Origin of the sequence: Gordonia sp. IITR100 (genome assembly GCF_002009645.1) — a bacterium.
Taxonomy (GTDB): Bacteria; Actinomycetota; Actinomycetes; order Mycobacteriales; family Mycobacteriaceae; genus Gordonia; species Gordonia hongkongensis.
The window spans coordinates 57,672-115,342 of record NZ_MVKV01000003.1 but is presented as its reverse complement, the minus strand read 5'-3'; the positions used below and the strand labels follow the sequence as shown (position 1 = coordinate 115,342).

Genomic DNA, 57,671 nt, shown 5'->3' with positions numbered 1-57,671 from the left:
CCTCGGCGCCGAGGATGTCGGTCAGTGCGACATAACGGGTTTCGCCGTCGACGGTGTCGGAGACGAGGCCCATGGCGATACCGGCGACCGGGGCGCGCAGCGGCACACCGGCATTCAGCAGCGACATGGTCGACGCACAGACCGAGCCCATCGAGGTCGAACCGTTGGAGCTCAGTGCCTCGGACACCTGGCGGATCGCGTACGGGAAGTCCTCGACGCTCGGCAGCACCGGCACCAGGGCACGCTCGGCGAGCGCACCGTGGCCGATCTCGCGACGCTTGGGCGATCCGACGCGACCGGTCTCACCGGTGGAGTACGGCGGGAAGTTGTAGTGGTGCATGTACCGCTTGGACGTCTCGGGTCCGAGCGAGTCGATCTGCTGCGCCATCTTGACCATGTCGAGTGTGGTGACGCCCATGATCTGGGTCTCGCCGCGCTCGAACAACGCACTGCCGTGGGCGCGCGGGATGATCGCGACCTCGGCCGAGAGGGCACGGATGTCGGTGATGCCGCGGCCGTCGATGCGGAAGTGGTCGGTCAGGATGCGCTGCCGGACGAGCTTCTTGGTCAGCGACCGGTAGGCCCCGCCGATCTCCTTCTCGCGGCCCGCGAACTGCTCGCCGAGCTGCTCGAGGACGTCGGCCTTGAGCTCGTCGGTCTTGTCGTCGCGCTCCTGCTTGCCGGCGATCGTCAGGATCTCCGACAGGCGATCGGTGGCGGCGGCCGCCACCGCGTCGTAGGCATCCGACTGGTATGCCGGATACAGCGGGAACTCGGCGGTCTCCTTGGCCGCGGCGGCGGCCAGGGACTTCTGCGCCTCGCAGAGGCGGGCGATGAACGGCTTGGCGGCTTCGAGGCCCTCGGCGACGATCGCCTCGGTCGGTGCCTGCGCGCCGCCGGCGATGAGGTCGATGACGTTGTCGGTGGCCTCGGCCTCGACCATCATGATCGCGACATCGGCGCTGTCACCGGAGCCGGCGACGATGCGGCCCGCGACGACCATGTCGAACACGGCGCCCTCGAGCTGCTCGACGGTCGGGAACGCGACCCACTGCCCGGCCTTGTTCTCCTCGGTCGGGATGAGCGCGACACGCACGCCGCCGACCGGACCGGAGAACGGGAGACCCGCGAGCTGGGTGGAGGCGGACGCGGCGTTGATCGCGACGACGTCGTAGAGGTCGTTCGGGTTCAGCGAGAGGACGGTCACGACGACCTGGATCTCGTTGCGGAGACCGTCGACGAACGACGGACGCAGCGGACGGTCGATGAGACGGCAGGTCAGGATCGCGTCGGTCGACGGACGACCCTCGCGACGGAAGAACGACCCGGGGATTCGGCCCGCGGCGTACATCCGCTCCTCGACGTCCACGGTCAGCGGGAAGAAGTCGAAGTGCTCCTTCGGGTGCTTCGACGCCGCGGTGGTCGAGAGCAGCATGTTCTCGTCGTCGAGGTACGCGGTGACCGAACCGGCGGCCTGCAGCGCGAGGCGCCCGGTCTCGAACCGGATCGTGCGGGTGCCGAAGCTGCCGTTGTCGATGACGGCGGTCGCCTCGGTGATGGCGTCGTCGTAGTCGTCGGCGAAGTCTTCGGTGGTGTTCACATCTGTCATGTGGGGTGGAATCCCTTCGTAGCGGCTGCCGATGGCGGCCGTCTGACGCGGCCACGAGAAGGTGGCCGCTTGTGCGGTTGGGGGTGGCCTTCGCGGAGGTGCGCAGCACGAACTCACGTGTGACGTCGAGCGAGCTCGCACAGCAGCGCACGCGCGGATCGGACCTACCCAGAACGCGCCGAGAATGTGCGGCAGCACGGTGAATGGCGCAGCATGTCTGCGCCGGCTGAGTGCTCAGACGGCCTTCGATCGAAGCGGCCGGAATCCTGCGCGCCCGAGGGTTGCCCGGGCGAGGGTTCCGGCGGCCACTACCGAGGACCGATCTGGCTGGTCGTTCCGCACTGCCTCGAGTTCCGGCACGATCCGTCTGTCAGCGTATCACCGCCGACTGTCGATACCTCAATACGACAACCCCCGATACGACAAACCGGCCGCCCCCGTCTCGGGGGCGGCCGGTGGAAGTCGGGAGATCAGCGACGGTGGAGTCAGCGACGGAGGCCGAGACGCTCGATGAGCGAACGGTAGCGGTTGATGTCGACCTTGGCGACATACTTCAACAGACGACGGCGACGGCCGACCAGCAGCAGCAGACCGCGGCGGCTGTGGTGATCGTGCTTGTGCTGCTTCAGGTGCTCGGTGAGGTCGGTGATGCGCTTGGTCAGCATCGCGACCTGGGCCTCGGGCGAGCCGGTGTCGGTCTCGTGCAGACCGTACTCGGCGAGGATTTCCTTCTTCTGCTCGACAGTCAAAGCCATGGAGATACTCCTGTTTCTCAGTACCGCGTCCGAAACAACCACGGTGCGCCACCGCGGACTGCAGCAACACCGACTGATCAGGCTACCGCCCGGGTGGCACCCGGCCCAAATCCACCGGGCTCAGCCCTCGGCCGCCGCCAGGATCTCGCGCGTCTTCGTCACGTCGTCGCCCATGGCGGTGATCAGGTCGTCGACCCCGTCGAACTGTTCCATCCCGCGGATGCGGTGCACGAAGTCGACGGCGACGTGCTGCCCGTAGAGGTCGGCGCTCTTGTCCAGGACGAACGCCTCGACCGTTCGGGTGCGGCCGGAGAAGGTGGGGTTGGTGCCGACCGACACCGCGGCCTGGTAGCGCTCCCCCGGTTCGACCTCGCCGACGACCGGACCCGCGCCCAGGATCGTGAACCAGGCGGCGTAGACGCCGTCGGCGGGGATGGCGGCGTACATCGGCGGGGCCACGTTGGCCGTCGGGTATCCGAGGTCGCGGCCACGGCCGTCGCCGCGCACCACCACTCCCTCGACCCGATGCGGACGGCCGAGCGCCTCGGTCGCGCGGTCGACGTCACCGGCCGCGACACACGAGCGGATGTAGGTCGACGAGAAGGTCACCGCATGTTCACCGAACAGCGAGACCGATTCCACCGAGAAGCCGAACTTCCCACCGAGTTCGGCGAGCTTGGCCACGTCGCCGGCCGCCTTGCGTCCGAACGTGAAGTTGTCGCCGACGACCACGACGGCCGCGTGCAACGTCTCCACGAGGATGTCGTGGGCGAAGTCCTTGGGCGACCGGGCGGCGAGTTCGGGTGTGAACGGCATGACGCAGAAGACGTCGATCCCGAGCTCCTCGGCCAGCTCGGCGCGCCGTGTCAGCGTCGTCAGTTGCGGCGGATGGGATCCCGGGCGGACCACCTCGGACGGGTGCGGGTCGAACGTCATCAGCACCGCCGGGACGCCGTGCTCCTTCGCCGCCTTCGTGGCGGCGTTGATGAGCTCGGCATGTCCCCGGTGAACACCGTCGAAGACACCTATGGTGACCACGCACCGTCCCCAGCCCGCGGGGATGTCGTCCAGACCTCGCCAACGCAACACGCGACCAGACTACGGGCACCCGGTGTTCCAAACCACCACCGCCACTCGCGTTTGCGGTGGGGTTAAGCTCTTGGTCATGCCTCGGGGAACGGATCGTCCGGTGACAGAACTGTCACAGGTGACCCAGGACTATCTGAAAGTGATCTGGACCAGCCAGGAGTGGGAAGACGTCAAGGTCACCACCAAGCTGCTGGCTCAATCCCTCGGCGTGTCCGCATCGACCGCGTCGGAGGCGATCCGCAAACTCGCCGACCAGGGCTTCGTCTCGCACGAACCGTACGGCGCGGTCACCCTCACCGCCGCGGGCCGGTCCGCCGCAGTCCTGATGGTGCGCCGCCACCGGCTGATCGAGACCTTCCTGGTGCGCGAGCTGGGCTACCGCTGGGATGAGGTCCACGACGAGGCGGAGATCCTCGAACACGCGGTGTCCGACCGGCTGATGGCCCGGCTCGATGCGAAACTCGGCTTCCCCGACCGGGATCCGCACGGCGACCCGATTCCCGCACTCGACGGCTCGATCCCCGCACCGGACGCGGCGCTCCTGGCTGACCTGGAGGTCGGGGCGTCGGGCGCCATCGCCCGGATCTCCGACACCGATCCCGAGATGCTGCGCTACTTCGACCAGGTGGGCGTCGCCCTCGACTGTGTGGTGACCGTCGCCGAGAAGCGCCCGTTCGCGGGCACGATCTCGGTGTCGCTCGACGACGGCGATCCCATCGACCTCGGCGACATCGCCGCGCGCGCCATCTTCGTCGTCCCGCGCGGCTGACCCGTTTCGGCGGCAGGGCGCGTCAGCGCAGGGTCGCCGGCCGCACCACCATCACCGAACTCGCGCGGCGTCCCTTTTCCTGGATCAGCGCGATCGCCTGTTCCCGCGGATCGACGACGACATAGATCTCCTTGCGGCCGATCGGCTCCAGCCATCGACCCTGACTGATCGACTCGGCCTCGTCGTCGTCGATGTCGCGGCGCGGGAACGAGATCTTGACCGCCTCGTCGATGTCGAGGCTGACGCGGGGCTCGTCGCGGACGTCGTCGAGTGTTCGCGCGTGGTCGAGGGTGAACGGGCCGACCGCCGTCCGCCGGAGTTCGGTCAGGTGCCCGCCGACCCCGAGCGCGGCGCCGAGATCGCGCGCCAGTGACCGGATGTACGTGCCCGACGAACAGTCAACGGCCACATCGAGATCGACGCACGCCGCGTCGCGCCGGGCGTCGAGCAGCTCGAAGCAAGACACGGTGACCGGGCGCGGCGCGAGGTCGAAGTCGGCTCCCGTCCGCACCAGTGCGTGCGCTCGCCGGCCGTCGACCTTGATGGCGCTGACCTTCGCCGGGACCTGCTGGATGTCACCGGTGAGATCGGCCATGGCCGTGGCGATGTCGGCGTCGAGGACCCCGGATGCGTCTGCCGTGTCGAGGATCTCGCCTTCGCGGTCGTCGGTCGTGGTGGACGCGCCGAGTCGGATCGTCGCCGTGTACGACTTCGTCGTCAGCGACAGCAGTCCGAGAAGCTTTGTGGCCCGCTCGATCCCGACGACCAGGACCCCGGTGGCCATCGGGTCGAGGGTGCCGGCGTGCCCGACGCGGCGGGTGTTGAAGATCTTCCGGCATCGGGAGACGACATCATGGCTGGTCATCCCGGCCGGCTTGTCGACGACGAGTAGGCCGGCGTTCTCGATGGTTGCGTCGGCCACGTCAGGTCAGCGCGATCGTGGTGGTGATGATGCCGCGCTCGACCAGCCAGCGTCCGGAGAACTCCAGCAGCGGCGGCCCACCGTCGGCGGCGGCCGGGTCGATGAGGATGCGGGAGGTGAACGTCCCCGACGTCGGGGTGGACTGTTCGAAGGTGATGTGGGCGTCCTCGAAACCCAACCAGCGCTTCGCGACCGGGAACCAGGCCTTGTAGGTGGCCTCCTTGGCGCAGAACAGCAGCCGGTCCCAGTGCAGGTCACCCGACCGGGTCGCGAGCACCTCGCGCTCGGCGGGCAGGCTGGTGTGCTCGAGCACACCGTTGGGCAGGCGGTCGTGCGGCTCGGCGTCGATGCCGAGGGACCGCACCGACATCGCGTACGCGACCGTCGCGGCGCGGTAACCGTCGCAGTGCGTGAGGCTCCCGACGATCCCGGCCGGCCACACGGGTGCCCCCTTGTCCCCCTTGAGGATCGGGACGGGCTCGTAACCCAGCTCGCCCAGCGCCTGCCGGGCGCAGTGGCGGACGGTGGTGAACTCGCGACGACGCTTCTCCACCGCGCGCGAGATCAGGCTCTGCTCGGCCGGCAGCAGGACGAGATCCGGTGGATCGGCGAACGCCTCCGCCGAGGCGACGCCGGCCGGCAGGAGTTGTTCGATCATCGGTTGTCCTCTCGCGCTTGCCGTTCCGCTTGCCGCTCGGCCTGTCGTGTTCGTCGTTCCGCCTGCCGCTGCTCGACCCGCTGCCGGAACTCGGCGGCGCGTTCGGCGTAGTCGGGCGGCAGATCGAACCGGACGCCGTGCTCGGGCAGATCGGACGCGCCGAGCCCGTCTCCGGGAACGATGTTGCGCATCAGGGGGTTCGGGAGTCCCCGGCGCTTCCATTCCCGCGGGTAGCCGACCGACACCTCCTCGAACCGGATGCCGTCGTACCAGGTGGTCCGGGGGATGTGCAGGTGTCCGTACACGCAGCAGGCCGCGTTGAACTCGGTGTGCCAGTCGGCGGTCAGCTCACTGCCGCACCACAGCGCGAACTCCGGGTAGATGAGCGCGTCACACGGTTCGCGGCGCAGCGGCCAGTGGTTGATGAGGACCGTCTTCTCGGCGGGGTCGATGGCCTGCAGCCGACGCCGGGTGATCTCGATCCGCGCCCGTCCCCACGCGTCGCGAGTCGGGAACGGTTCGGGTGACAGGAGGAACTCATCGGTCGCCACCACATTGCGTTCCCGGGCGAGCGCGAGCGCGGTCAGTTTGTTGGCCGTGCCCTCCGGGCGGAAGGTGTAGTCGTACAGCAGGAACATCGGGACCACGCGGACGGGATCGGAGCCATCGCCCGGATCGAACAGCGGGTAGATGTCCTCCGGGGTCACCACGCCGATGTCGCGGCAGGCCTGGACGAGGTAGTCGTACCGCGCGACCCCGAACACCTGCAGCGGGTCCTTCGCCGTCGTGTACAGCTCGTGGTTGCCCGGCACCCACACGACGGTGGCGAACCTTGCCCGCAGACGACGCAGGGTGTCGACGATGTCGTCGGTGCGTTCGGCGACGTCACCGGCGACGATGAGCCAGTCGTCCGGCGAGGTCGGCCGGATGCTGTCGATGATGTGCTCGTTGCCCCGATGCGCGATGTGCAGATCGCTGATCGCCCACAGAGTAGCCACGAGGATCCATCGTGCCAGAGGACCGCGATCAGGCGCGGACCGCACCTGCCCGGCGCCACCGGCCGGACCGGATCCGCCACACCACGGTGGCCAGACGCACGAGCATGAACACCACCAGGCCCGACCACACACCCGCGAGTCCCCAGTCGAACACGAGCGACAGCCAGATCAGCGGCAGGAACCCGATCAGGGCGCCGGCGAGGGTCGCGGTGCGCAGGAAGGCGGCGTCGCCGCTGCCGAGGAGCACGCCGTCGAGCGCGAAGACCACGCCGGCGATCGGCAACATGCCGACGAAGAACCACCAGGGCACCCCGACGGCGTCGAGGACGGCGGCGTCGGAGGTGAAGATGCGCGGGATGAGCGCCGCACCGGCCGCGAAGAGGGTCGCCATCGCGGTGGCGGCGACCACGGACACCGCGGTGACGCGCCGGGCGACGGAATCGGCTGCGCCGAGTCGTCCCGCCCCCAGCGCCGCGCCCACCAGCGCCTGCGCGGCGATGGCCACCGAGTCGAGGAACAGGGCCATGAACTCCCACAGCTGCAGCACGAGCTGATGCGCCGCCACCTGGGCGACACCGAAACGCGCCGCGACCGCGGCCGCCGAGACGAAGCAGATCTGGAACGACAGACTCCGCACGACCAGATCCCGCGCCATGACCAGCTGCGCGCGGATGATCGACCAGTCGGGTGCGAAGGCGCGCGAACCGGACCTGTCGGCTCCCGCCGCGACCCGCCGTGCCTCGCGGACCACCCGCACGGCGAACAACACTCCCGTCACGCCCTGTCCGATCACGTTGGCCACCGCGCTGCCGTCCAGACCGAGACGCGGGAACGGGCCGACGCCGTGGACCAGTCCGACGACGAGGACCGCGGCGAGGGACAACCCGACCACGACGTAGACGACGGGACGACGAGTGTCCTGGACGCCGCGCATCCACCCGTTCCCGGCCATCGACAGCAGGATCAGCGGGACACCGAACATCGCGATCCGCAGCCAGCCCGCCGCATCCTCGGCCACCGCGGCGGACTCCGGCGACGACGTCCCGACCAGCAGACGCATCACGACCGGGGCGCACGGGTAGGCGACGGCGACGATCAGGACGCCGACCGCCACCGCTATCCAGCTCGCCTGCACGCCTTCGACGACGGCGCCGGCCCGGTCACCGGAGCCGAAGCGACGCGCGGAGCGGGCGGTGGTGCCGTAGGACAGGAAGGTCAGCTGCGTACTGACGATCGAGAGCACCAGGGTGCCGACGCCGAGAGCGGCCAGTTGTTCGCCGCCGAGGCGTCCGACGACCGCCAGGTCCAGCAGGAGGTACAGCGGCGGCGCGATGAGGACGGCGAGAGCCGAGACGGTGAGGGTGGCGATGCGTGCCACGCCCGGGGCGTCCCCGGCATCCGGCTCCGACGCGAGGCTCAGAGCGACTCCAGCAACCTGGCGACCACCTCGTCGGCGGTACCGGTGTCGCTGTACCCGGAGGCCTGACGATGCCCGCCGCCGCCGTGCGCCCGGGCGATCGGTACGAGATCGACGATGTCCTTGGACCGCAGCGAGACCGTCCAGACACCCGGCTCGCCCTCCTTGAACACCGCTGCCACCTCGGCCTCGCGAGCGGTCCGGATGGTGTCCACGACGCTCTCGGACTCCTCCCAGCTCATCCCGGCCAGCGCCTGCTGGTCGACCACGGCGTACACCAGACCCTCACCGTCGCAGGCGGTGGGTACGAGCTGCGCCGACGCCAGGACACCCGACATCATCGAGAACCAGGCGAACGGATGGGAGTCGAACAGGATCCGGCTCCACTTCCGCGTGTCGACGCCGGTCTCCAGAAGCCGGGCCGCGACCCGGAACGACGCCGGACGGGCCCACCGGAACGAGCCGGTGTCGGTGCTGAGGCCGGCGTAGACGCAGGTGGCGATGTCGGCGTCGAGTTCGACGCCCAGGTCGTCGAGGACGTCGAGCACCAGCACGGCGGTGCAGTCGGCGGCCGGGTCCACCAGGTCGAGATCGCCAAAACCGGGGTTCGACGCGTGGTGGTCGATGACGATCGAGGTCTGCGCCGCGGTGAACGTCTCACCGAGCGAGTCCAGCCGCTCGAGGTTGGCGGCGTCGACCGCGACCACCAGTGGGTGTCCGACGACCTGCGCCGGAGCGCACAGCAACTTGCCGCCGGGCAGCCCGGCGAGCGAGGCCGGGAGCTGTTCGGTCCCCGGGTAGGAGACCTCGACGTCGACGCCCCGGCGGTCGAGTGCCAGCCCCAGCGCCAGACCGCTGCCGATCGTGTCCGCATCGGGCCGGACGTGACAGCAGATGGTCACCGCGGTTGCGGAGGCCAGCGTCGCGGCGATCGCCGCGCTCGACGAACTGCTCACTCGCGGGTACCGGTGGTGTCGTCGTCCGCCGACCGATAGGGGTCGGAGTCCCCCGCCGGCTTCGCCTCGGCGGCGCGTCGGGCGACGAGTTCGTCGTTAGCGCGGGCGCGGGCGACGAGCTCCTCCATCTGACGCGCGGCATCGGGAACCGTGTCGAGTACGAAGCGCAGGGTCGGGGTGAAGCGCACCCCGGTACCCGCACCGACCTTCGACCGCAGCACGCCGGTCGCCTTCGCCAGACCCGCGGCCGCAGCCTCGAAGTCGGGTTCGGCGTCGATGGATTCACCCATCACGGTGTAGTAGATCGTCGCATCGTGGAGATCGTTGGTCACCCGGGCATCGGTGACAGTCACATACGCCAGTCGCGGATCCTTGATCTCGTGCGCGATCGCCGACGCGACGATCGACGAGATCCGCTTGGCCAGGCGCTGAGCCCGTGCCGGATCTGCCATTCCAGGACTCCTTCCATAGCGCTGCGTGCGCGCCGACCGGAGACCGGTCGGCGCGCACCACAACTGTCGAGATGTCGTACGAGGGTGGTCGTCGCCGCGATCAGTCGCGCGGCTTCTCCCGCAGCTCGTAGGTCTCGATCACGTCGTCCACCTTGATGTCCGAGTAGGTCAGCGTGAGACCACATTCGTAGCCTTCGCGAACCTCGGTGGCATCGTCCTTCTCACGCTTGAGCGACGACACGGTGAGGTTCTCGGCGACCACCACGTTGTCGCGCAGCAGGCGGGCCTTGGCGTTGCGCCGCATGATGCCCGACTGCACGAGGCAACCGGCGATGTTGCCGACCTTCGAAGACTTGAAGATCGCGCGGATCTCGGCGCGGCCGAGCTCCACCTCTTCGTAGATCGGCTTGAGCATGCCCTTGAGCGCGCTCTCGATCTCGTCGATGGCCTGGTAGATCACCGAGTAGTACCGGATGTCGACGCCCTCGCGGTTGGCCAGCTCGGTGGCCTTGCCCTCCGCCCGGACGTTGAAGCCGATGATGATCGCATCCGAGGCCGCCGCCAGGTTGACGTTGGTCTCGGTGACGCCACCGACACCGCGGTCGATGATCCGCAGCGAGACCTCGTCGCCCATCTCGATGTTCAGCAGGGCCTCTTCGAGGGCCTCGACCGTACCCGAGTTGTCACCCTTGAGGATGAGGTTGAGCTGGCTGGTCTCCTTGAGAGCCGAATCCAGGTCTTCCAGGCTGATCCGCTTGCGGCTGCGTGCGGCCAGCGCGTTGCGCTTGCGTGCGTTGCGCCGGTCGGCGATCTGCCGGGCGATGCGGTCCTCCTCGACCACGAGCAGGTTGTCGCCTGCGCCGGGGACCGAGGTGAAGCCGATGACCTGGACCGGACGCGACGGCAGCGCCTCGGGGACGTCGTCGCCGTGCTCGTCGACCATGCGTCGGACACGTCCGTAGGCGTCGCCGGCGACGATCGAGTCGCCGACCTTCAGCGTGCCGCGCTGGACCAGCACGGTCGCCACCGGGCCGCGGCCGCGGTCGAGGTGCGCCTCGATGGCGACACCCTGGGCGTCCATGTCCGGGTTGGCACGCAGGTCCAGCGACGCGTCCGCGGTGAGCAGGACGGCCTCGAGCAGTGCGTCGATGTTCTCGCCCTGCTTGGCCGAGATGTCGACGAACATGGCGTCGCCGCCGTACTCCTCGGGGACCAGACCGTATTCGGTCAGCTGCCCGCGGATCTTCTGCGGGTCGGCGCCTTCCTTGTCGATCTTGTTCACCGCGACCACGATCGGCACGTCGGCCGCCTGGGCGTGGTTGACCGCCTCCACCGTCTGCGGCATGACGCCGTCGTCGGCCGCGACCACGAGGATCGCGATGTCGGTCGCCTTGGCGCCGCGGGCACGCATGGCGGTGAACGCCTCGTGACCCGGGGTGTCGATGAAGGTGATCAGGCGATCCTCACCGTTGAGGTGGGTGTTCACCTGGTAGGCACCGATGTGCTGCGTGATGCCGCCGGCCTCGCCCTCCCGGACGTTGGCCTTACGGATCGTGTCGAGCAGTCGGGTCTTACCGTGATCGACGTGGCCCATGACGGTGACCACCGGCGGACGCTGTTCGAGGTCTTCCTCGCCGCCCTCGTCCTCGCCGTAGGTGAGGTCGAAGCTGTCGAGCAGCTCGCGGTCCTCGTCCTCGGGGCTGACCACCTGGACGCGGTAGTTCATCTCCGAGCCGAGCAGCTCGAGCGTCTCGTCGTTGACCGACTCGGTCGCCGTCACCATCTCGCCGAGGTTGAACAGCGCCTGGACCAGCGAAGCCGGGTTGGCGTCGATCTTGTCGGCGAAGTCGGACAGCGACGCACCGCGGGCGAGACGGATGATCTCGCCGTTGCCGCGCGGCAGCCGGACGCCACCGACGGCCGGTGCCTGCATGTTCTCGTACTCGGCGCGTTTCGCCCGCTTCGACTTGCGACCACGGCGCGGTGCACCACCGGGACGACCGAAGGCGCCTGCTGCGCCGCCGCGTCCACGGCCGCCACCGCCACCGCCGCCGGGACGACCGCGGAAACCGCCACCGGGAGGTCCTCCCGGTGCACCGGCTCCGCCGCCGCCGCCGCGGTAGCCACCGCCGCCGCCGGGGCCACCACGGCCTCCGCCGGCACCGCCGCGACCACCCGGACGGGCGTCGGGACGGGCCGCGCGCGACGGCATGGCGCCGGGACTCGGACGCGGGGGCATGTTGCCGGGATTGGGACGGGGACCGCCCTGGCCGGGAGCGGGACGACCGCCACCGGGACGCGGACCACCCTGGCCGGCGGCGCCGGGACGGCCACCGCCGGGACGCGGACCGCCCTGACCCGGTCCGGGACGGGCAGCCGGACGCGGCGCGGGCGCCGGTGCCGACGAATACGGGTTGTTGCCCACCCGCGGCGTACGCGGACCCGGCTTCGGGCCGGGACGCGGACCCGGGCTCGACGTGGGGGCAGACGGTGCTGCCGACGCGGCCGGGGCCTGCGGCGCCGGTGCCGCGGGACGCGGGCTGGGACGCTCCGCCGCGGGGGCGGGCGCCGGGGCCGGGGTCTCCGCCGGTGCGGGTGCGGGCTTGGGTGCGCCCGGCTTCGGCGCGTTGGTGCGCGGGCCGGGGCTCGGACGATCGGCGACCGGCGCCGACGGGGTTGCGGGTGCACCGGGCTTCGGTGCGTTCGAGTTGCCGGACGGCTTGGGTCCGGGCTTGGCGCTCTGGCGCGGGCCGGGGGCCGGGGACGACTTGGAGTCCTTGGCTCCCCCGTCCTTGCCGGGGAACGATTCACGCAGTCGACGGGCCACGGGGGCCTCCACCGTCGACGACGCCGATTTGACGAACTCGCCCTGCTCCTTCAGACGCTCGAGCACCTGCTTGCTCGTGACGCCGAGCTCTTTGGCCAATTCGTGCACGCGGGCTTTGCCTGCCACTGCTCTCCTCACTTGGAGGCCAAGCGGCTCACCCGCTACGGCCTCGATTTAAGTCCGGTACATGCTCATCGTGACTTCACGGTGTGCTCATGTCTTCTGCTACCTGTTCCGGCTCCGGGGAGCCATCCTCTGGTGGGTGATCGCGCCGAGCTGTTCGGTGAGATCGTCCGGGTCCACGGTCAGACCGGGGGTCCGGAGTGCCGCGGCGAAGGCCCGGCGTCGCGTCGCGGTGGAGATGCACTCCGACCGCGCGTGCAGCCACGCGCCTCGTCCCGGCATGGTCTTCGCGGAATCGACCACGACTGTCGGGGTGTCACCGCACAGCTGTGCGACGACACGGACCAACTCGCCGGCCTCTGCCCGCTGCCGGCAACCGATGCACATCCGGATGGGTGTGCCGCCGGCTGGCGAACGGGGGGCGGATCGCTGAACCATCGATCAGTCTAGCGCGAGCGGGCCCGGCGGGGACAATCGGCTGCTGTGCGTCACTCCGGCCCGCCCTCGGCCGCCGGCGCGGCGTCGGACCGGATGTCGATCCGCCACCCCGTGAGCCGGGCCGCGAGCCGGGCATTCTGGCCCTCTTTGCCGATGGCCAGCGACAGCTGGTAGTCCGGCACGATGACCCGCGCGGCCTTGGCGGCGGCGTCGACGACCGTCACCGAGACAACCTTCGCGGGCGACAACGCATTCCCGACGAAGACCGCCGGGTCGGTGTCGAAGTCGATGATGTCGATCTTCTCGCCGGCGAGTTCGCTCATCACGTTCCGTACGCGCTGGCCCATCGGACCGATGCACGCGCCCTTCGCGTTGAGGCCGGCCACGCCGGTGTGCACCGCGATCTTCGACCGGTGGCCGGCCTCGCGCGCCACGGCGACGATCTCGACGCTGCCGTCCTCGATCTCGGGCACCTCGAGGGAGAACAGTTTGCGCACCAGGTTCGGGTGGGTCCGGGACAGGGTGATCTGCGGACCGCGTGGTCCGCGGCTCACGCCGACGACGTAGCACTTGATCCGGTCGCCGTGGGTGTAGACCTCGCCCGGCACCTGCTCGGCCGGCGGGATGATGCCCTCGGTCGAGTTGGCGTCGCTGCCGATCTGGACGACGACCATCCCGCGCGCGTTGGCGCGCGAGTCCTGCTGCACGACGCCGCCGACGATCTCGCCCTCGTGGGCGACCAGGTCCCCGAAGTTCTTCTCGTTCTCGGCGTCGCGCAGGCGCTGGAGGATGACCTGCCGTGCGGTCGTCGCCGCGATGCGGCCGAAACCCTCGGGGGTGTCGTCCCATTCGTGGACGACGTTCCCGTCCTGGTCGACCTCCTGCGCCATCACACGGACGGCGCCGGACTTACGGTTGACGTCGACACGGGCATGCGGGGCGAAACCGTCGGTGTGTCGGTAGGCCGTCAGCAGAGCGGTCTCGATGGCGGTGATGACGGTCTCGATCGAGATGCCCTTGTCGGCCTCGATCATGCGCAGGGCGGCGATGTCGATGTTCATGTCGTCGATCTCCTATTCACTTGTCGTGTTCATTTGTCGTGTTCAGTTGTCGGGCGGCGGCGGGGGCGCGGCGCGCTTCGATCTCGTCGGGTTCGAGGCCGCACAGTTCGAGCTCGCGGACGCTCGGCTGAGAGAAATCCACCTGCACCACGGCTTCGGTCACCGAGGCGAGGTCGACGGTCTCCACCGCGATCCGCCCCTTGTGGTTCGCGACCACCTCGACCGCCGGAGCCGGGTCGTCGAGCAGCCTGCCGATGCGTCCGGTGACGGTGCGCGGCTGCGATCCGGGTCCGCCGTCGACCTCCACGACGACGCGCCGACCGGTGTTGCGACGCCAGTGCCGGGGCAGGGTCAGCGGGCTGTCGACGCCGCGCGAGGTGACCTCGAGTACGTAGGCGAGGTCGGCGAAGTCGGGCGTGGCGTCGAGGAGGTCGGAGATCTCGGTGCTGAGTACGGCGAGGACGTCGAGGTCGCTGCCACCGTCGCGGTCGACCACGATCGACAGTTCCTCCTGGCCGTCCCGGCTGCGCACCGTGATGTCCTCGAGGTCGAATCCCCGCTCGGCGACAAGCTTTTCGACGAGTTCGCGCACCTGCGTCGGGCTGATCGGCATGCCACTCCCCTCGTCTTCAGTTGTCGGGCCGTGCCGGGTGTCGCACGACGTTGCTCCGAACATCCTAGTGGATCGATCGCGCGGAGAACTGCTGGCATGATGTCCCGGGTGAGCATGCCCCCGATCGAGCGACGGACCCTGCGGCACCCGATCGACCGGCGCACCGCCTTGCGCGGCGGACTCCTCGCGGGCGCCGTCGTCGTCGGTGCCGGGGCGGCCGGCGTCGGACTGACCGGTTGCGATTCGTCGCCCTCCGCGGAGACCCTGCTGGCCGAGAGCCTGGTGCCCCTGGTGCGCTCGGCGTCCGCGGACGAGAGCACCGCGCGCGCCCTGGTCGCCGTCGAGCCCGCCTACGCCACCGCACTCGGTGTCGTGGCCGATCAGCGCGCCCAGCACGCTCGCGCACTGCGCGAGGAGATCATCCGGCTCGACCAGGAGGTGGCGGCGACACTCGACCGTCCCGCCACCTCGGCGACCGCCTCGACATCCCCGGCGGGTGCGCCACCGGCGGCACCGTCCCTCGCTCGACTGCGCGTCGATCTCGACGCCGCGGCCGGGCAGGCCCGCCGGGTCGCGCTCGGCGCCGCCGGGTACGCAGCCGGGCTGACCGGGTCGGTCGCCGCGGCGGTCACTTCGATGCGAGAGGTGCAACTGGCATGACGTCCCCCGTGAACACACCGGCGTCGGATTCGCCGGCCGCGCAAGCAGATCCCGACGACCCGTTGGTCGTCGCCGCCGAGACCGAGAACGCCGCGATCTTCACCTACGGCGTCATCACCGCCTTCGTCGCCGCCTCCCGTCGACGCACCGTCGCCGAGTACGCCGACGCCCATCGCGCCCGACGCGACGAGATCGACCGGACGATCGAGGCGGCGGGGAACACACCGCCGCTGGCGGCAGCCGGCTACACGCTGCCGATCGAGGTCACCGACCCGACCACGGCGGCCCGCGCCGCGCTCGGCGCCGAGATCGACTGTGCGAGCGCCTATCGTGCGTTGCTGGAGCAGGCCGACGACGAGACCGGACGCCGGATCGGCGCCGACGGGCTGTCGGACAGCGCGGTGCGCGCCGCGCGCTGGCGGGTGGCTCTGCAGGAGAGCCCGGTCACGGTGGCGTTCCCCGGCTCCCCCGCTGGCGGCTGAGCCGCCTCAGCCGCGGGCGGCCGCCACCACCGCGTCGACCGCGGTGTCGACCGCGACCTCGGTGGCCTCACCGGTGAAGCGGTCGCGGATCTCGATGGTGCCGTTGGCATATCCGCGGCCGACGACCACCACGGTCGGCATGCCGAGGAGTTCGGCGTCCTTGAACTTCACTCCGGGCGACGCCTTCCGGTCGTCGAGGAGCACCTCGAGACCGGCCGCGTCGAGGTCGGCGGCGAGCTGCTCGGCGCCGGCGACGGCGGCCTCGTCCTTGTTGGCGATGACGAGGTGAACCGCGAACGGCGCCACCGACTTCGGCCAGCGCAGACCCTTGTCGTCGTGGGACTGCTCGGCGATGACCGCGACGAGACGCGACACCCCGACACCGTAGGAACCCTGGGTCAGGCGGACCGGCTTGCCGTTCTCGCCGAGGACGTCCACCTCGAAGGCGTCGGTGTACTTCTGGCCGAGCTGGAAGATGTGCCCGATCTCGATGCCCTTGGCACTCACCAGGGGTCCGGCGCCGTCCGGCGACGGATCGCCGTCGCGGATCTCGGCGGCCTCGACCGTCCCGTCGGGCGTGAAATCGCGGCCGGCGACCAGACCGACGTAGTGCCGGCCCGGCTCATCGGCGCCGGTGATCCAGGACGTCCCCTCGACCACCCGCGGGTCGACGAGGTAGCGGATGCCGTTCTCGGCCAGCGCCTTCGGTCCGATGTATCCCTTGACGAGGAATGGGTTCGCGGCGAAGTCGGCGTCGGTGAGCAATTCGACCTCGGCGGGCTCGACGGAGGCCTCGAGACGCTTGAAGTCGACCTCGCGGTCGCCCGGGACACCGATGCCGGTGACCTCCCAGTCGCCGCCCGGCGCACGGAGTTTGACCAGCACGTTCTTGAGCGTGTCCGCGCCGGTGTACTGCCCGTCGAGCGTCGCGTTCGCCCAGTCGACCAGGCTGTCGATCGTCGGGGTGCCGGGCGTGTCGTGGACGACCGCCGCGGGCAGGTCGTCGTAGGGCAGCGGGTCGGGCGCGCGGGTGATGACCGCTTCGACGTTGGCGGCGTAGCCGGATTCGACGCAGCGCACGAACGTGTCCTCGCCGACCGCGGACTCGGCCAGGAACTCCTCGGAGGCGCTGCCACCCATCGCGCCCGAGGTCGCGGCGACGATGACGTACTCGATCCGCAACCGCTCGAAGATCTTCTGATACGCCTCGCGGTGCGCGTTGTAGGCGGTCTTGAGTCCGTCGTCGTCGAGGTCGAAGGAGTAGGCGTCCTTCATCACGAACTCACGGCCGCGGAGGATGCCCGCGCGCGGCCGTTCCTCGTCGCGGTATTTGGTCTGGATCTGGTAGAGGATGACCGGCATGTCCTTGTACGACGAGTACTCACCCTTGACCAGCGTCGCGAACAGCTCCTCATGGGTCGGACCGAGGAGCATGTCGGCACCCTTGCGGTCCTTGAGGCGGAAGAGCGAGTCGCCGTATTCGGTCCAGCGGTTGGTGGTGTCGTAGGGCTCGCGGGGCAGCAGGGCGGGCAGCAGGATCTCCTGGCCGCCGATGGCGTTCATCTCCTCGCGGACGACGTTCTCGATCGCCTTCAGCACGCGTAGACCGAGCGGTAGCCACGAGTACACACCGGGCGCGACCCGGCGGATGTAGCCGGCTCTGACCAGCAGCTTGTGGCTGGGGACCTCCGCGTCGGCGGGGTCGTCGCGCAGGGTCCGCAGGAACAGGGTCGACATGCGTGTGATCACGACCAACCAGCTTAGTTATGGTGTTGCGGTGCTCGTCATCCTGCCTCCCTCCGAAACGAAATCCGACGGCGGGCGCGGCGCTCCCCTGGATCTCGACACGCTGTCCTTCCCCGAGCTGAACCCGGTCCGCAAGCAGGTCGCCGAGGCGCTCGTCGCCCTGGCCGCCGATCTCGAGGCCAGTCGTACCGCGCTCGGGCTCGGCGCCACCCAGCTCGACGAGGTCGACCGCAACGCCGACCTGTGGCTGTCCCCCACCCGGCCGGCTCTCGAGCGCTACACCGGCGTCCTCTACGACGCCCTCGATCACCGGTCGCTGACCCGGGCGGGCAAGACCAAGGCCGCCGACCGGCTGGCGATCGGGTCGGCGTTGTTCGGTGTCGTGCGGGCACCCGATCCGATTCCCGCGTACCGGCTCTCGGGCGGGTCCAAGCTGCCCGGCATGCCCACGCTGGCGGCGCTGTGGAAGCCGGAGCTGTCCCCCGCACTGGACGCGGTCGACGATTTCGTCGTGGACCTGCGCTCGGGCGTCTACCACCAACTCGGACCGGTACGGGGTGCGGTGACGGCGACCGTCATGACCGAACAACCGGACGGCTCACGCAAGGTGGTGAGCCACTTCAACAAGCACTACAAAGGTCTGATGGCCCGCGAGCTGGTCCGCACGCGCCGCACCGTCCGCGACATCGACGGACTGGCCGCGGTCCTCGCCGACGCCGGGCAGCGGGTCGAGATCGAAGCGCCGGACCGCATCGTCGTACTGACCGACTGACCCGGCACCGAGGTCCGCGACGCTACTGCGCGTCGAAGTCGAAGAGGGTTGCGCCACCGGGCTCCACGGTCTGCAGGACGGTCGCCCGCCGCGGCGTCACCCGGTAGACGTACCAGGGCGGCGGGCCGGCCGACGGCGCACTGAAGTCGGCGGTCAGCGCGGCACCCGACTCATCGACGCGGCACGGCCACCCGTCGCTCGCCCACAGCTCCGCCATCTCGGCGACGACGGCGGGCTCGGTGACCAGGTTCGCGTCGCCCTCGACCACCAGGTCGGCCTCGTCGAGTGCCACCGACAGGGTGCAGCGCGGGTCGCGGGCGAGGTTGCGCGCCTTCCGGGTCGACGGACCGGTCTCCAGCCATATCGCGTCCCGGTGCCACAGCGCCCCGATGCCGGTGACGTGCGGGCTGCCGTCGGCGTTGATCGTGGCGATCCACCACGTGTGCCGGTCGGGGCCACCGGTCCCGGGTGCCTGGGACACCCCGGCGGTCAGTCGGGCCGCGACGGGCTGCCAGTCGAGCGTGCCGATGTCGTAGAGCCCAGCGAGATTCTTGGCATCCATAGCGGGACCGACCGTGCGTCCGCCCGGAATTCATCGCCGGGTGTCGGACCCCGGGGTGCTCGTATCGGCGTCGAGCCCGGCGTCGGCGGCTTCCTGGGCGGCCTGTCCCTCGGCGACCTGCTCCGGCGTGAACCGCATGAACAACACCACGACCGCGGCGAGGACGGCGATGCCCGCGCAGGCGGCGAAGGCCAGCCCGTAACCCTCGGCCTGCGCGGCGAGCTGGGTGGGGTTCATCGTCTCGACCGGCGCGGTGGTGCCGCCCTTCGACAGCGCGCGAGAGGTGACCATCGCACCGACGACGACCAGGCCGACGGCCCCGCCGAGGTTCTGCGCGACCTGCGCGAGCGCGGTCAGGGGGCCGATCTCGGTGGTGCCCACCCCGGCCACCACGGACAGGGTCAGCGGGATGACCGCCAGCCCGACGCCGAAGCCGATCACGACGACCGGGACGAAGATGCTCGGGAAGTAGTCCGGTGAGTCGGTCGCGATCGACGATGCGTAGAGGCAGCCGACGAGGATCACCGCGCCGCCGACCAGGACGAGCCAGCGCGGCTGGATCATCAGCGCCAGCTTCGACGCGATCGCCGCGGCGATGCCCAGCCCGAACGCGAACGGCACGACCGCGAGCCCGCTCTGGATCGGCGAGTACTGCAGGATGCCCTGCAGGTACAGCGAGATGAACACCGCCATGCACATCATGATCATGCTGGCGAGCAGGATGGCGAGGAGGGCTGCGACGCGTGAGCTGTTGTCGAAGAGGGAGAACGGCAGCAGTGGGTTCCGGGCGCGCCGTTCGACCACGATGAACGCGGCCAGGGCGAGTGCGCCGAGGATGAACGAGCCGACCACGACCGGCGCCGTCCAACCGTTGGGCCCCTCGTTCACCGCGAGCACCAGCAGGGTGCAACCGAGGGTGCCGAGGACCGCGCCGGGCACGTCGAGGGGCAGCCGCTCACCCTGGGATTCCCGCAGCGCGACGATCGCCCCGACGACGACGATCAGACCGATCGGCACGTTGATGAGGAAGACCAGGCGCCACGACAGCTCGGTCAGCACCCCGCCGAGGATGAGCCCGGCCACCGATCCCACGCCGGTCATGGCCGCGTAGACCGCGAAGGCCTGACTGCGCGGTTTGCCGGGCGCGAAGGTGGTGGCGACCAGCGCCATGGCGGTGGGCGCCGCGATCGCCGCCGACGCGCCCTGCAGGGCCCGGCCGGCGAGGAGGCTCGCCTCGTTCCAGGCCAGTCCGCACAGCAGCGAGGTGAGGGTGAAGGCGACCACGCCGACGATGAACATCCGCTTGCGGCCGAACGTGTCACCGAGACGGCCGCCGAGGAGCATGAGACCGCCGAACGCCAGCACGTAGCTGCTGATGACCCAATTGGCGCTGGACTCCGAGAGCGTGAGCGCGTCGCGGATGCTCGGGAGCGCCAGCGCGGCCACGGTGCCGTCGAGCACGACGAGCAACTGCATCCCGGACAGCACCAGGATCGGCAGGCCGAAGACCGGACGGAACTGCTCGCTGTTCGGAGTTCCTGTGTTCACCGTTCCAGTGTTCACGGTTCCGGTGTTCGCAGCTCCGGGAGTCGACATAGAGAACGACCGTACCGGCCGATCGCCGGGACATGCCAATCTGCGTTGATTCGGTCTGGGTTGATCTGTTCAGGCGCCCTCGGTGAACGCGGCCACGTCGCCGATGACGACGATCGCAGGCGGACGCAGCCCCTGCGCCTCCGCGACCTCGCCGGCGTGGGCGAGATCGGTACGCAGCAGACGCTGGGTCGGCAGGGATCCGTTCTCGATCATCGCGACCGGGGTGTCGGGCCGCCGGCCGCCGTCGAGCAGTGCGTCGGCGAAGACCTCGACCCGTTCGACCGCCATCATCAGGACCAGGGTGCCGCGCAGCTTGCCCATCGCCGACCAGTCGATCAGCGAGTCGGGGTGGCCGGGCGGCACGTGGCCCGAGGCGATCACGACCTCGTGGGTGACGCCGCGGTGCGTCACCGGGATGCCCGCCGATGCCGGTGCGGCGATCGAGCTGCTGATCCCCGGCACCACGGTGACCGGGACCCCGGCGGCCACACAGGCCTGCAGTTCCTCGAAACCCCGCCCGTAGACATAGGGGTCGCCGCCCTTGAGGCGGACCACGAACTTGCCCTCCTTGGCCTTCTCCACGAGGACGTCGTTGATGGCTTCCTGCTTCATCGCGCGGCCGTAGGGCACCTTGGCGGCGTCGATCACCTCGACCTGCGGGCCGAGTTCGGCGAGCAGTTCGGGGGGCGCGAGCCGATCGGCCACCACCACGTCGGCCTCGGCGAGGAGCCGCTGGCCGCGGACGGTGATCAGGTCGGGGTCGCCGGGACCGCCACCGACGAGGGCCACGCCCGCGGCGTGCGGGGCGGCGTCGTCGACACTCAGCGACCCCTCGGCGAGGGCTCGGCTCATCGCGGCGCGGAGTGCGGCCGACAGTTTGTGGTCGCCGCCGGCGAGGACGCCGAACTGGACGTCGCGGTGACGGCCGGACGCCGGGGTGACGGCGGTGCCGTGGCGGGCGTCGTCGGCCCGGACGCAGAACGTGTGCCTGCGCTCGGCCTCGGCCACCACCGCCTCGTTGACGGCGGGATCGTCGGTGCAGGCCATCGCGTACCAGGCGCCCTCCAGATCGCCGTCGGCGTAGCGGCGCTGGGTGACGGTGATGCCGGTGAAGGATTCGACGGCCGGGGTGGGATCGAGCGCGATGACGTGCACGTGGGCACCCGCGGCGACCAGATTGGGCAGCCGCCGCTGCGCGACGGACCCGCCGCCCACCACGACGACCTTGCGTCCGCGGAGGTCGAGGCCGACCAGGTAATGCCCCTCTCCGGAGGGGAAGGCGTCGGGCCCGGGGACGTGCGGGGGTCCTGGGACATTCGACCCGGGGACGTTCGACCCCGGGACATTCGACAGGGCGGAGTCAGGCTCGGACATGGGAGCTGACCTTACCGGGACAGCCGATCTAGAGCGGCAACTCACCCGTCCGCCGGACGTGGGCCCACACATCGGCAGCCGGGACACCGAGCCGGTGGGCCGCGGACTGCAGCAGCGCCCCGAGCAGGCTCGAGGTGCAGAACGCGGCGTCCAGCGAGTCGTCGGCGTTGATCCGGATCTGGTTCCACCACAGCGGGTTCCGGTCCGCGGCGGCCTCGGCCATGGCGATCGCGGTGGCGAAACCGGCAGGGGCGGAGGCGGACGGCCGCGCGCCGGCCCCCCTCACGTCGGTCACGGTCACGTCGGTCACGGTCACGTCGGTCACCGGGCCCGCAGTTCCCGTGCGTGCTGGCGCTGCAACGCCCGCTCCCGCGACTCCTCGAACTTGCGCACCTTGACGTCCATCTCCTCCAGGAACTCCGCGAGGCGTTCGCGGTAGTGCTCGCCGACCGGCCCGAAGTCGTCGCGCTCGAAGATGCGCCACTTCCGCAGCACGGGCATGACGACATCCGACATGTGTTGCGGCAGATCGTAGATGCCGCCCTTGGCGATCAACACGGCGTTGCGCCGGAAGTTCGGCATGGTCGCGCCGGGCATCTGGAAGTTGGTCACGATCGCGTGGATGGCGGCCATGGTCTGGTCGGGAACGAGGTCGAGCGCGCCGGCGACGATGTTGCGGTAGAAGAGCATGTGCAGGTTCTCGTCGGCCGCGACACGTTGCAGCATGCGGTCGGCGATCGGGTCCCCGCATGCCTTCCCGGTGTTGCGGTGCGAGACCCGGGTGGCCAGTTCCTGGAAACTGACGTACGCGACCGCGAACAGCATGTCGAAGCTGTGGTCGCGCTGCCCGTCGTCGTCGGGCAGCGGGTTGAACCCCGACGTCATATGCGCCATGCGTATCTCTTCGAGCTCGACCGGGTCGACACCGCGGGTCACCACCAGGTAGTCGCGCATCACGATCGAGTGGCGGTTCTCCTCGGCCGTCCAGCGCCCCACCCACCAGCCCCAGGCATCGTCGAGGGTGAAGTTCTCGGCGATCACCCGGTGGTACGACGGCAGGTTGTCCTCAGTGAGCAGATTGGTGATCATCGCGGCCTTGGCGACATCGGAGAGGCGCGACTGCGACGGATCCCAGTCGAGTCCGCCGAGAGCCGCGAAGTTGCGTCCGTCGTCCCAGGGCACGTAGTCGTGCGGGTGCCAGTCGCGCGTCATCTTCATGTGCCGCTCGACCTCGGTCTCGCACACGGGCAGCAGTTCACGCAGTAGATCCGAACCGGTCATGCCGCGGTCGGCGGGTTCGGCGTCGGGGGGTCCGATGAGGGTGGTCACGTGCTCTCCTGATCACAGCGGGGTCGTACCATCCACTCTGCGCGGCGGGACGGGTGGTGCTCGTGAGGCGAAGGTCCCGCCTGTATGGGGTCCGACGTCGCGACTTCCCGGCGCCGCACATCCGGTACTTTCAGACCCATGTCCCCTGCCACGACCGATTCGGCCACCGCCGATCCGACCCCGTCCCCGAATCCGGTCCGCGCCTACCTCGTCGACGACCACGAACTCGTCCGGCGCGGTCTGCGCGACCTGCTCGGAACCGCCGGCGACATCGAGGTGGTGGGCGAGGCGGCCTCGGTCGGCGAGGCCCTTGTCGGCATCCTGGCGACCAAGCCCGATGTGGCCGTGCTCGACGTCCGGTTGCCCGACGGCAACGGGGTCGAGCTGTGCCGGGACGTCCGCGCCGCCGAACCGGGGATCAAGTGCCTGATGCTCACGAGCTACGCCGACGACGACGCGCTGCTCGCCGCGGTCCTCGCCGGCGCCTCGGGTTTCGTGCTCAAACAGATCCTGGGGCACAACCTGGTCGCCGCGGTCCGGACCGTCGGCCGGGGCGGTTCACTGCTCGACGATCGGTCCACGGCGGCCCTGCTCGCCAAGCTGCGCAACGAGAAGCAGACCGAGAAGGATCCGCTCGCCGAGCTCACCCATCAGGAGCGCGAGGTGTTCGCCCTGATCGGCGAGGGCCTGACCAATCGCCAGATCGCCGGCCGGATGTTTCTGGCGGAGAAGACGATCAAGAACTACGTGTCCCGCATCCTGGGCAAGCTGGACATGCAGCGACGCACCCAGGTCGCCGTGATGGCGACCAGACTCCGCGACGGCAAGGAGTGAGCTAACCCACCAGCGGCACCGACCAGGTGAGCGTCGTCCCGCCGCCGCTGGTCCGGCCCTCGCTCGTCCCGCCCCCACTCGTCCCCCGCGGGCGGGTGACGATGCTGAACGTCCCGTCGCAGTCCTCGGCCCGGCGCGTCAGGTTCTCGAGACCGCGATAGGTGACATCGGCGCCGATGCCGACCCCGTCGTCGCTGATCTCGACGGTCAGGACGTCGTCGGCGGTCACCGACACCGCGATGTGGTCGGCCCGCGCGTGCCGGAGCGCGTTGCTCAAGCCCTCTCGCAGGACGGCGTCGATGTGTGGTCCGAGGGAGTCCGGGACCACCGTGTCGACGGGGCCGTCGAACTCCACGCTCGGCGAGATCGACGCGTGCCCGGACAGTTCGGAGACGATGTCGAGCACCCGCCGCCGCAGCGTCGGGCCGACCTCGGTTCCGTAGGGCGTCTGCAGGTCGAAGATCGAGGTGCGGATCTGGGCGATCGTGCGGTCGAGGTCGGTCATGATCTGCTCCAGGCGCGCGGCCGCCGCGGCCGGATCGGTGGTCCCGGCCAGCAACGTCTGTACCGACATCCCGACCGCGAAGAGTCGCTGGATCACATGATCGTGCAGGTCGCGGGCGATGCGGTGCCGGTCTTCGAGGACCTCGAGATCGCGGGCGATCTGTTGCTGCTCGGCGTAGACGACCGCCAGCGAGGCGACCTCGGCGACACCGGCGAGCCCCGCGATCTCCTCGTCGTCCCAGTAGGGGCGGTTGCGGTGGGTGATGAGCATCCAGCCGAACGCGCCCGACGCGCGCTGGAGGGGTTGCACCGAGGTCCAGCGGGCGCCGCGCCGGATCAGCGACTCGGCGATCTGGCCGGAGCGCTGGACCCGCAGCGCCGTGGCGTCCGGCGGGATGAAGTTCTCGATCTCCACCGGGTCGCCGGTGTGCCCGCGCAGTTCCACCTCCCCCGCCATCTCGGTGAGCAGGTAGACGTCGACCGCGCCGACGAGGTCGGCGACATCGGCGCACATCCGGGACATTGTGTCCGACAGCGCGATTCCGGCCAACGGCTCCGACCCACGCCGGGCCAGGACCTGCATCCAGCGGTGGCGGGTGCGGGCCCGTTCGAAGAGACCCGCGTTGTCGACGGCGATCCCGGCGGCCACCGCGAGCACCGCGACGACGGTCTCGTCGACCTCGGAGAAGTCCTCCGCGGACCGCTTCTCGGTCAGGTACAGACTGCCGAACACCTCGCCGCGCACCATGATCGGAGCACCGAGGAAGGTGTGCATCGGGGGGTGGTTGGGCGGGAACCCCACCGACGTCGGATGGGCGCCGAGGTCGTGGATCCGGTGCAGGCGGGGGTCGTCGATGAGCAGGCCGAGAACCCCGCGCCCGACCGGCAGATGTCCCATGGTGGCGCGTTGCGCGTCGGTGATCCCGATGTGCACGAACTCACTCAGGCCGCCGTCCGGTCCGCGTACGCCGAGCGCGCCGTACTGGGCGTCCACCAGTCCCGCCGCGACCTCGACGATGCGCTGCAGCGCGCGGTCGAGTTCGACCCCCTGCCCCACCACCAGTACCGCCTCCAGCAGTTCCCGGAGCAGGGCGGGATCGTCGGCACCGTGATCGGCGAGCGCGTCGAGCGTCTCGCGGAGCCGGTGCGCCAGCATCAGGACGCCCCGGGGACGTCGCCGACGGACTGGGGCGTCGGCACCCGCCCACTCTCGGCGGATCGGGACACGAAGCGGCACAACGCTTCCGGGATCGCGGCCGGATGCAGGTGCAGATACGAGGCATGCACCGCGGCCGTCGCGACCCCGTGCATCGACGCGCGGCCGGCCGGATCGCGCCAGGCCCAGGCCGGGTCGAACGCGCCGTCGCCGACCCCGCTGCGGTGGAACTCGTGACCGGTGACGCGTTCGCCGGTCCGGAACAGGGCCGAGTCACCCACGGCCACGGCATCGCGGTATCCGAGCGTCAGGGTCGGGCCGAAGTGACCGGGGATGTCGAGGACGCCGCTCATCGGGTGCCCGTCGAGTTCCGTGCACAGGTACAGCAGACCCGCACACTCGGCGTGGATCGGCCGGCCCGCCGCGGCATGCGCCCGGAGGTCGGCGCGCAGGAGATCGTTGGCGGCCAGCGCCTCGGCGTGTTCTTCCGGGAAACCGCCGCCGATCACCACGCCGGCCGCGTCCGCGGGCAGCCGGTCCACGAGCGGGTCGAAGACGACGACGCGCGCACCGGCGGCGGTCAGCATCTCGGCGTGCTCGGCATAACCGAAGGTGAACGCCGCGCCCCCGGCGACCGCGATCACCGGCGAACCGGCCGACGCGGCGGGACGATACGGCGCGACGGCTTCCGCAGCCGACCAGGCCGCGGCGTCGGGGACCGCACGCCCGCGGGCGGCGGCCACGATCGCCGGGAGGTCCAGGGCGCCGCGCAGGTGTTCGGTCATCGCGTCCACGGCGGCGACCGCGTCGGCGTTGCGTTCGGCGGCCGGGATCAGGCCCAGATGCCGGGAGGGCACCGTCAGCGACGGGTGGCGCCGCAGCACACCGAGAACCGGCAGTCCCACCCGCGCGGCGGCCTGTCGCAGCACCATCTCGTGGCGTGGCGAGCCGACGCGGTTGAGGATGACGCCCGCGATCGACACCGAGGGGTCGTAGGAGAGGAACCCGTGCAGCACGGCGGCCAGCGACTGGCTGTGGCCCGCGGCGTCGACGACGAGGATCACCGGCGCACCGATGATCGACGCGACGTGAGCGGTGGAGCCGACGCCGAGCGAACCGGCATCGCCACCTGAACTGCCGCTGCCGCTGTCGGAATCCACGATCCGGCCGTCGAAGAGGCCCATCACGCCCTCGACGACCGCGATGTCGGCGCCCGCGGCCCCGTGGGCGAAGAGCGGCGCGATACGTTCGGCGCCCACGAGATTCGGGTCGAGATTGCGTCCGGGCCGTCCGGCCGCGACGGCGTGGTACCCGGGGTCGATGTAATCGGGGCCGACCTTGAACGGCGCCACGCGGTGTCCGGCCGCCCGCAATGCGCCGATCAGGCCGGTCGTCACGGTGGTCTTGCCGCTGCCCGACGACGGCGCGGCGATCACGACGGCGGGCGTCGACGCCCGGGCGGAGGTCACCATTCGATCCCCTTCTGCCCCTTGCGGCCGGCGTCCATCGGGTGGGCGACCTTGTGCATCTCGGTGACCAGATCGGCAGCGTCGACGAGGGCCTGCGGGGCGCGGCGGCCGGTGATGACCACGTGCTGGCGTCCGGGTCGGCGGGCGAGGGTGTCCAGCACCTCGGCGGTGTCCACCCAGCCCCAGTGCAGCGGATAGGTGAACTCGTCGAGGACGTAGAAATCGTGTTCGCCGGCATCGAGACGGCGTGCGATCTCCGCCCACCCGGCCCGGGCGGCGGCGGCGTGGTCGTCGTCGTGGTCGTCGTTGGCCCGCAACCACGACCAGCCCTGACCCATCTTGTGCCATTCCACCGGCCCACCGGCGCCGGTCTCCGCGTGCACCCGGCCGAGGGTGAGCATCGTCGACTCCTCCCCCACCTTCCATTTCGCACTCTTGACGAACTGGAACACCGCGACCCGCATGCCCGCGTTCCACGCGCGCATCGCCATCCCGAAGGCGGCGGTCGACTTGCCCTTGCCGTCGCCGGTGTGCACCGCGAGGACGGGCTGGTTACGGCGCTGTCGCGTCGTCAGTCCGTCGTCGGGGATGCTGACCGGAACTCCCTGGGGCACTCGACTTCTCCTCTGGTCTCAGATCGGGGTGGCGGGGGCGGTCAGGCCGCTCCCCGCGCGGGTGCGTGTCCGGTCAGCGCGGTGGCGGACAGTTCGTCCATGGGGATCAGGCTCGCGCCGAGATGGGCCGCGAGATCGCCGGCGAGTCCGAGCCGGACCATCCCCTGCTCGCAGTCGACGACCACGGACCCGATGCCGCGACGGCGGATACCGTCCGCGGCTTCCCGCGCCCGTGCCATCGCGCCTCGTCCTGAGGTGGCACGTCCGTCGGTGAGCACCACCAGCAGCGGCCGCCGGTCGGGCTCGGTGCGGCGACACCGCTGCACGACATCGGCGGCCAGTTGCAGACCCTCGCCGAGCGGTGTCCGGCCACCGGTACGGATCTCCTCGAGGCGGCGCACCGCGATCTCGACCGATTTGGTGGGCGGCACCGCCAGCGTCGCGGAGGAACCCCGCGCCACGACCACCGCGACGCGGTCGCGCCGGGTGTACGAGTCGCGCAACATCTCCACGCACAGTTCGGACACCGCGGCCAGACGACGCCGGGCGGTCATCGACCCGCTGAGGTCGACCACGAAGACGACGAGGTTGGACTCCTGGCCGACCCGTTGCGCCGACCGCAGGTCGGGGGCGGCGATCCGCAGACCGCGCGCGAACCCGTCCTCGCCGCGACCGGCCCGGCCCGCGGCGGCGAGCACCGTGCCGAACAGATGCACCGGTCGGCCGGCATCGAAGTCCACGGCATGGGTGGTGTGTCCGCGACGGCTCCGCGCCTTCGAGCGGCGACCCGGGTCACCGTCGCCGAGTCCGTCGACACGCAGGGTCGGTATGCGACGAGCCGCCGAGGTCGGCACGGACCCGAACGCCGGGCCGGGAGCATGCTGCGGGGCGTCGGTGTCGCCGGTCTCGGGCGCGGCATCGGAACCGGTCTCGGGCGCGGCACCGGAGTCGGTGTCGGGCGCCGGGCCGGTGTCGGATGCGGAGTCCGGGGCCTCGCCGCCACCGGGCGGTGGTGGTGTCTCGGGCGGTTCCGGGTCGTCATCGGGTGTGTCGGGTCCGGCCGCGTCCTCGCCCGCCGACATCGCCTCGTCGAGCTGATCGCGGGTGAGCCCCGACTCGTCGAAGGGGTTGCGGCGGCGCCGATGCGGCAGCGCGAGCTCGACGGCCGCCCGGACGTCGGTGTCCTCGACGGCGGTCGCCCCGCGCCAGGCGGCATGAGCGAGCGCGGTCCGGGCCACCACGATGTCGCCGCGGAGTCCGTCGACGTCGAGGTGGGCGCAGATCCCGGCGATCCGACGCAACTCCCGGTCCGGGAGGGCCACAGCACCGACGGCGGCTCGTGCGCTCGCGATCCGTTGTGTCAGTTCGTGTTCGGCGTCGGCGTGGGCGGCGACGAACGACGCCGGGTCGGCGTCGTACGCCATGCGGCGGCGCACCACCTCCACGCGTTCGTCGACCTCGCGGCCGGCGGCCACGTCGACGGCGAGCCCGAACCGGTCGAGCAGCTGCGGGCGCAGCTCGCCCTCCTCCGGGTTCATGGTGCCGACGAGTACGAAATCGGCCGCCTGGGTGTGCGACACACCATCGCGTTCGATCGTGACCTGTCCACTGGCCGCCGCGTCCAGCAGCACGTCGACGAGGTGGTCGGCGAGCAGGTTGACCTCGTCGATGTACAGCACCCCGCGATGCGCCCGCGCGAGCAGACCGGGAGTGAACTCGGCACGGCCGTCCCGCAGCACCGAGGTGAGGTCGAGCGAACCGATCACACGGTCCTCGGTTGCACCGATGGGCAGTTCGACCACGCGGCCGGCGGTGTCGTCGTCCGTGGAACCGGGGACGCTGAGCAGCGGGCCGAGCCCGCGCACGATGGTCGACTTCGCGGTGCCCTTCTCCCCGCGGATCAGGACACCCCCGATACCCGGCGAGATGGCCGACAGGATCAGTGCGAGCTTGAGCTGCTCCTGACCGACGACGGCGCTGAACGGATAACGCACGTCAGCGAGCGGGTCCACGGAAGCGGACAGTTCACCGAGGGTCGTCATCGTGACCCGGCGCGGAGCATCGACACGTGGGGGATCCCGTCCTCGAGGTAGTCGTCGCCGTCGCGGACGAAGCCGAACTTGGCGTACATCTCGGTGAGGTAGGTCTGCGCCTCGATCCGGCACGGGCGCTCCCCGACCTCGTCGAGCGCGGCGGTCATGAGGGTCGCCACGAGGCCGTGACCCCGATGGTTGCGTTCGGTGCAGACGCGGCCGATCCGGAAGACCGGTCCGCCGTCGGCCTCCGGTTCCTCGAGCAGCCGCAGCGTCGCCAGTACCGCCCCCGGGTCGGACTCGTCCCCGTCTCCTCCGTCGGGCCGGTCCCCGCCGTCGGTGATCCAGAACTGGCGCGTCGTCGGTTCCAGATCGCGGCCGTCGAGTTCGGGGTACGGACAGGCCTGCTCGACGACGAAGACCTCGACCCGCAGCCGGAGGACCCGGTACAGCGTGGCTGCGTCCATGTCATCGGCCAGGGCGCGGTGCACCCGCGGTTCAGAGATCATGTGTCGTGGTTAGCACACAAGGCGACCGGACTTCACCTCGCGCGGATCAACCGGCGGTGGCGGGCGCGAGGCGGCCGGTCTCGGCCGGGACCTCGTTCCGGTCGGTCAGCTGCAGCGTCTTGTTCGTCCAGTCCCACACCTGGCGGTACAGGTCGCGGTTGTCGTTGAGCTTCTGACCGAAGGACGGGATGATCGCGGTCAGCTTCGACGACCAGCCCGCGTACTCCTTCGGGAAGCACTGTTCGAGCACCGAGATCATCGCCGGCACGGCGGTGGAGGCGCCGGGGGACGCACCGAGGAGCCCGGCGATGGTGCCGTCGCCGGCCGCGACGACCGCGGTGCCGAACTCGAGCTGTCCGCCCATCCCGGTCTTGCGGATGACCTGCACGCGCTGTCCGGCGGTGATGAGTTCCCAGTCGGCACCGAGGGCACGCGGGACGAATTCCGACAGCGTCTTCACCCGGTCGGCGGGGCCGGCGGCGAGCTCGCTGATGAGGTACTTGAGCAGGCCGAACTCCTTGGGAGCGATCGACACCATGGGGAGCAGGTTGCCCGGCTTGATCGAGGCGGGCAGGTCGGTGATCTTGCCGCTCTTGAGGAACTTCGGCGACCACCCGGCGTACGGGCCGAACAGCAGGCCCGGCTTGTGGTTGATGACGCGGGTGTCGAGGTGCGGCACCGACATCGGCGGGGCGCCGACGGCGGCCTGCCCGTAGACCTTCGCGTGGTGCTCGGCGACGAGATCGGGGTTGGTGCAGCGGAAGAACTCGCCGGACACCGGGAATCCACCGAAGCCCTTGGCCTCCTTGATCCCCGACTTCTGCAGCAGGTGCAGTGCGCCGCCGCCGGCACCGACGAACACGAACTTCGCGTGCACGGACAGCTTCTGCCCGGTCCGGCCGTTACGGACCTTCACGATCCAGCTGCCGTCGGACTGCTTGGACAGCTTGGTGACCGAATGGCCGAAGTAGATGTCGGCGCCCTGGGCGACATAGTTGAGGAGCTGCTGGGTGAGCGCACCGAAATCGACGTCGGTGCCCTGGTCGAACCAGTTCAGCGCGACCGGATCGGCGAAGTCGCGTCCCTCCGACATCAGCGGCAGTCGCGCGGTGAACTCGGCCGGGTCGTCGATGAACTCCATGCCCTCGAACAGGGTCTGGGTCGCGAGATTGTCGTAACGCTTGCGGAGGTACTTGTGGCTTTCGGCGCCGTGGGTGAAGGCGACGTGCGGGATGGGGTTGATGAACTCCGACGGGTCACCGAGGATGCCGTTGTCGACGGAGTGGGCCCAGAACTGGCGCGACACCTGGAACTGCTCGTTGATGGTGAGCGCCTTGTCGATGTTGACGTCACCGTCGGCGGTCTTCGGCGTGTAGTTCAGCTCGCAGAGTGCCGAGTGCCCGGTGCCGGCGTTGTTCCACGGGTCGCTGCTCTCGGCGGCGGCGGCGTCGAGCTGCTCGAACAGGCTGATCGACCAGTCGGGCTGAAGCTGTCGGAGCAGCGCTCCGAGGGTCGCACTCATGATTCCCGCACCCACCAACGCGACGTCGGTCGTGATCACCGTTTTCGACACCTGGACTCCACTTCACCTGGAGGGACACTGTGACCGGTGTTCGTCGCGGCACGTCGTCCCGGATGGCAACTTCTCGACCGGGCACTTCTCACCCGGTCCTTCTCGATCGTCATTGTCCAGCATGGCACGTCCAGCACGAGAATCGACCTTCGCAACTGTGTGCTGCACGACATCCGGGCAGTCCTGACCTGTCACTATGCTGGTCGCCGTGAGCGCATCCGCATCCGCCGACTGGCAGCCCGACCGATTTCTCGAGGACTACCGGCAACGCGTGCTCCCCCTGGGCCCCGATCCCGACGGTGAATCTCCGATCACCGCGACCCTGGTGCGACGCGCCGAGTCGTCGCCCGTGCGCGGTGCCGTGCTCTACGTCCACGGTTTCACCGACTACTTCTTCCACGAGCCGCTCGCCGACTTCTTCGTCGACCGCGGGTACGCGTTCTATGCCGTCGACCTGCGAAAGTGCGGGCGTTCGCGGCAATCGCACCACACGCCGCACTTCACCACCGACCTCGCGATGTACGACGAGGAGCTCAACGCGTCGCTGCGGATCATCCTCGAGGAGGTGGGACCCGACTGCCGGGTCGTGGTGGCCGGGCATTCGACGGGCGGCCTCATCACCGCGCTCTGGCTCGACCGGTTGCGGCAGCGCGTCCCGGCGCTGCACGCGGCGGTCGACGGACTCCTGCTCAACTCGCCCTGGTTCGATCTGCAGGGCGACGCGGTGCTGCGCACCCTCCCGGTCACGCTGCTCATCAAGGCGATCGCCGCCGTCGCGCCGACGAGGGTGATACCGAAAGAACTCTCGCAGGCCTACGGCGAGAGCCTGCACGACAGCGCGCACGGCGAATGGAACTACGACCTGTCGGCGAAACCGCTGGGCGGATTCCCGGTCACCTTCGGTTTCCTCGACGCGGTGCGCGGTGGTCAGCGTCGCCTGCACCGCGGCATCGACGTCGGTGTTCCCGCGCTCGTGTTACGTTCAGACAAAACGCATTTCGCCAGGACCTATTCGGCGTCCACCGATCATGCCGATGCCGTCCTCGACGTCACCCACATCGCCCGCTGGAGCGGGTGCCTCGGCGGCCGGGTGACCGCGGTCCCCATCCCCGACGCCCGGCACGACGTCTTCCTCTCCGTCGCACACGCCCGCGAGCACGCCTATCGCGAGGTCGACCACTGGCTGTCCGCCGTCCTCTCAACCGAAAGCGAGAATCCCCTATGACCGCCACGCAGGTCGTCGACCTGGCCATCATCGGCTCCGGCAGCGGCAATGCCATTCCCGATGACCGCTTCGCGGACAAGACCCTCGCGATCTTCGAGGAGGGCGTCTACGGCGGCACCTGCCTCAACGTGGGGTGCATCCCGACCAAGATGTTCGTCTACGCCTCCGAGGTGGCCGAGATCGCCACGCACGGTGCGCGCCTGGGTGTGCACTCGAAGGTGGACTCGGTCGACTGGCCCGGCATCGTCGAGCGCGTGTTCGGCCGCATCGACCCGTTGTCGCAGGGCGGCAAGGAGTACCGGGTCGATCGGTGCGAGAACATCACCGTGTACGACTCCCATGTCGAATTCGACGGGCGCGACGACGACGGCCGGTACCGGTTGGTCACGCGAGACGGCGACACGGTCCTCGCCGACGAGGTCGTGCTCGCCGCCGGATCGCGCGCGGTCATCCCCCAGATCATCGCCGACTCGGGGGTCACCTACTACACCAACAACGACGTCATGCGTCTCCCCGAGCTGCCCGAACGCCTGATCATCGTCGGGAGCGGTTACATCGCAGCGGAATTCGCACACGTCTTCGGCGCGCTGGGCTCACATGTGTCGATCATCGCGCGCGGCCCGGGTCTGCTCCGCAAGCAGGATGCCGACATCTCCAACCGCTTCACCCAGGTGGCCCGGGAGAAGTGGGACGTGCGGCTGGAGACCACGATCACCGAGGCCGAAGACCTGCCCGACGGCGGTGTGCGGGTCGGGCTCTCCGACGGCGCGACACTCGAGGCCGACGTCCTGCTGATCGCGACCGGCCGGCAGCCGAACGGCGACCGGCTCAACCTCGACTCCGTCGGTATCGAGCTCGACGACCAAGGTCGCGTGCGCTGTGATCAGCACGGCCGCACCGCTGCCCGCGGAGTGTGGACGCTGGGCGACGTCAGCTCGCCGTACCAGCTCAAACACGTCGCCAACCACGAACAGCGGGTGGTGCAGGCCAATCTCCTGAAAGGCTGGGACGCAACCGATCTGGACACCTTCGACCACCGGTACGTCCCGGCGGCCGTGTTCACCCACCCGCAGATCGCCGCGGTGGGCCTCACCGAGGACGAGGCTCGCGAGGCCGGCCACGACTTCGCGGTCAAGGTCCAGGCCTATGGCGATGTCGCCTACGGCTGGGCGATGGAGGACACCACCGGATTCTGCAAGCTGATCGCCGAACGCGGCACCGGCCGGCTGCTGGGCGCACACCTCATCGGCCCGCAGGCACCGACGGTCATCCAGCCGGTCATCCAGGCGATGCACTTCGGCCAGACCGCACACGAACTCGCCCGCGGCCAGTACTGGATCCACCCGGCGATGCCCGAGGTCCTGGAGAACGCGATCCTCGGCCTGGACATCTGACCCCAGGCCCTCCGCGCGACCTCAGAAAATCGTTGAGCGCAGGGCGATCTCGCTGGCGAGTGCCGGGGCCGCGCGCTGCGGGATCCAGTGGTCCACGCCCGCGAGTTCGCAGTAGCGGAAGTCGCCGTAGACGTACCGACCGCTGCCCTGCGCCTGTTCGCGACCCAGGGCGGTGTCGGCGTCGCTCCACAGCAGCGTGGTCGGGATCTCGACCGGCGGGCACGCCATGGTCGCCTTGATGTCGCCGGTGAAGTTCGCGCGGTACCAGTTCAGCGCCGCGGTCAGGGCGCCCGGTTCCCGCAGCGGGGCGAGTTCGTCCTCGGAGATCCCCACCGCCCGCAGCTCGGCGGCGTCGTCGGCGAGCAGCCTCTCCTCGGCCCCGTCGGCCACGAAATCGAGGATGTACGAAGAACGTTCACGCTGGTCGCTACCGACGAGAGCGTCGCGCATGGCCGACGGATGCCCGGTGCTGGCGACGACGAGACCGGTGAACCGGTCGGGGTACTTCCCGGCGAGATGCCACGCGACGATGCCGCCCCAGTCGTGCCCGACGAGGATCGCGTAGCCGATGCCGAGGGCGTCGAGAACCCCGATCACATCGGACACGAGGTGGGTGAGCCGGTAGTCGTCCACCCCGGGCGGCCGCGCGCCGGGGCTGTACCCACGTTGATCGATGACCAGTGTCCGCAGCCCCGACTCGTGCAGGCGCGGCAGTACGTCGTCGTAGCAGCTCCCGTTCACCGGGAACCCGTGCAGCAGCAGAACCCACGGACCGGTCTCCGGTCCCCCGATCCGGACGTCGAAGGTGAGGCCGCCCACGGTCACCTGACGTCGGTCGTCGATCCTGGGGCGGTCTTCAGTCATGGCGCCCACGATAACCCGTCTCCACGACCCCGGCGTCTACAAGTCCTCGAGGTGGTGACGGATGACCTTGGGGTGGCGCGGCGGCCCTTGTCGGATCAGCCGCATGATGGCGTCGAGGTCGAGGTGTTCGGTGACGAGGTCGGCCATCTGATCGACCTGTCGCCGACGTACGGCGTCGACGTCGGTGTCGGGCGCCACGCGGAATCCACGGACCCCGGCCTCGGCCGCCACGTCGGCCAGAAGTCGACGCCGGAAGTCGTTGCACGCCAGTAGTCCGTGCCAGTGGGTACCCCGGACCGCCCCCCGCACCGCGCCCTCCGGACCGTGCCGGTCGTCGACGATCCACGTGTTCTCGGCCGATCGGGTCACCCGGCCGTGATGGATCTCGTAGCCGCTGATCGAGACGCCGGACGAGTCGCCGCCGGTCCCGGTCACCTGCCGCACGGTTTTCTCGGCGTGGAACTCGATGTCGAGGTCGAACAACCCCAGTCCGGGCACCCGCCCGCGACCGGACTCCACCCGGTCGTCGAGGGTGCGGCCCAGCATCTGGAATCCGCCGCACACGGCGACGATCGGACGTCCGCGGGCCGCGCGTTCGGTGAGCGCCTCCCCGAGACCGCGCGCCCGCAGCCACTCGAGGTCGGTCACGGTGGCACGGGTGCCGGGCAGCACGACGAGGTCGGCGGCCGCCACCCCGGCCGGGTCGTCGACCCAGGTGACGTCGACACCGGGTTCGCAGGCCAGCGCCTCGACGTCGGTCGAATTGGAGATCCGCGGCAGGCGGATGGCGGCGACCCGCAATCGGGGTCCTCCGGTCGCGGAGGATTCGGTGAACGAGCGCGGCGGCCCGACCCGCCGCCCGACCGGCGCCGCGAGCGAGTCCTCGGCGTCGAGCCACAGGTCGTCGGCGAAGGGCACCACCCCGAGCGTCGGCCGTCCCGTGATCGCCTCGACCTGCCGCAGTCCCGGCTCGAGGATCGACGGGTCACCACGGAACTTGTTGACCACGAACCCCGCGATCAGCCGCTGATCGGCGTCGTCGAGGACCGCGGTGGTACCGAACAGATGGGCCAGCGACCCGCCGCGGTCGATGTCGGTGACCAGCACCACCGGGAGGTCCGCCGCCTGTGCGAGACCGAGATTCGCGATGTCGTTGGCGCGCAGATTGATCTCGGCGACCGAACCCGCACCTTCGCAGATGACGACGTCGAAGTCGCGTCGGAGACCGGCCAACTCGTCGGCGACGACGGCACGCAGCCGCGCCCGCCAGTGCAGGTAGTCGGCGGCCCCGACGTCTCCGGCGGGCCGACCGCGGAGGATCACGTGCGAGCGACGGTCACTGCCCGGTTTCAGCAGCACCGGGTTGAACCTGGTGGAGGGTTCGAGGCCACAGGCGAACGCCTGCAACGCCTGGGCACGACCGATCTCGCCGCCGTCGAGGGTGACCACCGAGTTGTTGGACATGTTCTGCGCCTTGAACGGTGCGACCCGCACACCGGTGCGCCGCAGCGCACGGCACAGCCCGGCGACGATGAGGCTCTTCCCGGCATCGCTGCTGGTACCGCCCACGAGCAATGCGCCACCGAGTCCGTCCACCCGGAACAGACTAGAGGCCGGACCCGAGGCCGCGACCACGGTGGCGTCGTTCACAAGTCCCACCGTTCACCTCGCGGTCGTGCGGGTCTGGATACAGTGACCCGGACCAACAGGTCGACAGCCGGTCGTTCAGAGCCAAGGGGGGTCATCGGACGTGGAGGTCGTGAAGCCGGGGTCGGTGTTCGCCGGATATCGCGTCCTGGAGATGCTCGGGCGTGGCGGCATGGGACAGGTCTGGCTCGTCGAACACCCCACGCTGGGTCGCCGCGAGGCCCTCAAGATCATCTCGCCGAACCCCGCCGATCCCAGTTTCGCCGAGCGGTTCCGCAACGAGGCCCGCACCGCCGCGGCCCTCGATCACCCCGGCATCGTCACGGTCTACACCCACGGCGTGGAGAACGGCAGCCCGTGGTTCTCGATGTCCTACCTCGAAGGCGAGGACCTCGCCGCCGCGTCGGCCCTGCCGGTCGACGACGTGGTGACGGTCGTCGGCAAGGTCGCCGACGCGCTCGACTATGCCCATACCCGGCGCGTCATCCACCGCGACATCAAACCCGCGAACATCGTGGTCGCCCGCGGCCCCGACGGCCGGATCACCCGGGTCACCGTGCTCGACTTCGGCATCGCCCGCCTGATGGACGGCGCGAAGATGACCGCGACCAACCTGTTCGTCGGCACCCTCGCCTACGCCGCACCCGAGATCCTCACCGGCGAACCGGCGATCCCGGCGTCGGACCAGTACGCGCTCGCGTGCACGACGTTCCAGCTGCTCACCGGATCGCAGCCCTACCCCGGGCAGACCCCGATGGCCCTGATCGCCGGCCACGTCAACACGCCCGCACCGCGGATCTCCGAGCGCCGCCCCGACCTTGTCCACGTCGATGCCGTGTTCGCGCGCGCCCTCGCCAAGAACCCCGCCGACCGGTTCGCGTCCTGCTCCGAGTTTGCCGCGGCGCTCGCCCGGGCGGTCGAGATCGCGTCGACGGCGCCCTCCGTCGTCGCGGCGCAGGCACCCGGCCGTCCGTTCTCCCCACCGCCGCCCACCCAGCAGGCGCCGGTGCACCCGGTGGCCCACCGTGCCCAGCCACCCGGCGTTCACCCACCGTTCCCGGCGTACGGTCCCGGCGGACCGCCGCCGGGTCCACCACCCGGATATGTGACCGGGCCCGGCGGACCCCACGGACCCGGCCCGGGGTCACGGGGAACGGGCTCACGCACCGCGTGGATCGTCGCCGCGGTGCTCGGTGTCGTCGTCCTCGTCGTCGGTGTCGTCGGGGCCGCGATCGCCCTCAGCGGATCGGGATCGGATCCTCAGACGGCGCCGGTCGCCGGGTCATCGACGACGCCGCCCAGCAGTTCCGGCGGATCCTCCACCGGCAGCGATGAGTTCGAGTCCATCGCCTCCAGCGGGGACAGTACGTGCGCGGTGCGCGGCAATCGACTGTACTGCTGGGGCGACAACGAACGGGGCACGCTGGGCGACGGTACGACCACCGACCGCCCGCGCCCGGTCGCGGTCACCAGCATCTCCGACGTCTCGGCGGTGAGCATGGGCGGCCTCGGGACGACCTGCGCGATCAGTTCCGGAGACCTCTACTGCTGGGGTTACGGGATCGGACCGCCCGGGCAGAACGTGCCGCTGCCGACGAAGGTGTCCGGCCTGTCCCGGGTGTCGGCGGTGTCGGTCGGGCTCACGATCTGCGCGATCAGCGACGGCGACGCCTACTGCTGGCGCAACAACGCGAGCGGCCAGGTCGGCAACGGCAGTACCGGGTCGGTGGACGTGCCCACCCGCGTCGCCGGTCTCTCGGACGTGACCGCCGTGTCCACGTCGCACACCACGAGTTGCGCCATCGCCGGCGGTTCGGCGTACTGCTGGGGCAACAACCGGGAAGGCCAGATCGGCGACGGCACCACACTCGACCGCCTCACCCCGACCCGGGTCCTCGGACTCGACTCGCCCACGTCGATCAGCACGAGCCTGTACTCGACGTGTGCGGTCGCCGGCTCCGGCGGCGTGTTCTGCTGGGGCCAGAACACCAGCGGCCAGCTCGGCGACGGCACCGAGCAGAACCGGCGCACCCCGACCCGCATCGACGTCCGCGGGGCCACCGAGGTGTCCACGGCGGCCTATGGCGGTTGCGCCGCCGCGGGCAGCTCCGCCTACTGCTGGGGTTCACGCAGCGATCAGCCGGACAAGAGCCCCGACCGCGTCAACGGACTGTCGGGGGTCACCGAGGTCACCACCGGTTCGGCGAACGTGTGCGCGGTCGCGGACGACGAGATGTACTGCTGGGGCCTCAACGGCCAGGGTCAGCTCGGCAACGGGACGACCACGACGAGCAGCGAACCGCAACCCGTCCGCTTCCCCGCCTGATCGTCTCGGCTGTCGGACCGAACCTCAGTTGTCGGGCCCGATGTCAGTTGTCCGGCACAGTGAGGATCTCGGCGCCGTCGTCGGTGACGACGAGGGTGTGCTCGAACTGCGCGGTCCACCGGCGGTCGGCGGTCACCACGGTCCAGCCGTCGTCCCACATCTCCCACGGCAGTGCGCCGAGGTTGATCATCGGCTCGATGGTGAAGACCATCCCGGGTTCGAGGACCGTGTCGACGTTCGGTTCGTCGTAGTGCAGCACGATCAGCCCGTTGTGAAAGGTCTCACCGATGCCGTGGCCGGTGAAATCGCGCACGACCGTGTAGCCGAACCTGTTCGCGTAGGACTCGATGACCCGACCGATGACATTCAGCTCGCGACCCGGTTTGACGGCCTTGATGGCCCGCTCGGTCGCGATCCGCGTCCGCTCGACGAGATCGGCGGCCTCCTGGTCGACGTCGCCGGCGAGGAAGGTCGCGTTGGTGTCGCCGTGCACGCCGTGGATGTAGGCGGTGACGTCGATGTTGACGATGTCCCCGTCCTCGATCACCGTCGAATCCGGGATGCCGTGGCAGATCACCTCGTTCAACGAGGTGCAGCACGACTTCGGAAAGTCCTTGTAGCCCAGCGTCGACGGGTAGGCACCGTGGTCGATCATGTACTCGTGCGCGATCGCGTCGAGTTCGTCGGTGGTCACGCCCGGGGCGACGGCCTTGCCCGCCTCGGCGAGTGCATTGGCCGCGATCTTGCTCGCGATGCGCATCTTCTCGATCGTCTCGGCGGTCTGCACCCAGGGCTCATGGCCCTCGTTCACCGTCGGCTTCCACACGTATTCGGGACGTTCGATGGAGTCGGGCACGGACCGGACGGGCGACACGATCCCCGGCGTGAGGGCACTGCGAACTGGCATGCGACCAGACTATCCCGGCCCGTCGCGGCGAGGCCCGTGGGCGGACACCGCGGCGAACGTCACTAAGCTCGCCGGGAGGAGCCGATGGGAGGCCATCGGAGTCGACGATGGAGGTGTGCGGTGCGGACCAGGGGCTTACGGGCGGCGCTGGTGATGGTGCTGACCGTGCTGAGCCTGTCGGCGTGCTTCGTCACCCCGATCGAGCAGGAGCGGCACTCGCCGGGCGCACATCTGCGCGACGGCCCGCAGACTGCGACGCTCGCGGAGTCCGACGTCACGCCCGTCGTCGAGAATCCCGCTCCCCGGCTGCCCGCGACCGTGGACTCGCTGCGGTACGGCGACGTGACCGTCGACGACGCCGACCGGATCATCGCCGTGGACATCAACGGAACCCTCGGCAACATCGTGTACGCCCTCGGACTCGGGTCGCACGTGGTGGGGCGCGACACGTCCACCGCCTTCCCCTCGGCGAGATCGCGGCCGGTGGTGACCAACCGCGGACACAGCCTCAACGCCGAATCCGTTCTCGCCCTTGACCCGAGCGTCCTGCTCGTCAGCGAGTCCACTGTGCCCACCGCCGCCGTCGACCAGATCCGCGACTCCGGCGTCGCGGTCGTCGTGTTCCCGGCCGCCCGCAATCTGGAGTCGAACGACACCCTGATCCGCTCGGTCGCAGCCGCACTCGGTGTCGCCGATGCCGGCGAGAAGCTCGTCGCCCGGACCGACGCCCAGATCCAAGAGGCGCGCGCGCTGGTCCCGGATCCGTCCGGAGATCCCACCATGGCGTTCCTCTACATCCGCGGACGCAACCTGCTGCTGCTGGCCGGGCCCGGATCGGGTGCCGACGACCTCATCGAGGCGCTCGGTGGCCGGGATGCCGGCGCGGCAGCCGATCTCACCGGCGCGTTCACCGCGATCAGCGCCGAGGCCATGATCACCGCCGACCCGGACGTGATCCTCGTGATGACCCAGGGCGCGGCCACCGTCGGCGGACCCGAGGGGGTGCTGACCCTGCCGGGTGTGGCCGACACCGAGGCCGGCCGCAACGGACGGGTCGTGCAGATGGACGAGAGTCAGATCCTGGCGTTCGGCCCCGAGGTCGGACTGGTGCTGGGTGCGCTGGCGAGGTCGATCTACGCATGACCGACCCAGCGCGGACCACGACGGACCCGGCGACCGAGCCGACGACCCCGTCGGCCGTCGTCGCTCCCCCGGCCGGCACGTCGCATCGGGTCCGTGACCTCACGGTGGTGGCGGTGATGCTGGTCGCCTTGGTCGTGCTCGTCATCGTGTCCGCGGGCACCGGAAAGGTGTCGGTGCCGCCGCTCGAGGTGCTCGGCAGCCTCGCCCACCATTTCCACCTCGATCTCGGACCGCTCCCCTCCCACCCGAACGGCGAAGGCGCGCTGTGGAATGTGCGCTTCCCGCGCATCGTGCTCGGACTGTTCGTCGGAGCCGCGCTCGGCGCCGCGGGTTGCCTCCTGCAGGGAGTGCTGGCGAACCCGCTGGCCGAACCGGGGATCATCGGCGTCTCCTCCGGCGCCGCGGTCGGCGCCTGTCTGATGATCGTGCTCGCCGGCGGGACCGCCGGAGCCGGTGGCGCGGCGGGCAATTGGGCTCTCGCCGGGGCGGCCTTCGTGTTCGGCCTCATCACCGCGGCGGCGGTGTACGTGTTGTCCCTTCGCGACGGGTCGTCGTCGGCGATCATGCTGGTGCTCACCGGTATCGCGGTCAACGCGTTCGCGGCCGGGATCATCGCGTTCCTCACCTTCGTGGCCACCACCGCCGCCCGCGAGCAGATCATCTTCTGGCAGCTCGGCTCGCTCGCCGGACGCACCTGGAGCGAGATCTGGGTCGTCGCACCGCTCGTCGTCGTGGGTGTCGCGGCCTGCCTGTTCCTGGTCTCGAAGCTCGATCTGCTCGCGCTGGGCGACATCCAGGCCGCCTCCCTCGGCGTGAACGTGGAGGCCGTCCGCCGGCAGGCGATCGTGCTCACCGCGGTGCTGACCGCCGCGGCGGTCGCCTTCGCCGGGATCATCGCCTTCGTCGGCCTCATCGTGCCGCACGTGATGCGCCTCATCGTCGGACCGCGCCACGCGATCCTGTTACCCACCAGCGTGATCGGTGGAGCGCTGGTCATCACCGGTGCCGACCTCGCCGCCCGGACGATGCTCGGTGACGCCGACCTCCCGCTCGGCATGTTCACGTCCCTGATCGGTGGCCCGGTCTTCTTCATCCTGTTGCGTCGCAGCCGTCACGCGGGTGCCGGATGGTGACGACCGAAACCGCCGCGACGACGGCCCTGGGCATCCACGCCCGAGACGTCTCGGTCGTTCTCGGCGGACGCGAGGTGGTGAGCGAGGTGACCCTCGACGTCGGGCGCGGTGAACTCGTCGCCCTCGTCGGCCCCAACGGGTGTGGCAAGTCCACGCTGCTGTCGGCCCTGTCCGGCACCCGCACACCGCAGCGCGGTCACATCGAGGTCGACGGCAGGGACGTCGCGACGACCTCGATGCGCGAACTCGCCCGCCACCGCTCGCTGGTGACCCAGCAGAACCGGGTGGACACCCCCTTCACCGTGGCCCAGGTCGTCGCGATGGGCCGCTACCCGTGGCTGCGGACACCGCGCGCGGCGAACTCCCCCGCCGTGATCGCCGACGCGATGGCACTGTGCGAGCTCGGCGACATCGCCGACCGGCCGTTCGGACAGCTCTCCGGCGGCCAGCAGGCACGCGTCTCCCTGGGTCGTGCCCTTGCCCAGGACACCCCCGTCATGATGCTCGATGAGCCGACCGCGGCACTCGACATCCACCATCAGGAGCAGGTCCTCGACATCCTGCGCGTCCACCGCGATGCCGGGAACGCCGTGCTGCTGGTGGTGCACGACCTCACCCTCGCGGCCGCCTACGCCGACCGGGTGGCCGTGATGAAGGACGGCCGGCTGCTCGCGATCGGGCCGACGCCGGAGGTGATGACCGTCGACCTGCTCAGCCACACCTACGACCACCCCGTCGAGGTGATCGAACATGCCGGGCGACGGGTGATCCTCCCCGTCCGGACACCCGGTAGCGCCTAGAAGATGGTGCGCACTGGTGAGGGCGTCTCAGGAGAGAGGGCGCACCGCGTAGCCCGGTCCGAGACCGGCGAAGAAGTCGCGGGTGACGGCCACCGCGTTGTTCGAATCACCACCACCTACGACGAGGGTGGCGAACGCGATGTCGCCACGGTAGCCGGCGAACCAGGCGTGTGACCCGCCGGCGAACTCCGCCTCACCGGTCTTGCCGAAGACCGCACCCTGGCCGTCGATCACCGACGCCGTACCGCTCGTGATGACCTCACGCATCATCGGGCGCAGCTGGGCGTAGACCTCGGGTGCCATCGTGGGCGTCGGACCCTCGACCTTCGTGGGCTTGTCCAGGATGAGTTGCGGCACCGGGGCCTTCCGACCGTTCGCAACGGTGGCGGCCACCAGGGACAGCCCCAGCGGCGAGACGAGGACCTTGCCCTGCCCGAAGCCGTCCTCACTGCGGGCGACGAGTTCGTTCTCGATCGGCACCGAGCCGGACACGGCGTCGAGGCCGGCGATCTCGTACTGCTGTCCGACGCCCATCGCGGCCGCGGCGTGCGCGAGATCCGACGGTCCCATCTCGCTGGCGAGTTTGGCGAACGTGGTGTTGCAGGACTGCGCGAACGCCCGCAGCATCGACACCGTCCCCAGCGAGAACCCGTCGTAGTTCGGGATCAGGCGCGGACCGATCTGGATGGCGCCGGGACATCCGACGGGAGTGTCGGGGGTGGCCATCCGATGGCTGATCGCGGCCGCGGCGGTCACCATCTTGAAGGTCGACCCGGGCGGGTACAGACCGGTCGTCGCGATGGGCCCCGACCGGTCGGCCGCGGGATTCTGGGCGACCGCGAGGATCCGACCGGTGGACGGCTGCACGACGACCAGCGCGATCTGGAACCGGTTGGTGGCGTTGACCGCTCGCTGGGCCGCGTTCTGCACCGTCCGCGACAGACTCAGCGAGACCGCCGGCGCGGGGTCCGGGTCGTGGTCGGCGAGGACGTCGGCGTCGAGGCCGTTGGGGTTGACCGTCACCACCCGCCAGCCCGCCCGCCCCGACACCTCGGAGTCGACGACCTTCTTGACCTCGGTCAGCAGGGCGGGCGCGAATCTCGGGTCCTCGGGGACCAGTTCGGCCTGTTCGTTGGTCACGACGCCGGGGATCGCCAGTTGGTCGCGCAAGCGGTCGAACTGGTCGTGGGACAGCCGGGCGAGCGGGTACTGCTGCCGGTTCGCGGTGACCTGTTCGATGATCGTCTGCTCGTTGAGCGAGGGACTGAACCGGCGCAGTACCGCGACCGCACCGGTCACCGACTCGGCGACCGACGCGCCCTGTTCGGCGGCGGCGGTCGCATCGAAGTTGACGCCCACGACGGTGCCGTTGACCATCACCTCCGAGCCGTCGGACTCATTGACCGTCGCGCGCGGCGCCTCGACAATCTGGAGCGAAAGGCGTTGATCGGCACCGAGTTTCGGATGGATGTTGGTCGACGCCCAGCGCACCGCCCAGCCGTCGTCGGACCGGCCCATCCGCAGGGTGGCGTCGTAGGCCCAGTCGCGGCCCCGCGGCAGCGCCCACGTGTAGTCGACGTCCACCTCGGCGGTGTCCCCGGTGACGCGGACCCGCCCGGCCTGCGACTCGAGCGCCTCGGCACCCAGCCCGGCCCAGGCCGACTCCATCGCGGACTCCGCGGCAGCGGGTGTGTCGGTCAGCGCCGCCGCGGACGCCACCTCACGATCGGCGTAGGCCTGCAGGAAGCGCTCCGCGGCGCGGCGCGGCCCGTCGTCCTCGGAAGCCGAACAACCGACCGTGGCCACCGTCACGGCAGCACACACCGCGACGATCACCGCCGGGGTCCATCGAGTTCGCATGCGCCACATCGCAGTCGAGTCTAGGGTGGCCCGGCCGGAATCCCGCGACGCCACGCGGGGCGGGCGCTCAGTCGACGAGGACGGTCGCGAAGGTGCCGACCTCGGTGAACCCGATGCGGTCGTACACCGCGCGCGCGGTCACGTTGAAGCTGTTGACGTACAGACTCGGAATGCGGCCGTGAGCGGCGACGGCCTCGGCGACGGCCGCGGTACCACCCAGTCCCAGTCCCTCACCGCGCCGGTCGGGATCCACCCAGACTCCCTGGATCTGGCCGACCCGGCGGGACAGCGAGCCGATCTCGGCCTTGAACACGACGTCGGGGCCGTCGAAGCGGGCGAACACCCGCTGCGCGGTGATGAGCGAGGCGAGGCGCCGACGATAGGAACGACCGCCGTCGCCGGCCGTCGGATCGACACCGACCTCGCCGATGAACATGTCGATGGCCGCGGGCATGTACGCGTCGAGGTCGTCGAGGGTCACCAACCGCACGAGCGGGTCGGCGGGTACCGCCGCACAACACGTGAGGGCGAGCAGTGGCTGCACCGGCCGGACCTCACGCGCCGGACCCCACACCGGCTCGATCTGTTCCCACATCTGCATCACGAGGTCGGCGCGGCCGACGATGGAGGAGCATGCCCGCGGCCCGGCGATGGCGCGGTCGGAGAAGTAGTCGAGATCCTCGGGCGAACCGGTGAGCGGGATCAGGTTGGCGCCGGAGAAGCAGAGGGACGACGCGGGATTCTGCGCGGTCCACAGCTCGCCGCCCAGCAGCCGGGGGTTGATCCCGTGCGTCTCGAAGCGGGCCGCGACCATGCACATCGCCACCGGGTCCGAGGTGAGGACACGTTCGACAGCAGCCGCATCACGAGCGCCGAGCGGCTTGTCGCCCAGTAGCTTCAGCAACGCCGCTCCTCCCTCTCGAGCCTGCCGCCGACCTAGGAAACGGTCACCACGGGCGGGCCCACGTGAGTACCGTCTCCAGTTTCTCCTGATTCCTCGGCGATCCGCAGCGCTTCTTCGATCAAGGTCTCGACGATCTGCGCCTCGGGAACCGTCTTGATGACCTCGCCCTTGACGAAGATCTGCCCCTTGCCGTTTCCGGACGCCACGCCGAGGTCGGCTTCCCGGGCCTCCCCGGGGCCGTTGACGACGCACCCCATCACGGCCACGCGCAGCGGGACCTCCATGCCCTCGAGTCCGGCGGTGACCTCGTCGGCCAGCTTGTAGACGTCGACCTGGGCGCGGCCGCACGACGGGCACGAGACGATCTCGAGTTTGCGCGGGCGGAGATTCAGCGACTGCAGGATCTGGTCGCCGACCTTGATCTCCTCGGCCGGCGGGGCCGACAGGGACACCCGGATGGTGTCGCCGATGCCCTCGCTGAGCAGCGCGCCGAAGGCGACGGCGGACTTGATCGTGCCCTGGAAGGCGGGCCCGGCCTCGGTGACCCCGAGGTGCAGCGGGTAGTCACAGGCGGCGGCGAGCTGGCGGTAGGCCTCCACCATGATCACCGGGTCGTTGTGCTTCACCGAGATCTTGATGTCGCCGAAGCCGTGCTCCTCGAACAGCCCGGCCTCCCACAGCGCCGACTCGACGAGCGCCTCCGGGGTCGCCTTGCCGTACTTCTGCAGGATCCGCTTGTCGAGGGACCCGGCGTTGACGCCGATCCGGATGGGGATCCCGGCATCACCGGCCGCCTTGGCGACCTCCTTGACCCGGCCGTCGAACTCCTTGATGTTGCCCGGGTTGACACGCACGGCGGCACAGCCGGCGTCGATCGCGGCGAAGATGTACTTCGGCTGGAAGTGGATGTCGGCGATCACCGGGATCTTGGACTTCTTGGCGATGATCGGCAGCGCCTCGGCGTCTTCGGGACGCGGGCACGCGACACGCACGATGTCGCACCCCGAGGCCGTCAACTCCGCGATCTGCTGCAGGGTGGCATTGATGTCGTGGGTCTTGGTGGTCGTCATCGACTGCACCGAGATCGGGTGGTCGCTGCCGACGCCGACCGAGCCGACGAAAAACTGCCGGGTCTTCCGACGCGGGGCGAGCACCGGCGGTGGTCCGGCGGGCATGCCGAGTCCGATCGGCACAGCGGTCGCGGGAGTCGGGGCGTTCATCTCGTTCACCTCTGGGGGTTTCGGTTCTCTGGTGGTATTCGGCGCCGGACGGCGACCCGGATCGTCCGGGTCACTGCCACGGGTTGATCGGGTTGATGATGTCGGCGGTGAGCGTGAGCACCATGAAGCCGGCCATGATCACCACGGCGGCGTAGGTGATCGGGAGCAGTTTGTAGTAGTCGACGGCCCCACCGGGTGCCCGGCCGAACCAGCGCCGCACGGTGTCGCGGCCCTTCTCGTAGCCGACGATCGCCATGTGTCCGCCGTCGAGCGGGAGGAGCGGGACCAGGTTGAACAGTCCCAGGAAGAAGTTGATGCTGATCAGCAGCATCCAGAACAGGTCCCACAGCCCGCGCTCGACGGCCTGTCCGCCCAGAACCGAGGCGCCGTAGACGCTGACCGGGGTGTCGAGGGCGCGTTCGCCGCCGGTGACCGCGGTCCACAGCGCACCGATCTTCGACGGCAGGGACAGCAGCGCGTTCCAGGTCTCGACGAACAGGTCGCCGGTGAAGCCGATCGCGCCGGGCACGATCTCGAAGCCGCTGTAGGTGATGACGGTCGGCGGGACGTCGTAGGCGATCCCGACCATGTTGTAGGTCTGGGTCTCGCTGGTGCCGTCGGCGTTCGTCGTCGTCACAGTGGTGGGCTCGGGGGTCATCGTCAGGTCGAGTCGCTGACCGTCGCGGTCGACCGTCAGCGCGACCGGGCCGGCGGACTCGCGGATCACCGGGGTCAGATCCGACGCCCGGTCGACCGGCTGGCCGTTGATCGCCACGATGTCGTCGCCGGGGAGCAACCCGGCGACCTCCGCGGGACCGGTGCCGGCGGCACAGGGCGCGTCCTTCTTCTCACCGTCGACGATCGTGCTGGTCGCCGGCACGCACTGCGTCTCGGCGACGCGTGCCGGGGTCGGCCCCGGGTTGAGGTTCGGCAGTCCGAACGTCAGACCGACGATGATGATGAGAACGAAACCGAGGAGGAAGTTCTGGGCCGGTCCGGCGAACAGCACGACCAGGCGTTTCCAGGCCTTCTGCTTGTACATAGCCCGGTCCTTCTCGTCCCAGGCCAGCTCCTCGTGCGGGGTCATTCCGGCGATGTCGCAGAATCCGCCGAGCGGCAGCGCCTTGATCCCGTACTCGGTCTCGCCGCGACGGGTGGACCAGATCGTGGGACCGAAACCGACGAAGTATCGCCGCACCTTCATGCCCGTCGCCTGCGCGGCCCACATGTGACCACATTCATGCCAGGCGACCGACAGCAACAGCGCCACGGCGAACAGCGTGACGCCGATCGCGAAACTCACGTACCTACTCCATCCGGATCACGGGGCGCACCCGCTCACGAGGGCCGCCGATCAGACGGATGCGGCCGCGACCAGCTGCGCAGCACGATCCCGGGCCCACCGATCGGCGGCGAAGACCTCTTCCACAGTACCTGGCGTCCGGCGCCACTGATCTGCCTCGCCGAGCACCTCCTCGATGACCTCGACGATGCGCGGGAACCGGATCGCACCTGCGAAGAACCCTGCTGCGGCGGCCTCGTTGGCGGCGTTGTAGACGGCCGTCAGGCTGCCTCCCGCCGCACCGGCGCGTCGAGCCAGGTCGATCGCCGGGAACACCGCGTCGTCGACGGGCTCGAACGTCCACGACGACGCAGTCGAGAAGTCGCAGGCCGTCGACGAACCGGGCACCCGGTCCGGCCATCCCAGGGCCAGGGCGATGGGCAGCTTCATCGACGGCGGTGAGGCCTTCGCCACCGTCGCCCCGTCGACGAAGGTCACCATCGAGTGCACGATCGACTGCGGGTGGACGGTGACGTCGATGTGGTCGTAGTCGACGCCGAACAGCAGGTGCGCCTCGATGACCTCGAGGGCCTTGTTGACCAGGGTCGCGGAGTTGAGCGTGATCATCGGGCCCATCGACCATGTGGGATGTCGGCCGGCCTGCTCGGGGGTGACGTCCTCGAGTTGCGCACGGGTCCATCCGCGGAACGGGCCACCCGACGCGGTGAGGACCAGTCGATCCACCTCGGCGGCCGTTCCCGCGCGCAGGCATTGCGCGATCGCGGAGTGCTCGGAGTCGACCGGGACGATCTGCCCGGGAGCGGCGGCGTCGAGGACGAGCGCCCCGCCGGCGACGAGTGATTCCTTGTTGGCCAGCGCGAGCCGGGCACCCGATCGGAGTGCGGCGAGGCTGGGCGCCAGGCCGATCGAGCCGACGACGGCATTGAGGACGACATCGACCCCGGTGTCCGCGGCGACGGCGTCGACCAGGTCGCACATCGCATCGGCTCCGCCGAGGACCCGGCCGCCGAGGCGATCGGCGAGCTCGTCCGCTCGCGCGGTGTCGGCGACGGCGATCCGCGAGGCCGGCACGCCGAACGCGGCGGCCTGATCGGCGAGCAGATCGGGATTCGCCCCACCGGCACCGAGACCGGCGACCTCGAAGCGATCCGGATGCTCGGCGATCACCTCGAGAGCCTGGACGCCGATGGAACCGGTGGAGCCGAGGATCAGCACGCGTGTGGGCACGCACCCATTCTGGACCATCCACGTCGACGAACCGCCGCCGCCGGTGACACCGGACCGTCCTGCGGGCGGGGGGTGCCGCTATGCTGCTCGGAGAACTACTACCGATCGTCAGACATCTGACGTCCGCGCTGTGAGGAGTGGCTGTGGCAAGCACCGATGTTGAGCACACTGTGGGGCACGGCGATGGAGGGCATGGCGAAGTCGAGGTCATCGACACCGGCTGGCGCCGCGAGCCCGCCGATGCCCCGTCCGCCCGGTTCGGCTGGCACGGAGCGGCGACCAAGACCTTCTACGGTGCGGCCATCTTCTTCGCGCTGTTCCTCCTCGCGATGATCATCGGCAACCACACCGGTCACATCGAGGACCTGTACCTCATCGCCTTCGCCGCGGGCACCCTGTTCTTCGCCGTGCGCGGATGGTGGATGAACCGCGGAAAGTGGTCCTGACCAGACACATCGATTCATCGACGACGAACGCCGAGCGGTGATCCGCTCGGCGTTCGTCGTATCTGCTTCTCAACTCGCCCCGGGTCGACGCCCCGGGGTCAGCGCTCTTCGGCCGCCAGCTGACCACACGCGGCGGCGATCTCCTGCCCGCGCGTGTCGCGGACGGTGCACGAGACCCCCTGTTCGCGGACCCGGCGGACGAATTCGCGTTCCACCGGTTTGGGACTGGCGTCCCATTCCGATCCCGGCGTCGGGTTCAGCGGGATGAGGTTCACGTGCACCAGCGACCCGAGGGCGCGGTGCAGCTTCTCCCCCAGCAGGTCGGCCCGCCACGGCTGATCGTTGACGTCGCGGATGAGGGCGTACTCGATGGAGACGCGCCGTCCGGTGGTGTCGGCATAGTAGCGGGCCGCCTCGAGCACCTCGGCGACCGACCACCGGTTGTTGACCGGGACGAGGGTGTCGCGCAGTTCGTCGTCGGGCGTGTGGAGGGAGACGGCGAGCGTCACCGCGAGCCCCTCGTCGGCGAGACGGCGGATCGACGGCGCGAGACCGACGGTCGACACGGTCACCGAGCGCGCGGAGATCCCGAGGCCCTCCGGCGCCGGCGAAGTGATCTGCCGGACGGCGCTGACCACGCGCTTGTAATTGGCCAGCGGCTCACCCATACCCATGAACACGACGTTCGACAGGCGTCCGGGCTCGCCGAGTTCCCCGTCGCGCAGCGCGCGGGCCGCGGCCCGCACCTGATCGACGATCTCGGCGGTCGACAGGTTGCGGTCCAGTCCGCCCTGCCCGGTGGCACAGAACGGGCAGGCCATGCCGCAGCCCGCCTGGCTGGAGATGCACAGCGTGTTGCGATCGGTGTAGCGCATGAGGACGCTCTCGAGGAGCGTGCCGTCGTGCAGGCGCCAGAGCGTCTTGCGGGTGGAGTCGTCGTCGCAGGAGATGTGCCGGACCGGGGTGAGCAGCTGCGGGAAGAGCTTGTCCCGCACCGATTCGCGCGACGCCGCCGGCAGATCCGTCATCTCGTCGACGTCACCGTTGAGGCGCGCATAGTACTGGCGGGCCAGTTGATCGGCCCGGAACTTCGGCAGCCCCAGGTCGGCCAGCGCCGCGACGCGACCGGCGGGGTCGAGGTCGGCGAAGTGTGTCGGCGGCCGCCCACGCTTGGGCGCGTCGAACACAAGTGGCAATGAGGTCATTTCGCCATTGTCGCATGTCATGATGAAGTGATGACGACACCCGAGGACCGACGGCACACGGGTTCGGTACCGGCGTGGGGCGAACAGCCCGCCGGGTCACCGCCACCGGCGACCGGTCACGCGCACACCCCGGAGCAGCACGCCCCTGACCCGGACCATCGCGATCGTCTCCGCCGCACGGTCGCCGACGTGGAGCACACGCGGACGCGCGCCACCTGGTTCGGCGTGGTGATCGGCGCGATCATCCTGGTCCTGTTGCTCGTCTTCATCGTGCAGAACCTCCAGTCGCAGACCATCGACTTGCTGTTCTGGGAGGTAAACCTGCCCCTCGGGGTCAGCCTGCTGATCGCGGCCATCGCCGGTGCACTGGTCGTCGCGCTCGTGGGCGGCCTGCGGATGCTCCAACTGCGGCGCGCGCTGAAGAAGGCAGCCAAGTAGCGTCCGGCGGCGCGGTGGCGCGTGCTCAGAGCAGCGCGGTGAGCACGACCCACACCACGAACGCCGACGGCAGCAGGCTGTCGAGCCGATCCATGATGCCACCGTGGCCAGGCAGCAGCGTGCCCATGTCCTTGATCCCGAGATCGCGCTTCACCTGGGATTCGACGAGATCGCCGAGGGTCGCGCAGACCACCAGGACCGGTCCCAGGATGATGCCGATCCACCAGTGGCTCTCGAGCAGGAACACCACGCAGCCGACGGCACCGACAGTGCCGACGAGGAGCGAGCCCACCATGCCTTCCCAGGACTTCTTCGGGCTGATCGCCGGCGCCATCGGGTGCTTGCCGAACATCACGCCCGCGGCGTAGCCGCCGACGTCGGAGCACACCACGACGACCATCAGCGTGGCCACTCTGGCAGCCCCGTCGTCCTGTACCACCAGGTGGGCGCCGAACGACGCGAGCAGCGGCAGCCACGCCAGCACGAACACGGTGACGGCGAGGTCGCGGAGGTAGTTGACCGGCGCCTTGTCGATGCCCTGCCCGAGCAGCTTCCACACCATCGACACCAGGGCCGTCGCCACGAAGGCGACGAGGGCTCCGGTCGGACCCCAGGGCCAGCTCGCCCAGATGATGGCCTGGCCGCCGATGAGCAGCGGCCAGAGGGCGACGTCGTAACCGCCGGTGCGGAGGCGCTTGATGACCTCCCAGGTGGCGACCGCGAACGCGACCGCCACGAGCCCGTACCAGACCTTCGGGACGAAGATCAGGATCGCGATGATGCTGATGCCGAGTGTGCCGCCGACCGCGATCGCGGCCGGCAGGTCGCGGCCGGCGCGCGACTTCTTCTCACCGCCCCGTTGCGGAACCTCGTTCACACCTCGAGCAATTCGTCTTCTTTGTGCTTGACCAAGTCGTCGATCTGGTGCACGTAGGTCGCCGTGGTCTTGTCCAGTTCCTTCTCGGCGCGCGACACCTCGTCCTCGCCGGCCTCGCCGTCCTTCTGGATGCGCTTGAGTTCGTCGGCAGCCTTGCGGCGCACGTTGCGGATCGCGACCTTCGCGTCCTCACCCTTGCCCTTGGCCTGCTTGACCAGATCGCGGCGACGCTCCTCGGTGAGCTGCGGGACGGCGACGCGGATGATCGTGCCGTCGTTGGTCGGATTGACCCCGAGGTCGGAGTTGCGGATCGCGGTCTCGATGTCGCGCAGCGTCGACGCCTCATACGGCTTGATCACGACGAGTCGCGGTTCGGGCGTGTTGATGCTCGCGACCTGGGTCACGGGGGTCATCGAGCCGTAGTACTCGATGTTGACCTTGTTGAACATGGCCGGGTTCGCCCGCCCGGTGCGGATGGAGCCCATGTCCTCCTTGGCGACGTTGACCGCCTTCTCCATCTTCTCCTCGGCGTCGAGCAACGCGTCGTCGATCATCTTCGTCCTTGTTCCGTTCGGTCGGTGTTCTCGTCGATCTCGGGGTCAGGCGCCGGTTCAGGTGCTGACCAGGGTGCCGATGCGGTCGCCTGCGACCGCACGGGCGATATTGCCCTGCTGGAGCAAATTGAACACCAAGATCGGCATCTTGTTGTCCATACACAGGCTGAAGGCCGTCGCGTCGGCGACCTTGAGCTCCTTGTCGAGCACCTCGCGGTGGGTGATCTCGGTGAAGAGGGTGGCGTCGGGGTTGGTGCGCGGGTCGGCGTCGTACACGCCGTCGACCGCCTTGGCCATCAGGACCACCTCGGCCTTGATCTCCAGCGCACGCTGGGCCGCGGTGGTGTCGGTGGAGAAGTACGGCATCCCCATGCCGGCGCCGAAGATGACGACGCGGCCCTTCTCCAGGTGCCGCTGGGCACGCAGCGGGAGATACGGCTCGGCGACCTGCCCCATCGTGATGGCGGTCTGCACCCGGGTCGAGATCCCGCGCTTCTCCAGGAAGTCCTGCAGCGCAAGGCAATTCATGACCGTGCCGAGCATGCCCATGTAGTCCGAGCGGCTTCGGTCGAGCCCTCGTTGCTGGAGCTCGGCGCCGCGGAAGAAGTTGCCGCCGCCGATCACGACGGCGACCTGGACACCGGAATTGACGACGTCGGCGATCTGGTCGGCGACGGTACCCACGACGTCGGGGTCGAGCCCGACTTCGCCGCCACCGAACATCTCGCCGCCCAACTTCAGCAAGACCCTACGGAATCCATCCCGCCGGATGGGGTCGGACGCTTCACTCATCGGCTTCCTCACTCGTCGGTTCGGTGAACTATCGTACGTCGTCACCGGAACCGACCCGCGATACGCGTCGTGCGCGCCGCGCGAGGGTGCCCTGGGGATTCAGCCGCGCAGGGCCGCCTCGAACTGCGGCCAGGCACGATGCAGTTCGTCCTGCCAGTACGGCCACGCATGGGTACCGCCCTCGTAGAGGTGGAACGTCGCCGGCACACCGATCTCGCGCATCCGGCGCTGGAGGTTCCTCGTGCACTGCGCCGTGGCGGTCTCGATCACCGCCCCGACCGCGATCTGGTCGAACAGCTTGGAGCCGTTGCCCTCGATGCCGGGGCCGTCGAGGGTGTCGTACCGGCCCGGCATCCCGGATCCGTTCGAGACGTAGATCGACGTGCCCCGGAACGCCTCGGCATGCAGGTACGGATCGTTGGCACGCCACGCGGGATCGTCGGGAGGTCCCCACATGTTCAGGGTGTTCGCACCGCCGCGGCCCTCGACGACCATCCGGACGACGGCCTGGCCGAGCGGATCGCTGGTCTGGGCGCAGCCACTGAACGAGCCGATCGCCTGAAAGACCGACGGCGCGTGCAGGGCCAGCTGGAACACCGACGTGCCCGCCATCGAGATCCCGGCGATCGCGTTGCGCCCGGCGCCGTCGAAGCGCTCGTCGATCGTTGCCGGCAACTCCTCGGTGAGGAAGGTCGCCCACTTCTGCCGCCCCAGCACGGGGTCGGACCGCTGCCAGTCGGTGAAGTAGCTCGCCGCGCCGCCCATCGGGACGACGACGTTGACGTTCTCGTCGGCGAAGAAGGTCCGGATGTCGGTCCGGTCGAACCAACTGCTCCCACCTTCGCCGCCGGCCGCGCCGTTGAGGAGGTAGAGCGTCGGGGCGGGCCCCTGTCCGCGGGCCGGCCACACCTTGACCGGGACCACCCGACGCATCGCCACCGACCGGACGGCGACCTCGATCTCACCCCCGCGCTGTACCGTCTCGCCGACGATGCGAGCGGGCGCGGGTGTCGCGGCGGCGGGCGCCGCCAGTCCGAGTGTCGCAGCGAGCAGCGCGATCACGAGGGTCGCGGTCCGCACCGTCGTGTGCAGGTTCCCCGGTCGGTCACCGTTGGCAGACCCGTCGTCCATACCCCTCGCCTTCATTCGGGTGCGACCGCCGTCACACGCGCAACCCCGGCAGTGTGCCCGACGCACCGCCCGATGTCCACATGGGTCAATCGTCCAGCACCGCAACGGCATTCGATGAGACAGAGAGACAGGGACTGATACAACGTCTCATCGCACCACGGTTGTCCCGTTTCCCCGGCCGTCGAGGTTACCGTGCGGTAGGGTGCGTCCCGGTCGGCCGCTCCACCGTCGGGGACACCTCGGACATCTCTGGTGCGTCGGTCGCCGGATCCACTTTCCCGCAGGCGAATCGAGGAGCACACATGATGAAGTTCGGCCTCATCGAGGAATGGGAGCCCCGTCCCGGTCACCTGACCAGCTGGGTGGCCTCCCTCGCTTCGGTGACGAATGCCGATCGGGCTCCTGTGCATCCCTCCCCACCGTCCCACCAGCAGGAGGAGTACCTGCGTGTGGCGTGGCGCAACGAGTCCGCGGGTTTCCGTTTCGCGCGGCTCTGCCTGATGGCGTTCGACGTCTCGGCCCCACTCGACGTGTCCGCCATGACGAGCGCGGTCAACGAGTTCGTGCGGCGCCACGACAGTTTCCGGTCGTGGTTCTCGATGGAGGACGACGGTTCGATCCTCCGCCATCTCGTGCCCCCGGAGGTCGTCGAACTCATCCCGGTCGTATACGGAGACCGCGACGCCCCGCAGCTGCGGACGCACGTGCAGGACGAGACCTCGGGGCCGTTCAACTGGGACTGCTTCACCTTCGGAGCCATCGAGTGGGAGGGCGGGTTCACCCTCTACGCCGCGGCCGACCATCTCAACACCGACGGGATCTCCCAGGCCATCACCTGCGTGGACCTGTTGACCCTCTACATGAATGCGGCCTTCGGCGGCGACGCCGAGCTGCCCCCGGTCGGCAGCTACCTCGACTACTGCGCGCGCGAACGCGCCGTGTCGCGTCAGTTGACACGTCGTTCACCGCACGTCCAGCGCTGGATCGACCTGGTGCAGGCCAACGGCGGACGACTACCCGGTTTCCCGTTGCCGCTCGGCACCGGCGCGCAGACCTACACGCGCAGCGCGATCGTGAACTCGACCCTGTTCGACGAGCCCACCGCCGCGCGCTTCGAGCAGATCTGTCGCGATCTGGGCGCCAACATGATTGCCGGGATCATGACGGCGGCCGCCCTCGTGTACGCCGAATTCACCGGTCGAAGTGAGTATTTCGGGATGACGCCGAAGAGCACGAGATCGGGCACCGCGGAGTTGAAGTCGGTGGGCTGGTTCACGAGCCTGATCCCCGTTCCTCTCACCGTCGACGACGACACCACGTTCCGCTCCCTGGCGCCGGAGGCTGCGCGCAGCTACGAGTCCGGAAAAGAATTGACCGACATCTCGTTTCACCGGGTTCTCGAACTCGTGGAACCCGCCGACGAGATCGCGGTCCGATCCGGCTGGGCGGTGCCGATGGTGTCCTACATCGACGTCCGCAAACTACCCGGTGTCGAGATCTTCGAAGCCGGGAACGGGTGCCTCTTCGGCAATCGCGGTAGCAGCGAGGAGGTGTACATGTGGGTCAATCGGTTCTCCGGCCAGACCTCGATCACGTTGCTGTACCCCGACACCGAGATCGCGCGGGAGTCCGTCACGCACTACGTCGAACGATTCGTCGCGGTGATGGCCGCGGTCGCCGACCTGGGTGACTACCGACCCTCGCTGCCGGCCCTCGCACCGTGACCGCCGGCCCCGCGGCGGGCCGGGAGACGACGGGCGCTCTGCGCGATCGTCCGGGGGCCTGGGCGGCTCTCGCGGGATGCCTGCTCGGGGTGTTCATGCAGATGCTGGACACCACCATCGTCAACATCGCTCTGCCCGATCTCGCCCGGGATCTCGGCGCGTCGACGTCGCAGCAACTCCTGGTGCTGACGGTGTACACCCTGTCGTTCGCGTGCACCCTGCTGACCGCAGCGACACTGGGGGCGCGTGTCGGACGCCGGCGGATGTTCGTGGTCGGGATGGTGGCCTTCACCGTGACGTCGGTGCTGTGCGGTGTGGCGACCGGTCCTGCTGAAGTCATCGCCTGTCGCGGAATACAAGGCGTGAGTGCGGCGCTCATGTCCGCGCAGACCCTGGCTCTCATCGCGGCCCTGTTCGACAAGAGGCGTCACGGACTGGTCTTCGGCGTCTACGGGGCCGTCGCCGGTATCGCCGCCATCCTCGGTCCGGTGATCGGCGGCTTCCTCGTCGACGCCGACGTTCTCGGATGGGGCTGGCGCGCGATCTTCTTCGTCAACGTGCCGCTCGGCCTGCTCTCGTGCCTGCTCGCCCACCGCCGCCTACCCGACGCGCGCGAACCGTCGCCGGGACGCGTGGACGTCCCGGGCGTGG

General features: G+C 69.7%; 53 protein-coding genes (2 of these 53 cut by a window edge). 15 read left to right on the top strand and 38 right to left on the bottom strand.

Going from position 1 to position 57,671, the window contains the following annotated elements; all coding sequences use genetic code 11:
* The 3 genes from B1818_RS06925 to B1818_RS06915 form a co-directional block, all read right to left on the bottom strand.
* Positions 1-1,609 carry the 5' portion of a polyribonucleotide nucleotidyltransferase gene (locus B1818_RS06925; protein WP_078112281.1) on the bottom strand. It extends 695 nt beyond the left edge of the window, so 1,609 of the gene's 2,304 nt are visible here — the first part of the coding sequence; it begins with the start codon at positions 1,607-1,609; the stop codon falls past the left edge of the window.
* 485 nt (positions 1,610-2,094) lie between these two features.
* The gene (gene rpsO, locus B1818_RS06920; RefSeq protein WP_004021887.1) at positions 2,095-2,364 is read right to left on the bottom strand and encodes a 30S ribosomal protein S15; all 270 of its coding nucleotides are present in this window, start codon (positions 2,362-2,364) and stop codon (positions 2,095-2,097) included.
* A gap of 120 nt (positions 2,365-2,484) precedes the next feature.
* A complete protein-coding gene (locus tag B1818_RS06915) occupies positions 2,485-3,453 on the bottom strand; it encodes a bifunctional riboflavin kinase/FAD synthetase (RefSeq protein WP_078112280.1) in 969 nt (322 codons plus the stop codon).
* A gap of 76 nt (positions 3,454-3,529) precedes the next feature.
* Here B1818_RS06915 and B1818_RS06910 point away from each other — a divergent pair, with 76 nt between their 5' ends.
* Positions 3,530-4,222, top strand: coding sequence for a metal-dependent transcriptional regulator (locus B1818_RS06910; protein ID WP_065628946.1), 693 nt, complete (start codon positions 3,530-3,532; stop codon positions 4,220-4,222).
* Between the two features lie 22 nt (positions 4,223-4,244).
* Here B1818_RS06910 and truB read toward each other — a convergent pair whose 3' ends face one another.
* From truB to rimP, 10 genes are all read right to left on the bottom strand, one after another.
* The gene (truB, locus tag B1818_RS06905; protein WP_078112278.1) at positions 4,245-5,144 is read right to left on the bottom strand and encodes a tRNA pseudouridine(55) synthase TruB; all 900 of its coding nucleotides are present in this window, start codon (positions 5,142-5,144) and stop codon (positions 4,245-4,247) included.
* A gap of 1 nt (position 5,145) precedes the next feature.
* Positions 5,146-5,802: a 4'-phosphopantetheinyl transferase gene (locus B1818_RS06900; protein ID WP_078112277.1), complete on the bottom strand. Its 657-nt coding sequence runs from the start codon at positions 5,800-5,802 to the stop codon at positions 5,146-5,148.
* On the bottom strand, positions 5,799-6,800 hold the full coding sequence (locus tag B1818_RS06895) for a metallophosphoesterase (protein ID WP_175401038.1): 1,002 nt from the start codon (positions 6,798-6,800) through the stop codon (positions 5,799-5,801). Before B1818_RS06895 ends, B1818_RS06900 begins: the two co-directional genes overlap by 4 nt.
* A gap of 28 nt (positions 6,801-6,828) precedes the next feature.
* Positions 6,829-8,178: an MATE family efflux transporter gene (locus tag B1818_RS06890; RefSeq protein WP_176455893.1), complete on the bottom strand. Its 1,350-nt coding sequence runs from the start codon at positions 8,176-8,178 to the stop codon at positions 6,829-6,831.
* 38 nt (positions 8,179-8,216) lie between these two features.
* The gene (locus B1818_RS06885; protein ID WP_058250134.1) at positions 8,217-9,173 is read right to left on the bottom strand and encodes a bifunctional oligoribonuclease/PAP phosphatase NrnA; all 957 of its coding nucleotides are present in this window, start codon (positions 9,171-9,173) and stop codon (positions 8,217-8,219) included.
* Positions 9,170-9,625 carry a 30S ribosome-binding factor RbfA gene (gene rbfA, locus B1818_RS06880; protein ID WP_078112274.1) on the bottom strand — a complete coding sequence of 152 codons (456 nt, stop codon included), beginning with the start codon at positions 9,623-9,625 and terminating at the stop codon, positions 9,170-9,172. Before rbfA ends, B1818_RS06885 begins: the two co-directional genes overlap by 4 nt.
* 100 nt (positions 9,626-9,725) lie before the next feature.
* Positions 9,726-12,578 (bottom strand): translation initiation factor IF-2, encoded by a 2,853-nt coding sequence (infB, locus tag B1818_RS24660; protein ID WP_078112273.1) that lies wholly within the window; start codon positions 12,576-12,578, stop codon positions 9,726-9,728.
* A gap of 99 nt (positions 12,579-12,677) precedes the next feature.
* The gene (locus B1818_RS06870; protein WP_078112272.1) at positions 12,678-12,962 is read right to left on the bottom strand and encodes a YlxR family protein; all 285 of its coding nucleotides are present in this window, start codon (positions 12,960-12,962) and stop codon (positions 12,678-12,680) included.
* A 101-nt stretch (positions 12,963-13,063) separates the two neighbouring features.
* Positions 13,064-14,074, bottom strand: a complete 1,011-nt coding sequence (gene nusA / locus B1818_RS06865; RefSeq protein ID WP_058250130.1) for a transcription termination factor NusA — start codon at positions 14,072-14,074, stop codon at positions 13,064-13,066.
* 16 nt (positions 14,075-14,090) lie between these two features.
* The gene (rimP, locus tag B1818_RS06860) at positions 14,091-14,687 is read right to left on the bottom strand and encodes a ribosome maturation factor RimP (RefSeq protein ID WP_078112271.1); all 597 of its coding nucleotides are present in this window, start codon (positions 14,685-14,687) and stop codon (positions 14,091-14,093) included.
* A gap of 96 nt (positions 14,688-14,783) precedes the next feature.
* Here rimP and B1818_RS06855 point away from each other — a divergent pair, with 96 nt between their 5' ends.
* Both B1818_RS06855 and B1818_RS06850 read left to right on the top strand, forming a co-directional pair.
* Positions 14,784-15,347 (top strand): hypothetical protein, encoded by a 564-nt coding sequence (locus tag B1818_RS06855; RefSeq protein ID WP_058250128.1) that lies wholly within the window; start codon positions 14,784-14,786, stop codon positions 15,345-15,347.
* Entirely contained in the window at positions 15,344-15,829 is a 486-nt protein-coding gene (locus B1818_RS06850) for a ferritin-like domain-containing protein (protein ID WP_078112270.1), read from the top strand. Before B1818_RS06855 ends, B1818_RS06850 begins: the two co-directional genes overlap by 4 nt.
* A gap of 6 nt (positions 15,830-15,835) precedes the next feature.
* Here B1818_RS06850 and B1818_RS06845 read toward each other — a convergent pair whose 3' ends face one another.
* Positions 15,836-17,566 carry a proline--tRNA ligase gene (locus B1818_RS06845; RefSeq protein ID WP_078112442.1) on the bottom strand — a complete coding sequence of 577 codons (1,731 nt, stop codon included), beginning with the start codon at positions 17,564-17,566 and terminating at the stop codon, positions 15,836-15,838.
* Between B1818_RS06845 and yaaA the strand changes: the two genes are divergently transcribed.
* On the top strand, positions 17,565-18,347 hold the full coding sequence (gene yaaA, locus B1818_RS06840; protein WP_176455892.1) for a peroxide stress protein YaaA: 783 nt from the start codon (positions 17,565-17,567) through the stop codon (positions 18,345-18,347). The two genes, B1818_RS06845 and yaaA, sit on opposite strands and share 2 nt — an antisense overlap.
* 22 nt (positions 18,348-18,369) lie before the next feature.
* On the opposite strand, the gene B1818_RS06835 is transcribed toward yaaA, so the two are convergent.
* The 5 genes from B1818_RS06835 to B1818_RS06815 all read right to left on the bottom strand — a co-directional run bounded on the left by B1818_RS06835 (position 18,370) and on the right by B1818_RS06815 (position 23,208).
* Positions 18,370-18,909, bottom strand: coding sequence for a pyridoxamine 5'-phosphate oxidase family protein (locus tag B1818_RS06835; protein ID WP_078112268.1), 540 nt, complete (start codon positions 18,907-18,909; stop codon positions 18,370-18,372).
* Between the two features lie 30 nt (positions 18,910-18,939).
* Positions 18,940-20,385, bottom strand: coding sequence for a DHA2 family efflux MFS transporter permease subunit (locus B1818_RS06830; protein WP_176455899.1), 1,446 nt, complete (start codon positions 20,383-20,385; stop codon positions 18,940-18,942).
* A gap of 189 nt (positions 20,386-20,574) precedes the next feature.
* On the bottom strand, positions 20,575-21,879 hold the full coding sequence (gene cobA / locus B1818_RS06825; protein ID WP_231742230.1) for a uroporphyrinogen-III C-methyltransferase: 1,305 nt from the start codon (positions 21,877-21,879) through the stop codon (positions 20,575-20,577).
* A 28-nt stretch (positions 21,880-21,907) separates the two neighbouring features.
* Entirely contained in the window at positions 21,908-22,174 is a 267-nt protein-coding gene (locus B1818_RS06820; protein ID WP_091344227.1) for a hypothetical protein, read from the bottom strand.
* Between the two features lie 26 nt (positions 22,175-22,200).
* On the bottom strand, positions 22,201-23,208 hold the full coding sequence (locus tag B1818_RS06815) for an acyl-ACP desaturase (RefSeq protein ID WP_078112266.1): 1,008 nt from the start codon (positions 23,206-23,208) through the stop codon (positions 22,201-22,203).
* A gap of 138 nt (positions 23,209-23,346) precedes the next feature.
* Between B1818_RS06815 and B1818_RS06810 the strand changes: the two genes are divergently transcribed.
* Positions 23,347-24,042 carry a response regulator transcription factor gene (locus tag B1818_RS06810; protein WP_065628959.1) on the top strand — a complete coding sequence of 232 codons (696 nt, stop codon included), beginning with the start codon at positions 23,347-23,349 and terminating at the stop codon, positions 24,040-24,042.
* 1 nt (position 24,043) lies between these two features.
* On the opposite strand, the gene B1818_RS06805 is transcribed toward B1818_RS06810, so the two are convergent.
* Genes B1818_RS06805 through mqo form a run of 6 tightly spaced genes read right to left on the bottom strand, consistent with a single transcriptional unit; the run spans position 24,044 to position 31,900 of the window.
* Complete coding sequence (locus B1818_RS06805; protein WP_078112265.1) at positions 24,044-25,702, bottom strand: GAF domain-containing protein; 1,659 nt, start codon at positions 25,700-25,702, stop codon at positions 24,044-24,046.
* Positions 25,702-27,174: a cobyrinate a,c-diamide synthase gene (locus tag B1818_RS06800; RefSeq protein WP_078112264.1), complete on the bottom strand. Its 1,473-nt coding sequence runs from the start codon at positions 27,172-27,174 to the stop codon at positions 25,702-25,704. The genes B1818_RS06805 and B1818_RS06800 overlap by 1 nt, the downstream gene beginning before the upstream one ends.
* Positions 27,168-27,785, bottom strand: a complete 618-nt coding sequence (gene cobO, locus B1818_RS06795) for a cob(I)yrinic acid a,c-diamide adenosyltransferase (RefSeq protein ID WP_078112263.1) — start codon at positions 27,783-27,785, stop codon at positions 27,168-27,170. Before cobO ends, B1818_RS06800 begins: the two co-directional genes overlap by 7 nt.
* Before the next feature lie 41 nt (positions 27,786-27,826).
* Positions 27,827-29,827 carry a VWA domain-containing protein gene (locus B1818_RS06790; protein WP_078112262.1) on the bottom strand — a complete coding sequence of 667 codons (2,001 nt, stop codon included), beginning with the start codon at positions 29,825-29,827 and terminating at the stop codon, positions 27,827-27,829.
* Positions 29,824-30,327 (bottom strand): GNAT family N-acetyltransferase, encoded by a 504-nt coding sequence (locus B1818_RS06785; protein WP_078112261.1) that lies wholly within the window; start codon positions 30,325-30,327, stop codon positions 29,824-29,826. The genes B1818_RS06790 and B1818_RS06785 overlap by 4 nt, the downstream gene beginning before the upstream one ends.
* 46 nt (positions 30,328-30,373) lie before the next feature.
* Positions 30,374-31,900: a malate dehydrogenase (quinone) gene (gene mqo / locus B1818_RS06780; RefSeq protein WP_078112260.1), complete on the bottom strand. Its 1,527-nt coding sequence runs from the start codon at positions 31,898-31,900 to the stop codon at positions 30,374-30,376.
* 196 nt (positions 31,901-32,096) lie between these two features.
* Here mqo and B1818_RS06775 point away from each other — a divergent pair, with 196 nt between their 5' ends.
* Together B1818_RS06775 and mtr are read left to right on the top strand one after the other, a co-directional pair.
* Positions 32,097-33,125, top strand: coding sequence for an alpha/beta hydrolase (locus tag B1818_RS06775; protein ID WP_078112259.1), 1,029 nt, complete (start codon positions 32,097-32,099; stop codon positions 33,123-33,125).
* Positions 33,122-34,519: a mycothione reductase gene (mtr, locus tag B1818_RS06770; RefSeq protein ID WP_078112258.1), complete on the top strand. Its 1,398-nt coding sequence runs from the start codon at positions 33,122-33,124 to the stop codon at positions 34,517-34,519. Before B1818_RS06775 ends, mtr begins: the two co-directional genes overlap by 4 nt.
* Before the next feature lie 21 nt (positions 34,520-34,540).
* Here the strand turns inward: mtr and B1818_RS06765 are convergent, their stop codons facing one another.
* Together B1818_RS06765 and B1818_RS06760 are read right to left on the bottom strand one after the other, a co-directional pair.
* Positions 34,541-35,344: an alpha/beta fold hydrolase gene (locus B1818_RS06765; RefSeq protein WP_078112257.1), complete on the bottom strand. Its 804-nt coding sequence runs from the start codon at positions 35,342-35,344 to the stop codon at positions 34,541-34,543.
* 75 nt (positions 35,345-35,419) lie between these two features.
* A complete protein-coding gene (locus B1818_RS06760; protein WP_078112441.1) occupies positions 35,420-36,979 on the bottom strand; it encodes a cobyric acid synthase in 1,560 nt (519 codons plus the stop codon).
* Between the two features lie 154 nt (positions 36,980-37,133).
* Between B1818_RS06760 and B1818_RS06755 the strand changes: the two genes are divergently transcribed.
* Positions 37,134-39,356, top strand: coding sequence for a protein kinase (locus B1818_RS06755; RefSeq protein WP_078112256.1), 2,223 nt, complete (start codon positions 37,134-37,136; stop codon positions 39,354-39,356).
* Between the two features lie 43 nt (positions 39,357-39,399).
* Here the strand turns inward: B1818_RS06755 and map are convergent, their stop codons facing one another.
* Complete coding sequence (gene map, locus B1818_RS06750) at positions 39,400-40,263, bottom strand: type I methionyl aminopeptidase (RefSeq protein WP_078112255.1); 864 nt, start codon at positions 40,261-40,263, stop codon at positions 39,400-39,402.
* A gap of 120 nt (positions 40,264-40,383) precedes the next feature.
* Here map and B1818_RS06745 point away from each other — a divergent pair, with 120 nt between their 5' ends.
* Genes B1818_RS06745 through B1818_RS06735 form a run of 3 tightly spaced genes read left to right on the top strand, consistent with a single transcriptional unit; the run spans position 40,384 to position 43,339 of the window.
* Positions 40,384-41,406, top strand: a complete 1,023-nt coding sequence (locus B1818_RS06745) for a hemin ABC transporter substrate-binding protein (RefSeq protein ID WP_078112254.1) — start codon at positions 40,384-40,386, stop codon at positions 41,404-41,406.
* Positions 41,403-42,539 carry an iron ABC transporter permease gene (locus tag B1818_RS06740; protein ID WP_058250109.1) on the top strand — a complete coding sequence of 379 codons (1,137 nt, stop codon included), beginning with the start codon at positions 41,403-41,405 and terminating at the stop codon, positions 42,537-42,539. The genes B1818_RS06745 and B1818_RS06740 overlap by 4 nt, the downstream gene beginning before the upstream one ends.
* The gene (locus B1818_RS06735) at positions 42,533-43,339 is read left to right on the top strand and encodes a heme ABC transporter ATP-binding protein (protein ID WP_058250108.1); all 807 of its coding nucleotides are present in this window, start codon (positions 42,533-42,535) and stop codon (positions 43,337-43,339) included. The genes B1818_RS06740 and B1818_RS06735 overlap by 7 nt, the downstream gene beginning before the upstream one ends.
* A gap of 27 nt (positions 43,340-43,366) precedes the next feature.
* On the opposite strand, the gene B1818_RS06730 is transcribed toward B1818_RS06735, so the two are convergent.
* From B1818_RS06730 to dxr, 5 genes are all read right to left on the bottom strand, one after another.
* On the bottom strand, positions 43,367-45,208 hold the full coding sequence (locus B1818_RS06730) for a penicillin-binding transpeptidase domain-containing protein (RefSeq protein ID WP_058250107.1): 1,842 nt from the start codon (positions 45,206-45,208) through the stop codon (positions 43,367-43,369).
* 58 nt (positions 45,209-45,266) lie between these two features.
* Positions 45,267-46,103, bottom strand: a complete 837-nt coding sequence (locus tag B1818_RS06725; RefSeq protein WP_065628972.1) for a GNAT family N-acetyltransferase — start codon at positions 46,101-46,103, stop codon at positions 45,267-45,269.
* A gap of 32 nt (positions 46,104-46,135) precedes the next feature.
* Positions 46,136-47,323: a flavodoxin-dependent (E)-4-hydroxy-3-methylbut-2-enyl-diphosphate synthase gene (gene ispG / locus B1818_RS06720; RefSeq protein ID WP_078112440.1), complete on the bottom strand. Its 1,188-nt coding sequence runs from the start codon at positions 47,321-47,323 to the stop codon at positions 46,136-46,138.
* A gap of 70 nt (positions 47,324-47,393) precedes the next feature.
* On the bottom strand, positions 47,394-48,626 hold the full coding sequence (locus B1818_RS06715) for an RIP metalloprotease (RefSeq protein ID WP_078112253.1): 1,233 nt from the start codon (positions 48,624-48,626) through the stop codon (positions 47,394-47,396).
* A gap of 51 nt (positions 48,627-48,677) precedes the next feature.
* Positions 48,678-49,853: a 1-deoxy-D-xylulose-5-phosphate reductoisomerase gene (gene dxr, locus B1818_RS06710; protein ID WP_078112252.1), complete on the bottom strand. Its 1,176-nt coding sequence runs from the start codon at positions 49,851-49,853 to the stop codon at positions 48,678-48,680.
* Positions 49,854-49,996: 143 nt separating this feature from the next.
* On the opposite strand from dxr, the gene B1818_RS06705 reads away from it, so the two are divergent.
* Complete coding sequence (locus tag B1818_RS06705) at positions 49,997-50,299, top strand: DUF2631 domain-containing protein (RefSeq protein ID WP_078112251.1); 303 nt, start codon at positions 49,997-49,999, stop codon at positions 50,297-50,299.
* A 98-nt stretch (positions 50,300-50,397) separates the two neighbouring features.
* Here B1818_RS06705 and rlmN read toward each other — a convergent pair whose 3' ends face one another.
* Positions 50,398-51,504 carry a 23S rRNA (adenine(2503)-C(2))-methyltransferase RlmN gene (gene rlmN / locus B1818_RS06700; protein WP_065628976.1) on the bottom strand — a complete coding sequence of 369 codons (1,107 nt, stop codon included), beginning with the start codon at positions 51,502-51,504 and terminating at the stop codon, positions 50,398-50,400.
* Between the two features lie 30 nt (positions 51,505-51,534).
* On the opposite strand from rlmN, the gene B1818_RS06695 reads away from it, so the two are divergent.
* Complete coding sequence (locus tag B1818_RS06695; RefSeq protein WP_058250101.1) at positions 51,535-51,942, top strand: lipopolysaccharide assembly LapA domain-containing protein; 408 nt, start codon at positions 51,535-51,537, stop codon at positions 51,940-51,942.
* A gap of 25 nt (positions 51,943-51,967) precedes the next feature.
* Here the strand turns inward: B1818_RS06695 and B1818_RS06690 are convergent, their stop codons facing one another.
* The 4 genes from B1818_RS06690 to B1818_RS06675 all read right to left on the bottom strand — a co-directional run bounded on the left by B1818_RS06690 (position 51,968) and on the right by B1818_RS06675 (position 55,296).
* Positions 51,968-52,819 (bottom strand): phosphatidate cytidylyltransferase, encoded by an 852-nt coding sequence (locus B1818_RS06690; protein WP_058250100.1) that lies wholly within the window; start codon positions 52,817-52,819, stop codon positions 51,968-51,970.
* The gene (frr, locus tag B1818_RS06685) at positions 52,816-53,373 is read right to left on the bottom strand and encodes a ribosome recycling factor (protein ID WP_058250099.1); all 558 of its coding nucleotides are present in this window, start codon (positions 53,371-53,373) and stop codon (positions 52,816-52,818) included. Before frr ends, B1818_RS06690 begins: the two co-directional genes overlap by 4 nt.
* A gap of 57 nt (positions 53,374-53,430) precedes the next feature.
* A complete protein-coding gene (pyrH, locus tag B1818_RS06680; RefSeq protein WP_058250098.1) occupies positions 53,431-54,165 on the bottom strand; it encodes a UMP kinase in 735 nt (244 codons plus the stop codon).
* A gap of 99 nt (positions 54,166-54,264) precedes the next feature.
* Positions 54,265-55,296, bottom strand: coding sequence for an alpha/beta hydrolase family protein (locus tag B1818_RS06675; protein ID WP_058250097.1), 1,032 nt, complete (start codon positions 55,294-55,296; stop codon positions 54,265-54,267).
* A gap of 302 nt (positions 55,297-55,598) precedes the next feature.
* Between B1818_RS06675 and B1818_RS06670 the strand changes: the two genes are divergently transcribed.
* Together B1818_RS06670 and B1818_RS06665 are read left to right on the top strand one after the other, a co-directional pair.
* Positions 55,599-57,020, top strand: coding sequence for a condensation domain-containing protein (locus B1818_RS06670; RefSeq protein WP_058250096.1), 1,422 nt, complete (start codon positions 55,599-55,601; stop codon positions 57,018-57,020).
* Positions 57,017-57,671, top strand: partial view of an MFS transporter gene (locus B1818_RS06665; RefSeq protein WP_303048501.1) — the beginning only. 1,031 nt of this gene lie beyond the right edge of the window; the window shows 655 of its 1,686 coding nt (coding positions 1-655); its start codon is at positions 57,017-57,019; the stop codon falls past the right edge of the window. The genes B1818_RS06670 and B1818_RS06665 overlap by 4 nt, the downstream gene beginning before the upstream one ends.

Bases quoted from the DNA above. Each gene is read 5' to 3' on its own strand.
- rpsO (WP_004021887.1), bottom strand. From the start codon at position 2,364: ATGGCTTTGACTGTCGAGCAGAAGAAGGAAATCCTCGCCGAGTACGGT.
- pyrH (WP_058250098.1), bottom strand. From the start codon at position 54,165: ATGAGTGAAGCGTCCGACCCCATCCGGCGGGATGGATTCCGTAGGGTC.
- yaaA (WP_176455892.1), top strand. From the start codon at position 17,565: ATGCGTGTGATCACGACCAACCAGCTTAGTTATGGTGTTGCGGTGCTC.
- map (WP_078112255.1), bottom strand. From the start codon at position 40,263: ATGCCAGTTCGCAGTGCCCTCACGCCGGGGATCGTGTCGCCCGTCCGG.
- nusA (WP_058250130.1), bottom strand. From the start codon at position 14,074: ATGAACATCGACATCGCCGCCCTGCGCATGATCGAGGCCGACAAGGGC.
- B1818_RS06810 (WP_065628959.1), top strand. From the start codon at position 23,347: ATGTCCCCTGCCACGACCGATTCGGCCACCGCCGATCCGACCCCGTCC.
- frr (WP_058250099.1), bottom strand. From the start codon at position 53,373: ATGATCGACGACGCGTTGCTCGACGCCGAGGAGAAGATGGAGAAGGCG.
- B1818_RS06830 (WP_176455899.1), bottom strand. From the start codon at position 20,385: ATGCAGTTGCTCGTCGTGCTCGACGGCACCGTGGCCGCGCTGGCGCTC.
- B1818_RS06735 (WP_058250108.1), top strand. From the start codon at position 42,533: ATGGTGACGACCGAAACCGCCGCGACGACGGCCCTGGGCATCCACGCC.
- rimP (WP_078112271.1), bottom strand. From the start codon at position 14,687: ATGCCGATCAGCCCGACGCAGGTGCGCGAACTCGTCGAAAAGCTTGTC.
- B1818_RS06775 (WP_078112259.1), top strand. From the start codon at position 32,097: ATGCTGGTCGCCGTGAGCGCATCCGCATCCGCCGACTGGCAGCCCGAC.
- B1818_RS06740 (WP_058250109.1), top strand. From the start codon at position 41,403: ATGACCGACCCAGCGCGGACCACGACGGACCCGGCGACCGAGCCGACG.
- rbfA (WP_078112274.1), bottom strand. From the start codon at position 9,625: ATGGCAGATCCGGCACGGGCTCAGCGCCTGGCCAAGCGGATCTCGTCG.
- B1818_RS06870 (WP_078112272.1), bottom strand. From the start codon at position 12,962: ATGTGCATCGGTTGCCGGCAGCGGGCAGAGGCCGGCGAGTTGGTCCGT.
- B1818_RS06900 (WP_078112277.1), bottom strand. From the start codon at position 5,802: ATGATCGAACAACTCCTGCCGGCCGGCGTCGCCTCGGCGGAGGCGTTC.
- cobA (WP_231742230.1), bottom strand. From the start codon at position 21,879: ATGTCCGAGCCTGACTCCGCCCTGTCGAATGTCCCGGGGTCGAACGTC.
- B1818_RS06790 (WP_078112262.1), bottom strand. From the start codon at position 29,827: ATGACGACCCTCGGTGAACTGTCCGCTTCCGTGGACCCGCTCGCTGAC.
- mtr (WP_078112258.1), top strand. From the start codon at position 33,122: ATGACCGCCACGCAGGTCGTCGACCTGGCCATCATCGGCTCCGGCAGC.
- B1818_RS06835 (WP_078112268.1), bottom strand. From the start codon at position 18,909: ATGGATGCCAAGAATCTCGCTGGGCTCTACGACATCGGCACGCTCGAC.
- B1818_RS06850 (WP_078112270.1), top strand. From the start codon at position 15,344: ATGACGTCCCCCGTGAACACACCGGCGTCGGATTCGCCGGCCGCGCAA.
- B1818_RS06695 (WP_058250101.1), top strand. From the start codon at position 51,535: ATGACGACACCCGAGGACCGACGGCACACGGGTTCGGTACCGGCGTGG.
- B1818_RS06855 (WP_058250128.1), top strand. From the start codon at position 14,784: ATGATGTCCCGGGTGAGCATGCCCCCGATCGAGCGACGGACCCTGCGG.
- B1818_RS06730 (WP_058250107.1), bottom strand. From the start codon at position 45,208: ATGTGGCGCATGCGAACTCGATGGACCCCGGCGGTGATCGTCGCGGTG.
- B1818_RS06785 (WP_078112261.1), bottom strand. From the start codon at position 30,327: ATGATCTCTGAACCGCGGGTGCACCGCGCCCTGGCCGATGACATGGAC.
- B1818_RS06800 (WP_078112264.1), bottom strand. From the start codon at position 27,174: ATGGTGACCTCCGCCCGGGCGTCGACGCCCGCCGTCGTGATCGCCGCG.
- B1818_RS06675 (WP_058250097.1), bottom strand. From the start codon at position 55,296: ATGGACGACGGGTCTGCCAACGGTGACCGACCGGGGAACCTGCACACG.
- B1818_RS06910 (WP_065628946.1), top strand. From the start codon at position 3,530: ATGCCTCGGGGAACGGATCGTCCGGTGACAGAACTGTCACAGGTGACC.
- B1818_RS06805 (WP_078112265.1), bottom strand. From the start codon at position 25,702: ATGCTGGCGCACCGGCTCCGCGAGACGCTCGACGCGCTCGCCGATCAC.
- B1818_RS06845 (WP_078112442.1), bottom strand. From the start codon at position 17,566: ATGTCGACCCTGTTCCTGCGGACCCTGCGCGACGACCCCGCCGACGCG.
- rlmN (WP_065628976.1), bottom strand. From the start codon at position 51,504: ATGACCTCATTGCCACTTGTGTTCGACGCGCCCAAGCGTGGGCGGCCG.
- ispG (WP_078112440.1), bottom strand. From the start codon at position 47,323: ATGAACGCCCCGACTCCCGCGACCGCTGTGCCGATCGGACTCGGCATG.
- B1818_RS06670 (WP_058250096.1), top strand. From the start codon at position 55,599: ATGATGAAGTTCGGCCTCATCGAGGAATGGGAGCCCCGTCCCGGTCAC.